The following is a 56372-nucleotide window of genomic DNA, read 5'->3' as shown; positions in this document are numbered from 1 at the left end:
GCTCGCGGCCGCGGCTCTGCTGCTCGTCCCGACGAGCTCGGCAAGAGCGAGGCTTCGGGCGCTCGGCCCGCGCTCGCTGACCCGTGGGCGTCCGAGGCAGTCCATTGTGGTCTGGGCGTTGCCGCTGGCGGTCGGGGCTGGCGCCGTGCAGGTGCTGGGCCCGGTCGGCGGGATCTCGATGGGGCTGGCCGCCGCCTTCGCCGTGCGCCGGTGGTCGGCGCTCGCGGACCGGCGCCGCGACCGGATGGATCCGCTTGCGCTGGCCGCCGGCTGGGACCTGCTGGCCGCCGGGATGCGCGCTGGTCTGCCGGTGCCGGTGATCGTGCGGGCGGTGGCCGACGAACTCACCGGGGCGGCGCACCGAACGCTGCGCGAGGTCGCCGACCACCTCGCGCTGGGTGCGGATGCCGCAACCGGCTGGGAACCGGCACTGCGGAACCCGGATACCGCGGAACTTGCACGGGCGGCCCGGCGAACCGCCCGCACCGGCAGCGCGCTAGCAGACGTGGCGGGAGAAATCGCAACCCACGCGCGAGCCGCGGTTGCCGAGCAAGCAGAAGCGCGTGCGCAGCGAGCAACGGTGTGGATTTCGGCGCCCCTGGGCCTGTGCTTCCTGCCCGCGTTCCTGTGCCTAGGTGTGCTGCCCGTGGTGCTCGGCATGATGCACCGCCTCGCGGTGCCCTTGTAAATCCATTGTGGATCCGAATTGGAGGTTGATCGAGATGAGTGCCCGGTCGAACCGGTGGACGGCGACGCGCCGGCTGCGCGCCTTGCTGCGCGGAGACGGCGGCATGAGCACCGCCGAATACGCGATGGGAACCGTCGCCGCGGTGGCGTTCGCCTCGCTGCTGTACGACGTCGTGACCGGAAATTCGGTCAAGGACGCGCTCGCCGGGCTCATCGCCCGCGGGCTCGAGGGCGGCGATACCTGATGGCCGTGCGGGTGGTTCCGGCGTCGCCCGGCGCCGGAACGGCCTGCCGCGATGCCGGGGCGGTCACGGTCGAGGCGGCATTGGGCATCTGCTCGGTGATCGCGGTGTTCGCGCTGATCCTGACCGGGATCGGCGCGCTGATCGGCCAGCTCCGCTGCACCGATGCGGCGATCGAAGCCGCGCGGCTGGTGGCACGCGGCGACCGGCCCCGCGCGGACGAGGCGGTCGGCCGCATCGCGCCGGGCGGCGCGTCGCTTTCGGTGCGGGTCGAAGGCGATCAGGTCAGCACCGAGGTGAGCGCCCCGCTGCCCGGCGAGTTCCTGCCCGGTCGCTGGCTGAGCGCGCATGCGGTGGCGGTGCTAGAACCGGGAGTGGTGCGATGAGCGGTGACAGGGGAACCGCTACCGTGCTTTCGGCGGTGCTCTCGATGGCGCTGGTCGTCCTGCTGTGCTTCATCCTGCAGCTGGGTGCGGTCACCGTCGCCCGTCACCGGGCCGAAGGGGCGGCGGATCTCGCCGCGCTGGCCGCCGCGGCTTACGCGCCGCACGGGCAGCAGATCGCGTGTGATCGGGCGAACCGGGTCGCACGCGGGATGCGAGCCGAGCTCGCGGAGTGCCGGATGGACGGCTGGGACGCTCTCGTGACGGTGCGAGCCGATCTTCCCGCGTTCGTTCCGGGTGGGCGAAAGGCCAGCGCACGGGCGCGTGCCGGGCCGGAAGGCGGCTGAACGGCGGCCGATCGGTCTGGCCGCGACGAACGGTCGACGAGCGGTCGGGTGGCCCGGCGATCACCCTCCCGAACGGTCGTTCTGGTGCCGTTCAACAGGATGATCTTTCGGTGCACGTGTTCCGGGCGGGAGCGTTCGTCGCGGCTTAGCTACCGGTCGTCGACTGGGGGTGTACTCGCCCGGTTCGGATGACGTTGATTAGTGGTGTGAGCGCAAGACCCAAGGTTCACGACAACGAGGTCGAGAATCAGGCGGCTGCCGAAGGTTCTGCCGGAGGCACCCCCCGAGTCGCCGGTCCGGCGCCCACTGTGGAACAAGGAGGCGGAGCAAATGCAACGGTCAGCGGACAGGTGGGAAAGCGCCTTCCGCGGCATCCCGGCCCATCCGGCCGGGTTGACCAGCAGCCGGATCGAACTTCGCGTGCAGGCAATCGGATTCGCCTCGCGCGGTTGGCCGGTGCTACCCGGAACCTACCCCGAAGGAGACGGCTGGACCGGCCGTCGCGGACGCCAGGAGACCGGCCTGCGGCCGGTGTACCGGGACTGGCAGGACCGTCTCGGAACCAGCCCGGATGACGTCACGTCCTGGTGGACCGAGCGACCCTACGGCCTGCTGGTCGCCACCGGAACCACGGTCGACGCCATCGAGGTCGACTCGAACCTCGGCCACCGGGCCGCGTCGGTGCTGCGCGCACTCGGCTTCCCGGTGCCGATCGTGGCCACCCCGGACGGTCGCTGGTACTTCCTGATGTCCGGCGGCGGCGAGCTCTACCCCGAACTGGCCGAGCACGGCGGAATCCGCTTGCACGGCAACGGAAGTTGGGTGCCGATGCCCCCGACGGCCTACCCTGGCGGTGCGGTGCACTGGCGGGTCAAGCCGGAGGTGTGCGCCTGGCAGCTGCCCACCCCGGACTTCGTGCAGGACGCGCTCTGCACGGGTCTCGAGATCCTTGACGACAGCAACCCAGAGAACGTGGCGGAACTTCTCGCAGCGGGCAGGTGACCACCTGCCGGCCGCGCTGGCGTCGACCGGATCGGCATCCGCGCCCCGGGCTCCCCGACACGACCGAACGCGTCTCCTCCGAGCACGCACCAGCCCTTCGTGCTCAGCTCTCTTGTGGACGGTCGTGCAGCCCAGTCGATCCGCCGGCGCCGCCCCCGAGCGCGGCCGACACCGCATCGAGAACAGCCACCGCCCCCGCCTTGTCCAGCGGCTCGTTGCCGTTCCCGCACTTCGGCGACTGGACGCAGGACGGGCATCCAGCCGGGCAGTCGCAGGAAGCGATCGCTTCCCGCGTCGCGGCCAACCATGGGACCAATGCGGCATGACCGCGATCGGCGAATCCGGCCCCTCCCGGATGACCGTCGTGCACGAACACCGTTGCCTCCCCGGTGTCGGCGTGCAGCGCGGTGGAAACCCCGCCGATGTCCCATCGATCGCAGGTCGCGAACAGCGGTAGCAGGCCGATCGCCGCGTGCTCGGCGGCATGCAGCGCGCCGGGGATGCGCGCCGGATCCAGCCCGGCGCCCCCCGGCGCGCTGCCCACCAGCAGCTCGTCGCCGACCGTGTACCAGACCGCCCTGGTCAGCAGGGTCTGCGCGGGGAGGTCCAGCGGAACCTGGTCCAGCACCGCCCCGGAGGGGCGTTTCCGCAGGTAGCCGACGACCTGCGAGGTTACCTCCACCTCGCCGAGGCAGACCGTGACACCGCGACCGGTGTCGTGGCGCTCGATGGTCCGCAGCACCGAGATGTCCACCACGTTGCGCGGCGAGGTCGTCCAATCGGGACTCTCCTGGTGCACCAGCGCGATCCCGGTCTCCAGGTCCAGCTCGTCCACCACGAACGATTCGCCGCGGTGCAGGTAGACCGCGCCCGGGTGCACCGTCGCGCAGGCCGAGTCCGGATCCACGGTGCCGAGCATGCGTCCGGATTCGCCTTCCACGACGGCGATCGGATGCCCGCCGGCGCCACGCAGCTCGACGTTCCGATGTGGACGCTCGCGGGAGGTCCAGAACCAGCCGTGCGGGCGCTTGCGCAGCACCCCGTCCGCCGTGAGTGCCTGCACGGCCCGCCGCGCCGGTTCGCCGCCGAAGACGTCGAAGGAGTCCTCGTCGAGCGGCAGCTCGGCCGCGGCGCAGGCCAGGTGCGGTTCCAGCACGTACGGGTTGGTCGGGTCGAGCACCGTCGCCTCGACCGGCCGGTCGAGCATGGCGGGCGGGTGGTTCACCAGGTAGGTGTCCAGCGGATCGTCCCGCGCGACGAAGACGACCAAGGCGCCGTCGCCGTCCCGCCCGGCGCGCCCGGCCTGCTGCCAGAAGGACGCGAGGGTGCCGGGATACCCGGCGACCACGACGGCGTCGAGCCCGGAGATGTCGACGCCGAGTTCCAGCGCGTTGGTGGTGGCGACTGCGCGGAGCTCGCCCGAGAGCAGGGAGCGCTCCAGCTCGCGGCGATCCTCGGGCAGGTAGCCGCCACGGTAGGCGGCCACCTTCGAGGCGAGCGATTGATCCACATCGGACAGTGCACGCTGCGCGGACAGCGCCGCCAGCTCCACGCCGCGCCGAGAGCGGATGAACGCCAACGTCCTGGCGTCCTCGATGACCAGCTCGGTCATGATGCGCGCCGCCTCGGTGCCGGCCGCCCGGCGCACCGGGGCGCCGTTCTCGCCGATGATCTCTTCGAGCAGCGGCGGTTCCCAGAACGCGATAGTCCGGGCTCCGCGCGGCGAACCGTCGTCGGTAACGGCGCGGCACGAGACGCCGGTCAGGCGCTCGGCCAGCGATGCCGGGTCGGACACGGTGGCCGAGGCGAGCACGAAGACCGGGTTCGCGCCGTAGTGCTGCGCGACGCGGCGCAGGCGGCGCAGCAGCAGCGCGACGTGCGAGCCGAATACGCCGCGATAGGTGTGGCACTCGTCGACCACGATGTGGCTGAGCCGCCGGAAGAAGCGCGCCCAGCGGCCGTGCGCGGGCAGCACGCCGTAATGCAGCATGTCCGGGTTGGTGAAGATCCACCGGCCGTGCGCGCGCACCCAGTCCCGCTCGACCTGCGGGGTGTCGCCGTCGTAGCTCGCCGCCCGGACCTCCGCCATGCCGAGCTCGCCGATGGTGCGTAGCTGATCGGCGCCGAGCGCCTTCGTGGGGGCGAGGTACAGCGCGGTCGCCCGGTCGTCGTCGAGCAGCCGCGAGAGCACCGGCAGCTGGTAGACCAGCGATTTCCCGGAGGCGGTGCCGGTTGCGACGACCACGTGCTCGCCTGCGCGGACCGCCTCCGCTCCCTCGATCTGGTGCACCCACGGCTCTCGCGCGCCGCGCTCGCGGAACGCGTCCACCAGCCGCGGCGGGACCCACTCCGGCCAGTCGGCGGTCCGGGCCGGGCGGGTGGGCAGGTGCTCGACGTGGCGCACCGGTGTTTCGTCGGCAGGTATGCCGGCTACCGCGCGGTCGAGTAACCGCCGCCCCTTGTCCTGGTCCGCTGCGCGCACGCTAGCGAGCCTCGCACAGCACCGATCGCGCACCGCGCACGCGTTCCCGGTTTCCGCATCCGTGTCGGTATCGCTCGATCGGATGGTTCTGGCTACGAGTCGGGGCGGTAGCGCTGACGCCGGCGTCGATCCGGTGGACTGTCGGAGTCGTGTCCAATACCTCATGTAACCCGTTTGGGCCAAATCAACCTTTGCCCAATTGGGTGATCAAGTACCTATCTTAATCGATTAACTGGTAACGGAATCCCACGTCGGGACGAGGTGCGTATCACACCGTGAGGTAAGCCACTTGTGGCCTGAATAGACTCCCGAGCCACGACGTCGCCACGGACGGCCAGCGACCGATCACCGGCCGTACCGGGCGGGGCCGCCTACCGCGCACCGGAGCCCGGTCGAACATTGCGGAGCTCCGGTGCTGAACCGAGCACAACCCAGGAGGACGGATGTCCCTGCTCACCCCGGTCCAGCACGGCTGGGCCCAGGGCGCTGCACCACGGAGCTCGCATACCCGGATGGACCTCGCCCAACAAGCCACCGGTATCGAACTCGGCGGCGCCGACTACGTCGTCGTCGGCGCGGTGATGGTGATCGCCCTGGCCGCCCTGGCCTTCGGCTACGTCCTGATCAAGGAGGTGCTGTCCGCCGGCCAAGGCACGGCCAAGATGCAGGACATCGCCAAGGGCGTGCAGGAAGGCGCCTCGGCCTACCTGAGCCGGCAGTTCCGCACCCTGGCGATCTTCGCCGTGATCGTGTTCCTGGTGCTGTTCGCGCTGCCCTCGGAGAGCACAGGCGAGACGATCGGGCGATCGATCTTCTTCCTGTTCGGTGCAGCCTTCTCGGCCACCATCGGCTACCTCGGCATGTGGCTGTCCACTCGCGCGAACGTCCGCGTCGCGGCGGCCGCCCGCGAGGCCGGTGAGGGGCGCGAGAAGGCGATGCGGGTCGCGTTCCGCACCGGCGGCGTTGTCGGCATGATCACCGTCGGCCTCGGCCTGTTCGGCGCCGCGCTGGTGGTGCTGGTCTACGCCGGCGGCGCCCCGCGCGTGCTGGAGGGATTCGGCTTCGGCGCGGCCCTGCTGGCGATGTTCATGCGGGTCGGCGGCGGCATCTTCACCAAGGCCGCCGACGTGGGCGCCGACCTGGTCGGCAAGGTCGAGCAGAACATCCCGGAGGACGACCCGCGCAACGCCGCCACGATCGCCGACAACGTCGGCGACAACGTCGGTGACTGCGCCGGCATGGCGGCCGACCTGTTCGAGTCCTACGCGGTCACCCTGGTCGCCTCGCTGATCCTGGGCACCGCCGCGTTCGGCCTGCACGGCCTGCTGTTCCCGCTGATCGTGCCCGCGCTGGGCGTGATCACCGCGGTGATCGGCGTCTACATCACCAAGGCCCGTGCCGGCGAGAACGCGCTGACCGCGATCAACCGGTCGTTCTACATCTCGGCCGGGATCAGCGCGGTGCTCTGCGCGATCGCCGCGCTGCTGTACCTGCCGAGCTCCTTCGGCGAGCTCACCGGCGTCTCCGAGGGCATCCGCGCCACCAGTGGCAACCCGGCGGTGATCGCGCTGGTCGCGGTGATCATCGGCATCCTGCTCGCGGTGGTCATCCTCAAGCTCACCGGCTACTTCACCGCCACCGAGCACCGGCCGGTGCGCGACGTCGGCAAGTCGTCGCTGACCGGCGCGGCCACCGTGATCCTCTCCGGCCTGTCGGTGGGCTTCGAGTCCGCCGTGTACACCGCGCTGATCATCGGCGCGGCGGTGTTCGGCGCGTTCCTGCTGTCCGGTTCGCTGCCGGTGGCGCTGTTCGCCATCGCGCTGGCCGGCTGCGGCCTGCTGACCACCGTCGGCGTGATCGTCGCGATGGACACCTTCGGCCCGGTCAGCGACAACGCCCAGGGCATCGCCGAGATGTCCGGCGACGTCGAGGGCGAGGGCGCGAAGATCCTCACCGAGCTGGACGCCGTCGGCAACACCACCAAGGCGATCACCAAGGGCATCGCGATCGCGACGGCGGTGCTGGCCGCGACCGCGCTGTTCGGGTCCTACACGGACGCCATCGGCGTTGCGCTGGCCGATGTGGCCGGACAGCTCAGCGTCTCCGAGTTCTTCGTCTACGCACCGAACGTGCTGGTGGGCGTGATCATCGGGGCGGCTGTGGTGTTCCTGTTCACCGGGCTGGCGATCAACGCGGTATCCCGCGCCGCCGGGGCCGTGGTCTACGAGGTGCGCCGGCAGTTCAAGGAAAAGCCGGGGATCATGGACGGCTCGGAGCGTCCCGAGTACGGCCGGGTCGTCGACATCTGCACCCGCGACTCGCTGCGCGAGCTGACCACGCCCGGTCTGCTCGCGGTGCTGGCGCCGATCGCGGTCGGCTTCGGCTTGGGCGTCGGCCCGTTGGCCGGCTACCTCGCCGGTGCGATCGCGACGGGCACCCTGATGGCGATCTTCCTGGCCAACTCCGGTGGTGCCTGGGACAACTCGAAGAAGCTGGTCGAGGACGGCTACCACGGTGGCAAGGGGTCCGAGGCGCACGGCGCCACGGTCATCGGCGACACCGTCGGCGACCCGTTCAAGGACACCGCCGGCCCGGCGATCAACCCGCTGCTGAAGGTGATGAACCTGGTGTCGCTGCTGATCGCACCGGCCGTGGTGACCTTCTCGGTCGGCGACACCGCGTCGCCTGTGGTGCGGATCTCCATCGCGGTCGTCGCGGCCGTGGTGATCGTCGCGGCGGTGGTGATCTCCAAGCGCCGTTCCACGTCGATCGCGGAGTCATCCCCGTCGGACGACAAGGCGGTCAACGGCGCGGCCTGACGCGTCAGCGGTGAAGCGAACGGACTGTTCGCCTCTTCTATCGAGGCGAACAGTCCGTTCGCCTCGATAGCGAGAATGGCGCGAATCTGGAAGGGCGCTGTCCCGGAGCGGGGCGGCGCCCTTTTCGTGCGCTGGGGTTTCGGCGGGCGGGCGACCCCGCCTTGCGGCGCGCGGTGGGCGGTGCGGGAGAGTCTGGCGGCACGCCGAAGGCAACTCCGATCTCTGCGAGGAGTGCGCATGAAGATCCGTTCGACGTCCATCGCGGTGCTGGCGGCCGTCCCGCTGGCGCTAGCCGGGTGCGCGGGAGGCCCGGCTCAGGCCCCGGCTCCCGCTCCGCCGCCGAAGGCCGCCGCCCCGAGTCCGGAGGGAGTCGCGTGGACGGGCCGGATGTGCGGGCTGGTGGGTGACTTCTCCGCCTCCCAGCAGCAGCTGCCGGGTGTGGACAAGACGAACACGGCGACGGTCAAGAAGTCGGTGACCGAACGCATCGACTCGGCGGTGCGCTCCGCCGACGACACCATCAACGGGCTGCGGGGCCTGGGGCCGTCGCCGATCGCGGGCGCGGACTCCGTCAACGACGGCTTCCAGCAGGGCTTCACGCAGGTCCGCGATCTGCTGACGTCGGCAGCCGAGAAGGCGAAGCAGATCGATCCGACCAACGAGCAGCGATTCCAGGAGGGCATGGCCGCGATGCAGCAGGAGCTGCAGAAGGGCCAGCAGCTGGACCTCCAGGACGAGCTGGCGGCGCTGGACAAGAACGAGGAGCTCAAGGCCGCCGCGCAGCAGGCGCCGGAGTGCAAGCAATTCTTCACCTCGCCCCAACAACCGCAGCCCCCGCGCTGACCCGCCGAGGGTTTCCGCTGGTCACGGGCCGTGAGTGTTTTGGGTCGCTATAGGGCCTGTTTCCAAACTCGTCCTGCGTGGCGGTGCGGGTGGCGGCCCCCCTGCGGGAGTCACCGCGGTCTTCTCGCTGTGGGATCCCCGACATCATGAATGCCAATTCACTACGTCGGGGCTGTCCTCGCTGGGAGAACCCCGGGGGGGTGGGCACCGTGAACCCGCGGCGGTGCGGGTTGCGTGGGTGGGCTAAGCGGCTGCGCCGCTTCAAAGACAAAACGCCCGCGTTACCGCATCCGCACGTCACCACATCCAAAACAGCCTCTACAGCAGCCCAAAACACTCACGGCCCCGGACCTGCGCAGGTTTCCGATCCCGGTGACGCAAACGGGTGGATGTGCTGGCCAAGGTCGAACTGTTGTTCTATCATGCGGGCCGTGGACCAGCTGTCCTTCTACTCGGCCGAGGCGCGGCAGCCCGACGTCGCCGACCTCGCGGGCATGCTGTGCGGCCCGGGGCAGGCGGTCGGCTTCGGCCGCGGCACCGCGGCCCGGCTGTCCGTGGTGGTCGACGCCGAATGGCGCGCCCGCTCCCTGGTCGCGGCCTGCGCCGAACGCGGCGTGGAAGCCGAGCTCGGCCGCTCCGACGAAGGCCGCCCGCTGATTCGCACCGCGTTCCGCGCCGACCTCACCGGCCTCGCCGCGCGCTGGCTGCGCGGCGCCGTGAAGTCGGTCCCGCCGGACTTCGTCCCGGACGGCGCCGCCCTCCGGCTCTGGGCGCTGACCGCCGGCTCCGCCGAGCCCACCGGCTACCGCCTCGGGCTCGATCCGCACGCGCCCGACACGCACGCGCCGCTGGTCGCGGCGCTGCGCGGCTGCGGCCTCCCGGCGAAACCGGTCGGCCCGCGCGCCGGTGGTCCGGCGCTTCGCGTCGCCGGTCGTCGCGGCCTCGCCCGCCTCGCGGAGCTCGTCGGACCAACGCCCGATGGTGCGATCGAGCGAACGTGGCCGTTGGTGTCCTGACGGGTTTGACGCACATCACGCGAGGTCACGCAACGGAACACGACAGTCACCCGATACGTTCGTACAAGAAGACGTTGACGAGTCTCAGCGTGTTATGTGCAACCCTGTGCCTTCCCGGCGCGCTGCGAACCAGCGCATAAGGGGCACACTGAGGAACTTGTCGGGTAGCACCGGGTGCAACGGAAGCCTCCGGAAGAAGAGAGCAGGTAAGCGTGGCTGGGTCGACACGGACGAAGAAGGCCGGCGGTACCGGCCGGGCTTCGGGGTCCCCCAACGGGGCTGGCTCCGCGGGTCGGCGCTTGGTGATCGTCGAGTCGCCTGCGAAGGCGAAGAAGATCGCCTCCTACCTGGGCTCGAACTTCATCGTCGAGTCTTCTCGTGGGCACATCCGGGACCTGCCGAAGAACGCCAAGGACGTGCCGGAGAAGTACAAGGGGCAGGCGTGGGCCCGGCTGGGCGTCGACGTCGACAACGACTTCGAGCCGCTGTACCTGGTGAGTTCGGACAAGAAGGCGACGGTCACCGAGCTCAAGGACGCGCTCAAGCAGGTCGACGAGCTCTACCTCGCGACGGACGGTGACCGCGAGGGCGAGGCGATCGCCTGGCACCTGCTGGAGACGCTGAAGCCGAAGGTGCCGGTGCGCCGGATGGTGTTCCACGAGATCACCGAGTCGGCGATCCAGGCGGCCGCCGCGAACCCGCGCGACCTGGACCAAGACCTGGTGGACGCGCAGGAGACCCGCCGCATCCTGGACCGGCTGTACGGCTATGAGGTCAGCCCGGTGCTGTGGAAGAAGGTCATGCCGAAGCTGTCGGCGGGCCGCGTGCAGTCGGTGGCGACCCGGATCGTGGTCGAGCGGGAGCGCGAGCGGATCAGGTTCGTCCCGGCCGAGTACTGGGACATCTCCGCGACGATGGACGCCGGCGCGGACGCCTCGCCGCGTCGCTTCGGCGCCCGCCTGGTCAACGTGGACGGCGCGAAGCTGGCCACCGGGCGCGACTTCGGCCCGGACGGGCGGCTGAAGAACGCCGACACGCGGGTGCTGACCGAGCAGGAGGCGCGCAGCCTCGCCGCGGCGCTCGCCGACGCGCAGCTGCACGTCTCCAGCGTCGAGGAGAAGCCGTACACGCGGAAGCCGTACGCGCCGTTCATGACCTCCACGCTGCAGCAGGAGGCCAGCCGCAAGCTGCGGTTCTCGGCCGACCGCACGATGCGCACGGCGCAGCGGTTGTACGAGAACGGTTACATCACCTACATGCGTACCGACTCGACGACGCTGTCCGAGACGGCGATCAACGCGGCGCGCAACCAGGCCCGGGACCTCTACGGCGACCAGTACCTGTCGCCGCAGCCGCGGCAGTACACCCGCAAGGTCAAGAACGCCCAGGAGGCGCACGAGGCGATCCGCCCGGCGGGTGAGAGCTTCCGCACTCCGGGCGAGGTCGCGGGCGAGCTGCGCAGCGACGTCGACGGCTACAAGCTCTACGAGCTGATCTGGCAGCGCACCATCGCCTCCCAGATGGCCGACGCGAAGGGCACCACGCTGTCGGTGCGCATCACCGGCACCGCCACCAGCGGCGAGGAGTGCACCTTCGCCGCGTCCGGCCGCACGATCACCTTCGCCGGGTTCCTGAAGGCCTACGTCGAGGCGGTCGACTCGGAGGCCGGTGGGGTCGCCGACGACGCCGAGTCGCGGCTGCCGCAGCTGGTGCAGGACCAGGCGATCACCGCGCCGGAGCTGTCGCCGGACGGGCACACCACCAACCCGCCGCCGCGCTTCACCGAGGCCAGCCTCGTGAAGACGATGGAAGAGCTGGGCATCGGGCGCCCGTCGACCTACGCGTCGATCATCAGCACCGTGCAGGAGCGCGGCTACGTGTGGAAGAAGGGCTCCGCGCTCGTTCCGTCGTGGATCGCCTTCGCCGTGGTCGGGCTGCTGGAGAAGCACTTCGGCCGGCTGGTGGACTACGACTTCACGGCCGCGCTGGAAGACGAGCTGGACCGCATCGCCGAGGGGCGTGAGGAGCGCACCAGCTGGCTGTCCGGTTTCTACTTCGGCGGTGACGTGGGCCCGGAGGGCTCCATCGGTCGCGCCGGCGGGCTGAAGAAGCTGGTCGGTTCCGGGGTCGAGGAGATCGACCCGCGGGAGATCAACTCCATCCCGATGTTCAACGACGACGAGGACCGCACCGTCTACGTGCGAGTCGGCCGCTACGGCCCGTACCTGGAGCGGACGCTGGCCGACGGTTCGTCGCAGCGCGCGAACCTGCCGGACGACCTGCCGCCGGACGAGCTCACCGTGGAGATCGCGGAGAAGCTGTTCGCCACTCCGATGGAGGGCCGCAGCCTCGGCACCGACCCGGAGTCCGGGCACGAGGTGGTCGCCAAGGAGGGCCGGTTCGGGCCGTACGTCACCGAGGTCCTGCCCGAGGGCAACAAGAACAAGCCGCGCACCGGCAGCCTGTTCAAGCAGATGTCGCTGGACACCGTGTCGCTCGACGACGCGCTGAAGCTGCTGTCGCTGCCGCGCGTGGTGGGCAAGGACCCGGAGTCCGACAACGAGATCACCGCGCAGAACGGCCGCTACGGCCCGTACCTGAAGAAGGGCACCGACTCGCGGTCGCTGGAGACCGAGGACCAGATCTTCTCGATCACGCTGGAAGAGGCGCTCAAGATCTACGAGCAGCCGAAGCAGCGCGGTCGGCGGGCGGCCGCGGCGCCGCTGCGGGAGCTCGGCGATGAGCCGGACACCGGCAAGCCGCTGGTGATCAAGGACGGCCGCTTCGGTCCGTACGTCACCGACGGCGAGACCAACGCCTCGCTGCGCAAGGGCGACGACGTCGAGTCGTTGACCATGGATCGCGCGGTGGAGCTGCTCGCGGAGCGGCGGGCCAAGGCGCCGGCGAAGAAGAAGGCGCCCGCGAAGAAGGCCCCGGCCAAGAAGACCGCTGCGAAGTCGACGGCGTCCAAGACGACGGCGTCCAAGACGACCGCGTCCAAGTCGACGGCGTCCAAGACGACCGCCGCGAAGACGACGGCTGCGAAGAAGCGGGCGAGTTCCACTTCGAAGTCCTCCTGATCCTGGTGTTCCGCCGCCCCGAGGCGGAGACTTCCGGTTATCGGAAGCCTCGGGGAGGCGGACATGCGGGATGCCTTGCACGGTCACGACGGCACGCAGCCGTTGCCGCCTTTGCCATTTCGTCCGGATGCCCTGTTCGGCACGTTCGCCGTGCCGCAGCAGCGGACCGCACCGCCGGAGCCCTGGAGGCCGCCGAGCACGGCGGAGGACGCGCGCAGGCCGATTCGGCGTCGCCGCGCTCCGGCAACCAGTCCTCAGCCGCCTCGTCTTGCGCCGCCGCAGGAGAAGCCGCGCCGCACCGCCGGGGCGATCGTGGGCTTCCTGATCGCGTTGGCCGTCGCGGTGCTCGTGGCCTTGGCGGTGCTTCGCCGGGTGCTCGAAGGGTTCTCCGGTTGACCGCAGGCCGGTCGGTGCCGCCCCGTACAGTCTGGGTGTTCGCGAAGTACTGGAGGCGACGTGATGCAAACCGACGCTCCGGACGTGCCCGGCACCGGGGTGTGGGCGGAGGTCGTCGGGCAGCCCGACGCGGTGCGGACGCTCTACACCGCCGTGCGCGCTGCTCATCGCCAGGTGCGGGGCGAGCCGGTTCCGCCGGGTTCGATGACGCACGCGTGGCTGTTCACTGGGCCGCCCGGTTCGGGTCGGTCGATCGCGGCCCGCGCCTTCGCCGCGGGTTTGGAGTGCGTCGATCCCGAGCAGCCGGGCTGCGGGCACTGCCCGGCGTGCCGGACGGTGCTGCACGGCACGCACGCCGACGTGCGCCTGGTGGCGCCGGAAGGCCTGTCGATCTCGGTCGCGGAGATGCGGGCTCTCGTACAAGCCGCGGCGCGCCGCCCGACCACCGGCCAGTGGCGCATCGTGCTGATCGAAGACTCCGACCGGCTCACGGAAGGCGCGGCGAACGCGCTGCTCAAGGCGGTGGAGGAGCCGCCGCCGAGGACCGTGTTCCTGCTGTGCGCGCCGTCTGATCACCCGGAGGACGTGTCCGTCACGATCCGTTCCCGGTGCCGTGTCGTGCAGTTGCGCACGCCGTTGTCCGACGCGATCGCAGAGGTGCTGCACGAGCGCGACGGCGTGGACGCGGAGCTCGCGCAGTGGGCGGCGTCGGTGTGCGGCGGGCACATCGGCCGGGCGCGGCGGCTGGCGACCGACGAGGAGGCGCGGGAGCGGCGCGAGTCGGTGTTGCGGATTCCGGTGGGGCTGCGCCGGTTCTCGGACGTGTTCACGGCGGCCACTGGGCTGGTGAAGCTGGCCGAGACGGAAGCAGTCACCGCGAACGAGGACCGCAACGAGGCCGAGAAGGAAGAGCTGAAGACCGCGATGGGCGCGGGCGGCACCGGCAAGGGCACGGCGTCGGCTACGCGCGGCGCGAACGCGGCGCTGAAAGAGCTGGAGAAGCGCCAGAAATCCCGCGCCACCCGTTCCCAGCGCGACGCACTGGACCTGGCGCTGGTCGACCTGGCGGGCTTCTACCGGGACGTGCTGGTGATGCGGGCCAGCTCGACGGCGCCGCTGAACCACCCGGATTTCGAGCGCTCGGTGGCGAAGGCGGCGGCGGAGTGGACGTCGGAATCGGCGCTGCGCCGCCTCGACGCGGTCCTGGGTTGCCGGCTCGCGCTGACGCAGAACGTGAAGCCCATCATCGCGGTGGAGGCCATGCTCGCCACCCTCTACACCGGCTGACTCCACGGTGCTCTGATCATCAGGGCAGCGGGATGTTGACGAGGCCGAGACCGAATCCCCCAGAGCGGCCACGCACCCGGGGAAACCTCGAACCGTGAAAATTCGGTGGCCCGGAAGTCGTTGCCGTTCCGGCGGATCGCAGTGCCGTGGCCGTCACGACCAGTACCGGAACGTGGACACCGCCAGCAGGAGCAGGAACAGGATTCCCAGGAGCACCAGGCATCCGACCCCGTCGGTCTTCTTCTCGCGGAGCTCGACGCGGCCGCCGGGTGGAGTGCCCGGATGACGGCGCGTGTAGTGCTCGATCTGCTCCTCGGCACCAGCCGACTCGGTGAGCCACGGCGTCCGGTGGTCGCACTCCCCGCACGAGTACCGGTAGTTGTCGTCGGCCATGCCGTTTTCCTTCTCGGCGTGTGGTGCCGAACCCTGGTCGGCCGGGCGAACCTCCTGTCGCCCGACCGACCAGCCCCCGGTTTGCCGCAGATCAGGGGTGCTGAAGGCGCTGCATGATCAGCGAGACGTAGTGGTCCATGTCCTTCTGCAGGCACGGCAGCGAGGCGTGCTTCCCGGTGCAGCCCGGCGCCCACGTGCTGCCGTCGCCGTAATCCGCGAAGTAGTGCGGGATGCCGGCGGCGTTCAGGTTGGCCGCGGTCACCAGGTTGGTGTCCCTGGCCACGCTCTCGACGATGGCCTGGGGCGGGTTGACGGCCAGATCGCCGCCGTTGCCGGTGTACATGGCCACGCCCATGCCGCGCAGCGACTCGACGTGCTGGGCGGGGCTCTGCGCGTTCCACTCCCCGTCGTGGGGCCAGACCGGCGAGCCGAAGATCGAATCGACCGCGACGGTCGGCGTGCCGGATTCCGGCAGCAGCTCGGTGCCGATCACCGCCGCGCGCTGCGCCTGGTTGAGCAGGTCGAGGCCGCCGGAGAAGCTGCCGACGTAGCTGAACAGCTCCGGTCGGGGCTCGGCGTAGTGGAACGCCCCGAAACCGCCCATCGAGTGGCCGACGATGGCCCGGCCTTCCCTGGCGGGGATGGTCCGCAGGTTGGCGTCGATCAGCGGGATGACCTGGCCGAGGTGGAAGTTCTCCCAGTTCTGCGGGCCCAGCCCGCCGGGGTTCACCCAGTTCGAGTACCAGCTGCGAACCCCGTTGGGGTGCACCGTGATCAGCGGTGCGTCTTTGGTCGCCTGCTCGGTGATCTGCTGGTTGACCTGGGTGTTGGCGCGGTCCGGATTGCCGTGCAGCGAATACAGCACCGGGTAGCGGTCGGCGTCGCCGTTGTAGCCCTCGGGCAGGGTGACCATGATGTCGTGCTGGCCCGCGACCTGGCCCGGCAGCAGCGTCGGATTCGGAACCTGGTCGGAGGCGACGGAGAAGACGAACGTCCGCTGGGCGTCGTCGACCCACTCGGGCTGCCGGACCACGGTCAGGCCGAAACCGCTGTCGAGGCGTGGCGGTTCGGTCTCGGCGGTCGCGGCGGTGGCGATGAGAGTCGATGCGACGGTCAGGCCGGCCGCCATCGCGACCGCCCGCCACAGTGATTTCCGGAAACGGGTCATGCGGTTCCCCTGTCGAAGGCTGACCTCGCCGACTCGGCGAGCGCCGGCCGCCAGGTTCCGGCCGGTACCGCAAATGATGTTGTTTGCGCTGGTCAGCAGACCAGGGCACGAACCGGCCAAATACGGCCGGTCGTCGCGTTCTTCGCGCTAAGGTCCCCGAGCCAGGACACGCCCGCATCGAGAGGCGCCGAAGTGACGAGCCGGTTCGGTCCGCTACTGCGTCAGCTGCGACGTCAGGCGGGGATGACGCAGGAGCAGCTGGCGGAGCGATCCGGAGTCGGCGTGCGCACCATCCGCCGGCTGGAGAACAGCGCGCCCACCGATCCGCGGATCGGGACCGTGAAGCTGTTGGCGGATGCCCTGGATCTCTCGCCGGACAAGCGCCGGGAACTGCTGGCCGAAGTCGGCAGCGCGCCGGTCGAGGATGCCGCCGTCGAGATTCCCGAGGCGCCGCCGCGGGATGCGCTGACCGAGGCCGGCGAGCAACTCGCGCAGGTGGTCGGCGCCCGCTGGCAGCGCGAGGAGGAGCAGCGCCGGATCCACGACCCGTTCCCGCTGCCCGTGCGATGGCAGCCGGTGTCCGCGGACCTGACCGACCACTCGGACAACATCCACCGCGTTCCGCCCGGAACGACGGCGAATCCGCTGGACCTGACCGGCGATCTCACCGAGATCGCGGACATCTACCGGCGCATCCCGTCCGGCCGGCTGGTGGTGCTGGGGCGAGCCGGATCCGGGAAGACGATCCTGACGCTGCGGTTCACCCTGGACTACCTGCGGACGCGCGCCTGCACCGACCCGGTGCCGGTGATCTTCAGCGTCGGATCGTGGGATCCGACGGTCACCGCGCTGCGGGACTGGCTGATCGAACAGCTCCTCCGCGACTACCCGGGCCTGGTCGCGAGCGCCCCCGGCGGGTCGACGCTGGCCGCCGCGCTGGTCGAAACCGGCCGCGTGCTGCCGGTTCTCGACGGGTTCGACGAGATCGCCCACGGCCTGCACCGAAGCGCGGTGGAAGCGCTCAACGCCACGTCGCTGCCGCTGCTGCTGACCAGTCGTCCCGGCGAGTACGCCGCGGCTGTCGAGGCGACCGCCCTGGCCGGCGCCGCCGGCGTCGAGCTGCTCGAACTCGGCCGCACCGACCTGATCAACTACCTGCCCCGCACCACCCGCCGGGGAACCGCCTGGGATTCCGTTCTGGACGAGCTGCGCGAGCGCCCGGACAGCGAGGTGAGCGCCAACCTCGCCGCGGTGCTGAGCACGCCGCTGATGGTCGGCCTCGCCCGAACCGTCTACGGCGAAACCGGCGCGGACCCGTCCGTCCTGCTGGACACCAGCCGCTTCCCGACGCCGGAAGCCCTCGAAGACCACCTGCTGAGCAGCTTCGTGCCCGCCGTCTACCGGCCCCCGTCTGCCGGGCGCCGGAACTGGGATCCGGACCGGGTCCGGCACTGGCTGGGTTACCTCGCCAACAACCTGGACCGGCTCGACACCGGCGATCTCAAGTGGTGGCTGGTGGGCGGCTCGCTGCGCCGCTCGTCGCGCATCCTCGCCGTCGTGCTGGCGTCCGCGCTCGTCACCGCCGTTGTCGACGCGCTCTTCTTCCTGCCCTTCTACGTGATTCAGCACGGGCTCGGGTTCGGCACCGGGTTGGCCCTGCTGGACGGCCTGATGACCGGAACCGAGCTCGGACTGGCCTTCGGGCTGCTGTACGGGCTTCTGGTCGTGTACGGCGGTGTCGGATTCGAGCCGTCCCGCATGCAGGTGCGGTTGCTGGGCCGGAGCAGGAGAACCGGCCGGCGCGCCCGCACCGCCGCCACCAGGTTCTGCGCCGGGCTGCTGGGCGGGTTCGTGGTGGCGCTCGGGTACGCGCCCGTGAGCACGTTCATGCGCACCGTGCTCAACGAGTCCCCGTTCCCGGACGACGTGGCGATCAAGCTGACGCTCGTCAACTTCCTCGTGTTCGGGCTCATCTTCGGCTTGGCGCTCGGGACGGGGTTCGCGCTCGTGTCCGTGCTGGAAACGCCTCTCGACATCAACTCCGCCGCCACCCCGATCGCCATGCTGGCCGCGAACCGTTCGACGGTGGTGCGCCAAACCGTGATGCTCGCGCCCCTGGCCATGCTCCTGATCGCCGTCGGCGGCCGGCTCGTGGTCGACGCCCTCCAGGAACCGCTGGGCCCGCTCAACTGGCCGCTGTTCGACGGGCTCATCATCGGCGCCGTAGGCGGAACCAGCGGCACGATCGCCTACACCGCGGCGTTCACCGCCTGGGGGCAGTGGGTTCTCCTGGCACGCGTCTGGCTGCCGCTGACCGGCCGGCTTCCCTGGCCGATGATCGCCTTCCTGGAAGACGCGTACCAGCGCGGAGTGCTGCGCCAGGCGGGCGCCGTCTACCAGTTCCGGCACGCCCGGCTCCAAGCCCACCTCGGCCGCGCCTACCGAGCCCAGCACACCACTCCGGCCCGGATCGGCGCCGGCCACTACTCCCGAGGATCATTCGTCGGGGCGGAGCAGTAGGACGGTGCCGGTGCGTTTGACGGTGCGCATGACCGGCGCTGTTTCGAGGGTGTGCACGGCCTCGAGGGAGCCGACTCGTTCCGTCAGGTACCGGTACAGATCGCGCGTGTTTCGGCAGGTCACGGCTGCCATCAGGTTGGTCGGGCCGGTGGTGGCCGCCGCGAAGTTGACCTCCGGATGCGAGCTGAGCTCGTTCGCCACCGGGACCAAGGCGCTCGGTCGCACCGAAATCCACAACCTCGCTTCGGCGTGGAAACCAAGCGCCCCGGGGGAGATTTCCACCTGGTAGCGGAGGACGCCGGCGCGGCGGAGGTGGTCGATGCGCCGCCGCACAGTCGATTCCGACCAGCCGGTGTCGGCGGCCAGCTCGCCGTAGCCCATCCGCCCGTCCCGGGCCAGACCGCGCAGCAGTGCTTCGTCCCCGGCGTCGAGGACGACCGGACCGTCGTCCGGTGGCGGAAGTTCGGGGCGGAGGCGTTCGACCTGCTGCGTCGTCAGACGAGCCAGACCGGGCCAGCCCGACGGTGTGGTGAATCCTTGCAACATCGAATGCGCCGCAATGCCCAGGACTCGACTGGTGCGCGGCAGCTTCTCCAACAGCAGCGCGTCGCTCTCATCGTCGGTGCGCGCCTGCGTGAAGCAGGAGATCTCGGTGCCGCCGGAAAGGATGTGCACCCAGAAGGTGTCCGGACGTCGGGACAGCGCCGCGGCGATGGGATTCGCGGCGTCGGGTGTGCAGCGCAGGCGGATCGTCCACGAGACGTACCCGAGCCGACTCCCGTCGACCCCGCCCACCACCCGGAGCACACCCGCTGTGCGAAGTCGCCGATAGCGCCGCGCCGCGGTTTGTTCGGAGACGTCGAGCACCTCGGCGATCCTGCTGAACGGTGCCCGCCCGTCGATCTGGAGCGCGTGGACCAGACGACGATCGACCTCGTCGAGATCGGCGGATTTCATCGCACAACGATATTGGATGGAGGAAATCGGCACGATTGAGCGCGTGGCTGGTGCTCTCTGGCATCTGACCGGACATTGGTGGTGCTCAAGAGGAAGGGACTCACCGATGGCCAAGGTTCTGGTGACCGGCGCGACCGGCAATGTGGGACGCCAGGTCGTGCACCAACTGCTGCGGTCGACCGGCGCCGCTGTTCGCGCCGTGGCTCGCAACGTGACGGGACTTTCCGCCGATGTCGAGCCGGTGTCCGCGGATCTCGCCGATCCGGGCGCCTTCGCCGCGGCGCTCGGCGGGATCGACGCCGTGTTCCTGATCTGGCCGCTGCATACCGCGGAGGCACTGCCGGCCGTGCTGGATGCGGTGGGCGACCGGCGTCTGGTGTTCCTCGGAACCGGTGGTGTTCGCGACCTGGACATGGTGCGGCAGCAGCAGATGCTCGGCGCGAACTCGGTCTTCATCCGGCCCAGCACCTTCGCGGCCAACGCGCTGTGGTGGGCGCCCCAGATCCGGGCAGGTGACGTCGTTCGCGGTGCCTTCGGCGAGCTCGCCGTGTCGATGCTGCACGAGCGGGACATCGCAGCGGTGGCGGTCCGCGCGCTGCTCGACGACAGCCCGGACGCGGCCTACGCGCTGACCGGTCCGGAAGTGCTGAGCCAGGCCGAGCAAGTGCGGATCATCGGTGCTGCGCTGGGCCGCCCGATCCGCTGGCAGGAGGTCTCCCGAACCGAGGCCAGGCAGCAGATGCTCGCCGACGGGTTCCCGCGCTCGTTCGTCGACGTCCTCCTCGCCACCTACGCCGCCATGCTGACCCAACCGCCACCGCTGGTCACCGGCACCGTCGAAGCGGCCACCGGCGTCCCGGCGCGCACCTTCCGCCAGTGGGCCGACGACCACGCCGACGACTTCCGGTGACTACGTGGGCCGCTCGAACCAGCTGCGGTGCTGTGCCTCGGAAATCCCCTGCCCGTCTCCGCCGGAGAACTGCGTCGACCCCGTTCGCGGGCCGCGCTGGGAGTCTCCCGATTCTGCCTAAAATCGGGAACTTCCGGCGTCGGTCAGCTGCGGCGGGGGAGAGCGGCGATGAGGATCGAGCCCAGGAGCAGCAGCGCCGTGCCGGTCCAGAACAGCGGGATCACGTAGTACGAGCTGCTGGTCAGGGCGAGGGGCGGAACGTCCGTGAGGTGGGCCGACGGGCCGGTCGCCGCCGGAGGAGCCGCGACCGCCGCCGAGCCGTCGCAGTCCACGCCGCCCGCTGGAGCGCCGGCGCGGGCGATCTGCTCGCCGAACGTGATCTGCACCAGCGAAGTCGGGAGCCCCACCGGGTGGCCGCGGAGCAGCTGCAGGTCGAAAAGCTTCGCCACCGCCCGAACCTCGGTTCCGACGACGTCGTGCCGAAGTTCTCCGACGCTCATCCGCAGCACGCCGGCGTCCACGATCCGCCGGTCCAGCCCGGGCAGCGGCACGTCCAGGTCCGGATGCGCGGCATCGAGCACGCCGAGTTCCTTGCCGCCCTGGCTGACCCGCAGCACCGGCGTTTTGTAGTCCACAGTGGACGTCGAAGGATCTCCGGTGGCCGTGGCGACCAGCCGGGGTTCGCCGACCACGTCGACGCGGATCTCCTGGGAGGTCCCGGAGAACAGCCGGACGCTCGCAACCTGCAGCGTCGAGGTCGACTGCACGGCCTTGCCGGCCTGCCCGGCGACGGAAACCAGCTGCACGTTGGAGTGCGCGTCGATGGCATCCGGCACGTGCAACAAGGAGCCGGTGCCCTCCGCGGTGGGTGCGCCGCCGCCCAGGAGCCCGTCCAGCGACAATCCGCCGGGCAGCGCGTTGACGGCCGAAGCGCTGCCCAGCGACATCCGGGCATCGGCGATCGGCGACACGCACGGCCCGACCTGCTCGTCCCAGCGCGCGTGCACGCTGCCGTCCAAGCCGCTGAGCTTGACCAGCTGATCCGTCGGGGACGCCGGCGTGGGCAAGCTTCCGCTGATCGCCGCGGCGTGATCCGGCAGCGCGGTCTGCGCCAGCCCCGTCGGCATCTGCGGCGTCTTGCCGAGCAGCGCCACGCCGAACGGCGAGGCTTCCGCGATGGCCCGCTCGTGCGCGAAGAAGGCCGTGGAGTTCGCCTGCGCGACAGCCCGGCCCATCCCGGCCTCGGCCACCGACTGCTTCGGCAACTGCTCCTCGAACTCGGGATCGTCGATGACGGAGTCGGTCGGCACGGTGTCCGGCAGGATGCGAACGATCCCGACCATGGTGCCCGCATCGGCGACGACCGGGCCGGGAGCCGAGGTCGGCTCGGAGGCCGGCGGCTGCCCGGGGTTCTCGGGCGCCGGAATCGGCGTCGTCGGCGGCGTGCTCTGCGCGAAGGCGGCAGGCAACGACAACCCGGCTAGAGCCAACCCCACGGCGGAACACGTGCTGAAGCGGCGAACGGCCCGCATCCGGCGACCTCCCGATCGCGTGACAGGAATCACTGCCGATCCAACGAGTCGAAGGTGAGGAGGTGACGGAAGAAGTTGACGCACTCGTCCGGCAGCAGGTGGGATCTCGCCGAAGGAGGCGCGCCGGTGCTCTCCGGATGCGCCGCTGACCAGCGTCGATCCGGGGAGCGTCGAGCGGCGGGGGCCGCGAACAACGCCCGGCCCGGGCCCGCTACACTTGACCACGCAATGCCGCCTTAGCTCAGTCGGCTAGAGCGACGCACTCGTAATGCGTAGGTCAAGGGTTCGATTCCCTTAGGCGGCTCCGCAGCGGTCAACCCGCTGACCTGCGGCGGGAGAAGAGATCGATGATCTCGGCTCCCGCCGCAGTGTCGTTTTCGTGGGGCAGATATGGGGCAGACTCCGGCTCCGCGTGCTCCGCCGCAGGCCGCTCGGCCGGTGCTGGCACCGGGTTCAGCACGTCGCCGTCGGCGGCGCGGACGGCGTCCCACTGGCTGTCGGCCAGGTGTGCGTATCGCTCCGTGGTGGCAACAGACGCGTGCCCCAGCAGCTTCGACACCACCTCGATCGGCACGCCGGCTTGGATCAGCCACGATGCGTAGGTGTGCCGGAGGCCGTGCGGAGTGACGTCGGTCAGCTCGGCCCCGGTGGTGGCCGGCGTCCAGACGTCCCGCTTGAAGTTGCTGTTGCTGTAGTTGAGCACCCCGCCCTTGCTGTTGGGCACCACGAGCCCGGACTTGCACCGGTGCTGGCGGCCGCCGACCTTGCGGTGCGGCGTCGTGCACGGCACCAACGGGGTGCTCTCGAACCACTCGTCGAGGTCGTCGGCAAGCTCGCTGACGATCGGGACGCTCCGCTTTCGGCGGCTCTTCGGGTACGGCTTGATCTCGCGAGCTTCGTTGTCGAAGGCCTCGAAGACCTCGATGCGCTTCTGCTTGGGAAAGACCCGGTGGCGATGCAGCGCGATGATCTCGCCCCACCGCATGCCCGTGCGCACCTTGATCTTGAGGAACAGCTGGTTCTTCCGGCCCGGCGTGCACGCCACCAGGTCCTCGAACTCGGCTTCTTCCAGGTAGTACTCGTCCGCCAGGGGGATCACCGGAAGCTCGATGGACTGGCACGGCGATACGCCGATCTTCTTGCCGAGCGTCTTGGTCGAGCAGGTACAGCGGGAGCCCCGCGCCCCGGTCGACGGACAGGACGGCACCGACGGCCGCGGCATCACGTCCACCTCGATCCGCGCCGGGCGGCTGGTCGTGCCCTACTCCGACGGAACCCCCGCCGACGCCAGCCCCACGCCGCCGAGCGAATCCACCGATACCCCAGGGACTTCCGAGAAACCGAGGTGATCCGAAATGGCCCAGCCGCTCGTGTGGCTCGCCGACGTCCTACGGGGCGCCGGGCTGCGCGTGGTGGAGACCGACGGCTGGCGCGACCGCGCCGCACGCGGAGCCCGCCCCAACCGTCCGGTCGGGGTGCTCAACCACCACACCGCCACCCCGGCCTCGCTCGCGCGGCCCGCGCCGACGGTGCGGATGTGCATCACCGGCCGCCCCGACCTCGATGGGCCGCTGTGCCACGCCGTGATCGCGTTCGACGGCACCGTGCGCATGGTCGCCGCCGGACGCGCCAACCATGCAGGCAAGGCCAAGGCCAGCGGCCCGAATCCGGGCGGCGACGGCAATGCCCTCTACGTGGCGACGTAGCTGGTTGGGCTCAGGGAGAGGGGGTGGGCGCGGCCTGTCCTCGTCCGCTCGTGCGTCGGCGGTAGTAGGCGTGCGTAACCGATCCCAGAAGCGGCCCCCAGGCCAGCAGTGGCAGGTAACAGACCGTCAAGATGACCTCTTCAGCGGTCGTGTGTCCGGGGGGAAATCCTGCGAACAGGATGGAGAGGAAGAAGTAGTACACGACCCCCGTGCAGGCGAGCGCGCCCAGTGCGGCCGGTACCACCGCAGCGAGCGGCGGGATGCGGCGTCCGCCCAGCAGCGGTATCCAGCGCGGCACCGACTCGCCCCATGACTGGACCAATCCCAGGGTGAGCAGCCCGAGCGCCTCGGAGACCGCGAAGAGCAGGATCAGATACAGATCGAGCCCGACGCCGTGGTCGCGGGCCTCGGCTGTGCCGAAGCCGGGGATGGCCAGCATCACTCCCATGCGCCACAGTCCCGAGGGCAGGATCACGAAGGGCACTGCGTGCGCGGCAATCCGCGCCCAGCGGGGCACTGGGGAAACGGGGACAGGGCCGGTGCCCCGAGTGGTGCGCAGGTACCCGTTCGCCGGGGGAGTTTCGGGGCGGAGGTTGGACATCGCTGCTCCTTCGATTCGTCAGGCATCGTTCGCGTGACGCATTTCGAAGATCGCAGCCCGTCCCGCCCTCTGGCCTCCTCCGCCCGGTGCGGGATGGTCCTCCCCACGGAGGAGGCCTTCGTCCAACTCGAGGATGACCGCGGGCAGCGCTCTCTGGGGCGGGTGCGGGGTACGCGTGGGCCACCTTCCACACGTCGCGGAAGACCACACCACCACCCAGGTGCCGGAAGCTCGCGCCCATCATGGGCAAGCAGGTCAAGAGGTTCTACGTCGTACGGGGCCCGGGGGGACGGCGAGACGCCCGGCGACTGCCCGTCCGATACGTTCGCTCCATGGGACTCGTATCGTTCGCCTCGTTGCTCGGCGTCGTGGTCGTGGAGTTGGGCATGGCACTAAGCCCCGGGCCCAACATGGTCTACCTGGCATCGCGAGCTATCTCGCAGGGGCGGCGTGCCGGGCTCATGTCGCTCGCCGGGGTTGCCCTCGGATTCGTCGTCTACCTCGTCGCAGCAGCCGCCGGTCTATCCGCCCTCTTCGTGGCCGTACCTGAGGCCTACCACGTGGTGAAACTCCTGGGCGCCGCGTACCTCGCGTGGATGGCTTGGCAGATCCTGCGCCCCGGTGGCGGGTCGCCGTTCGAACCGCGCGAACTGGCCCCGCACTCGGCGGCCCACCTGTTCGGCATGGGGCTGCTGACGAACCTCTTGAATCCCAAGATCGCGCTCCTGTATGCCGCGCTGATCCCTCAGTTCGTCGATCCCGCGCTGGGTGCGACGTGGTGGCAGTTCCTCCAACTCGGAACCGCACAGATCGTGGTTGGTGTGACCATTAATGGCCTCATTGTTCTCACCGCCGCTGCGCTCGCCGGGTATCTAGCCCGCCACCCCCGCGTGCTCCAGGCGCAGCGTTTCGCATCCGGCACCCTGCTGGGCTTCTTCGCCGTGAAGATGGCCACCAGCCGGCCCAACTGAACCGCCCTGTCATGTCAGCAGGTCGGGATCTGTGCCAGGCCACAGCTCGTCGCCGGCATCAGGGGTTTCGAGCGGATCCAGGCGCCTGCCGGGTACGTCGAATCCGAGGTCGGCGTCACCAAGGCGCAGCACGATGACCGGCTCGTGCCACTGGTCCCGCATCAGCTCCTCGACTCGTTCCCGGAACCCGGGACGAACCAGCGTCTTCTCGCGTTTGGCCTGCAAGCGCTCTTCATGGGCGAAGATCTTCTGCGCGGCTTGCCGCCGAGCCTCGGTCGGCGCCATCTCGGCGGCTGGATATCGAGGTTGCCGCTGGTCTCCTCCGGGCTCTGATTCCCGCCGATTTCGTTCTTGTTGAACCACGGCTCGTTTCCTTCCGGGGTGACGGCATCGCCTTCGCGGGATGCGGCTTTCCCAGCGGGCAGACCGGAAAGTAGAGGATAAGCCGGTGACCTCCTCGGCCCACCGGTGAGCGGCCCGCCCGGGAACCTGGTTCAGGTAGTCGGGGCGGATGGTGTGTCGGGTTGCCAGATTGTGCTGTGCAGGTCGGATCCCCGGACGAGTTGGATTCGCCACGGGACGATGCGGATCACTGCGTACTCGGGATCTTCGGGGCCGCCGCGCCAGTAGTGGATCGGGTCGTAACCCACGCCCGGCGGGCCGCCTTTGACGTACACGTCCCAGGCGTGGCGCTTGGACTCCTCGTCATCGGCCACCGGCGGCGACGTCTTCGCCGAGTGCGCGATCGGCAACTTCGACAACATCCGCTTCGACGACGACGGCCGGCTCTGGGCCGCCGCCATGGACGGCGGCGTGCACTGCTACGACCCGGACGGCACGCTCCTCGGCCGCCTCCTGGTCCCCGACGTCGTCGCCAACATCCGCTTCGGCGGCGCCAAGCGCAACCGCATGTTCATCGCCGCTGACACCGTGCTCTACTCCGTCGTCATGTCTGTCACCGGCACCCCACCGCTGCCGACGGCACGCCAGAACCACGCCTGCCCGTAACGCGAGAGCAAGACGCCGGAAGCCGCGGGCTGCGCGTGGCCCGCGGCTTCCGGCGTTACCGGCCGTGGGAACACGGCCGGTCGAACTCGGCGCTCAGCCGTCGGTGACGGCCTTCACCGGGCCGGTGATGAACACCGGGCTCTGGGTCAGCGGGAGCGTCACGCGGCCGTTCGTCGGGTTCAGCGTGCTGGCGCGGCCGAACTGGTCCGTCAGCTTCACCGGGCCGGACGCCGCGACGTTGACGCGGCCGGTGCCGGTGGACCAGAGCACGCGGGTCGTGTCGTTGCCGGTGCCGAACCGGTAGGAGTAGGACGGTTGCGCCACCGCGTCCCGCCCGCTCGGCTTCAGGCCGGTGAGCATCCTGATCAGCACCGCCTGGGAGACCAGTCCCGGCTTGGGCGCCAGCGCGGTCACCCCGTTGCGGGCCTTGCGCAGCAGCCCGAAGTTCTGCTCCTTGTCGTTGGGGTTGGTGCCGTCGTTGAGCATGTCGTAGAGGTAGACCTGCTCGACGCCGCTGGCCAGCGCGAGAGTTTCGGCCCGGATCACGTAGTCGGCCTGCTTGGCGTCGTTGCCGCCGGTGCCGGCCGCCGTCGTGCAGCCGGTCTCGGTGATCCAGATCGGCTTGTCCTCGCCGTGGTTGTACTTCCTGATGTTCTGCCGCAGGGTGTCGATCTTTCCGTCGATCACGCCTTCGGGGCCGTCCTTGCACGCGTAGATGTGCACGTTCACGGTGTCCATTGCGGACAGTCCGCCGCTCTTGAACAGCTCGGTGTGCCATTCCGGCTTGCTGCTGACGTCGACGACGACGTTGGAGTTCGGGTTGTCCTTCTTGGTCTGCTCGTAAGCCGGCTTGATCAGCCGGTACTGGCAGACCGGGCCTTTGCAGGGGCTGGTGTTGAACCCGCCGTAGTACTCGTTGTAGGTCTCGATGTCCCTGGTCACCCCGAGGCGCCGGAAGTGCGACAGCCACCAGCCCTGGAACTTGGCGAACGCGCGCAGCCCGGTCGTGCTGCTGGGCGTCACGTTGTGGTCGTAGAGCGGATTGTGGAACGCGGCGATCAGCAGCGGGGTGATGCCCTTGCGCTTCGCCGTGACCACGATGTCTTCGTACTCGGCGGGAACGCTGTAGACGCCCTTGGCCTTCTCGAGGGAGTCCCACTCCATGCTTTCCCGCATGTGGCCGAAGCCGACCTGGGCGATCGTGTCCAGCAGCGGCTTCTCGTAGCCGATGTCCCAGCTGCGGAAGGCGAAGTGCGTGTTGACGCCGAACGGCGAGGACGGCCGCAGCGCGTCGCGCGGCGTCGGGGTCAGCACGGCGAAGTTGGTGTCCCGCTTCGTGGTTGCGCCGTTGGCCGTCGCGGTCGCCTGGAGGCGGTAGTAGCCGGGGCCGAGCCCGCTCACATCGATGCTGCCCCGGTGCTGGTCGATCACCGCGGTGCCGGATGCGGCCGGGCGGCCGTCCGCGTCGGAGATCTTCCAGCTCACCCGGGGCTCCGTGGAGTTGAGCGAGATGTTGTTCCGGCCCTGGATGAAGACCAGGGTCGGCGAGTCGATGGTCAGCGCCGGCGGGGCGGCGGGCGATGGGCCGGTGGCCGACGCCGGCGGTGCCGCGAACATCGCGCCGACGCTCAGCGTGGCGGCCAGCGCGTACGCCTTGACCGTCCGCTTTCGGTTGCGGCGCCAGGGTTTCTTCCGCGCGCCGTGCTCCGTGCTGGACATGGCAACAAGATCCTTCCCGGTGCGGGGGTTACCCGACGGGAAGAATGCTGGCAGGCGGACCGGCGCGGCACGTCGGCACAAATGCCGGTTCAGCCGCCGCGTTCGGTGCTGCTGCGTTCCACGCAGAACTCGTTGGATATCGGGTCCAGCAGGGTGACCCAGCCGAGGCCGTCGGCGGTTCGGTGGTCTTCGTGGAGCGTTGCGCCGAGGCCGAGGATGCGCTCCACCTCCTCATCGCGGAGTCGCTCGGTGGGCATCCAGTCGAAGTGGATCCGGTTCTTGACCCCTTTTCCTTCGGGGACGCGGAGGAAAAGCAGTCCTGGCACGGGAGATGGTGCCTCCAGCAGCACCTCGGGGTCGCCGGGCCGGTCTTCGCCGGAGATCGGCCAGCCGGTCACCTTGCTCCAGAACGTCGCCAGCCCGTAGGGATCGGCGCAATCGATGGAAACATGGCGAAGAATCATGGCGCCCACCGTAGTCGGCCGATCACGGTATTTGTCCAGAACTCGACCGGTTAATGGTTCGACCCGGCCTTGCCGGGGCGGGAAGACTGTGGGCGTTCGTCGAGCGAAGGGGATTGCTGTGGTTGAGCGGATCGATCCGCCCGTGGTCGGGGGCGAGCGGGAGATGTTGCGGGCCTACCTCGACTTCCACCGGTCCACTCTGGCCATGAAGTGCGAGGGGCTTTCCGATGCAGAGTTGCGGCGGCAGTCGATGCCGCCTTCGACGCTCTCGCTGCTCGGCCTGGTGCGGCACATGGCCGAGGTGGAGCGCACCTGGTTCCGGCGGGTGATCAACCGGGAGGACATTCCGCTGGTGTGGTCGGACGACGGTGACTTCCAGGTCTCCTACGACGCGGGAGCGTCCACGCGCGCCGAGGCGTTCGGTGCCTGGCAGGCGGAGGTCGAGCACTCGCGCCGGATCGAAGCCGCCGCCGAGTCGCTCGACGTGACCGGACCGCAGCCCAGGTGGGGCAAGGACGTGTCGCTGCGGCTGGTGATGCTGCACCTCATCCACGAGTACGCCCGGCACAACGGCCACGCCGACTTCCTCCGCGAAGGCATCGACGGCATGGTCGGGGCCTGAGCACGCGCGTCACGGTCCCGTGCGGTCGGCCCGGGTCAGGACGGCCCGTGCCGCCTTCCGCAGGGCGGCGACGAACGGCTTGTCGTGGTTGGCCGGCAGCCAGACCAGCGCGGACGTCCACGGCTCCAGGTCGGAAACCTCCACATAGGACACTCCTGGTCGCGGGTAGAGCTCCCGGCCCGCTGCCGGCGGGAAGAGCAGCCCGCCGCCCATGGCGATCACCTGCAGGCCGCTCTCGAAGTCGCCCATCGCGTGCGGGCTGTACCGGGCGGCGGCGCCGCCCGGGCGCGGGTCGACGGCCCAGAAGTCCTGGTAGACCTTCGGAACCCGCTCCGACCAGCCGATGTGTGCGCGGTCGGCGAGGTCGGCCAGCGTCAGCGGGCCCTTGGCGGCCAGCGGGTCGTCGGCGGGCATCGCCGCGCACCGCGGGCCGCGGTCCAACGGCAGCGCCCGGATGCCGTTCGGGACCGGCAGGAACACGAACGCCGCGTCCACGTCGCCGCGCGAGACGGCTTCGGTGGCATCGAATCCCGTGCGCAACACCTGGACGTCCAACCGCGGCAGGCGGCGCCGCAGTTCGTCCAGGATCACCGGGATCGGATGCATCGAGATGATCGCCTCGAACGAGCCGATCACGATCCGCCCGGCGGCGGCCTCCGCGTCGGCCTGGCGGCGCAGCTCCTGCACCGCGTCGACCACCGCCCGCATCCGCTCCAGCAGCGCCTCCCCGGCGGCGCTCAACACCACCTGGCGAGAGGTCCGGTCGACCAGTTCCACCCCGAGGTCGCGCTCCAGCGACTTTATGTGGCGGGAGAACGTGGGCTGGGCCATGAACGCGCGGGCCGCGGCGCGGCCGAAGTGCAGTTCTTCCGCCAAGAGCAGGAACAGCCGAATCTGCCGGATGCTCGGGTCCCCCGAGCCGCCGAGCTTCGCCATAGCCGCCAGGCTATCAATCCGCCACGAAGCCGCATCGGAGATCACTTCCGCGAACGGCCTCGCGCGCGAAAGACTTCGCGTGCCGTGAGAAGACGACGGCATCTGGGGGAGGGTGCAGGCGCCCTGGTCGGAGACCGATGCTGACCGGGGCGCTGCTGCTCACACCGGGACCGGCTCCCGGCGCTTGCCGGTCCGGAGGCTGAAGGCGCCGATCAGGGTGGCGATCAGGGCCGCGGCGAAGGGGACCGCGAGCGCCGCGCGGTAGCCGTCGAGCGGCGTTCCGGGCACGGCGACGTTGACCGCGGCGGCGCCGGCGAGGCCGAGCGCGGCACCGAACTGGAACGAGGTGTAAAGCAGGCCGCCTGCCAGGCCCTGCTCCGAGTTCTCGACGCCGTCGGTGGCGACGATGGTCAGCGGGCCGTACACGAGCGCCAACCCCACGCCGAGCATGATCAGGCTCGGAGCCATCGCGGCGTACGTCCAGTCCACGCCGAGCGGCAGGAACATCGCGTACCCGAGCGCGGAGAGCAGCATGCCGCCGAAAATCAGCCGGGCGTTGCCGAACCGCCGGACCAGCCAGGGCGTGAGGGTGGGCGCGAGCACCACGTCCAGGCCGAGCGCGATCAGCGCGAAGCTGGTTTGCAGCGTCGACCAGCCGCGCAGCTCCTGCAGGTACAGCACCACCAGGAACTGGAACCCGAAGAATCCGCTGAACAGCAGCAGCCCGATGGCGTTGGTGCGCAGCAGGGAAGCGCTGCGGAAGATGCCCAGCCGCACCAGTGGCGCGGCGGCGCGGCGTTCGATCGCGACGAACGCGGCCAGCAGCGCGCCGCCCGCGGCGAACGTCGTCAGCGTCCAGCCGATGCTGGTGTGCGTGGCGCGCTCGACGCCGAACACGAGCAGCATGATGGCGGCGGTGATGATGACGCCACCGGCCACGTCGACGCGCCCGGCGGGGGGCTCCGGTCGCGGCGGCTCGGGCACCAGGGCGAGCGCGCCGACGAGGATGATGAAGGACAGCGCGACCGGTGCGAAGAACACCCACCGCCAGCCGATGGCGGTGAGCAGGCCGCCGACGACCAGCCCGATCGAGAAGCCGCCCGCCGCCGTGCCGGAGTAGACCAGCAGGGCCCTGTTGCGCTGCGGGCCCTCCTCGAAGCTCGTGGTGATGATGGACAGCCCGGCAGGCGTCATGAAGGCGGCGGCGACGCCGGTGACGAACCGGGCGAGGATCAGCATCCAGCCGTCCGACGCGAGCCCGCCCAGGCCGGAGAAGACCAGGAAGACGGCGAGCCAGCCGACGAACATCCGGCGGCGCCCGAACAGGTCCGCCGCCCGGCCGCCCACCAGCATGAACCCGCCGTAGCCGAGCACGTAGGCGCTCATCACCCACTGCAGCTCGCCGGTGGACATGCCCAGTTCGGCGCGGATGGCGGGCAGCGCGACACCGAGCATCGCGACGTCGATGCCTTCCAGGAAGATCGCTCCGCACAGCACCAGCAGCACGCCCCAATTGCGCGCAGTCATCTGCGATTCCTCATATGTGTAGGGAAATTCGATAACACCAGCCTCGAACCGCGGGCCGCCGGGAACAACGGCGAAGATCGCTACGTTCGTTCAACCGGGCTTACCGATAGGGAGGGGCAGCGGATGGAGCGCGACGAACTGGAGTGCTTCCTGATCCTCGCCGAGGAGTTGCACTTCGGCCGCACCGCCGACCGGATGCGCCTGTCGCGGGCCAGGGTGAGCCAGCTCGTGCAGCGCCTCGAACGCCGCGTCGGCGCGCCGGTGTTCGCCCGCACGAGCCGCCGCGTCGCGCTCACCCCGCTCGGCCGTCAGCTCCGCGACGACCTCGAACCGCACCACCGCGCGATCGACGCGGCCCTGGCGCGGGCCGTGGCGAACGCGCGGAGCGTCAACGGCGTGCTGTACGTCGGCTTCTCCAACCCGCTGGCCGGCGAGATCGTGCTGAAGACGGCGGAGGCGATGCACGCCGAGCACCCGGAGCTGGCCGTGGAGATCTGCGAGGTGCCGATGGCGGACCCGTACGGCCAGCTGCGCAGGGGCGAGTTCGACGTGCAACTGACGGAGTTCCCGGTGCGCGAGGACGATCTGAGCGGGGGCCCGGGCCTGTTCACGGAGCCGCGCACGCTGGCGATCGCGGCCGATCATCCGCTGGCCGAAAAGGACGCCGTGTCGGTCGAAGACCTGGCCGAGGTGCCGCTGCTGGCCATCGAGGGCGAGCTGCCGGACTACCTGCTGGAACACCACGTGCCGACGCACACGCCGAGCGGCCGGCCGATCGGCCGCGGCCCGGCGGTCACCAACATGCAGGAAGCGCTGGTCCTCGTCGCGGCGAGAAGGGGCGCCTTGCTGTGCGCGGCCCACACGGCCACCTACTACGCCAGGCCCGGCATCTCGTACGTGCGGTTCCTGGACGCCGAGCCGGTCGGATACGGCCTGGTCTGGAGGGCGGCGGACAACACCGGCGCGGTGCAGGCATTCGCCCGCACCGCCAACTCGGTGGCGCGAAAGCTACCGGGCCAGTAGTTCAGGTGAGGGCGTCGGCGAACGCCAGGACGCGGGTGGTCGCTGCGGTGCGCGGCCAGACCAGGCCGAGGACTGAGTCCGGCATGCCGGTGACCGGGACGAACGCGATGTCGCGGCGGGTGTGGTACTCGGCGGTGGGACGGCAGAGCAGCATCGCGCCGCGGTTGGCCGCCGCGCGGCTGATGCCTTCCTGCAGGGTGGTGATCGTGCTCGCGCGCGGGATCGGACGGCCGCTCGGCGTGCGCGGCGGCGTTTGGGCGTCGCGCCAGTAGGGCGGGGCCGGTTCGGCGGGCGCGATCAGCTCGAACTCGGCGAGTTCTTCGGCGGAAACCGAATCCCGGTCGGCGACGCGGTGCCGCAGCGAGACCGCGATGTGCTGCTGCTGGCGGGAGAACGTCGGGCCCACCGCCAGATCCGGCTCCTCCACCGGCAGCAGCACGATCGCCGCGTCGACCTCGCCGCGGCGCAGCGCGCCGAACGGATCGCTCAGCGGGAGCTCGGTGATCTCGGTGGCGCAGCCTGGAAATCGCGACTCGAAGGCGTCGATCCGGGCCATCACGCGCTCGGAGACCTGGCCCTGGAAACCGAGGCGCAGCACGCCCTGCACGCCGCGTGCTTCCGCTCGGGTTCGTTCGACGACGCCCCTGAGGCCGTCGTACGCCGGGCGCAGCTCGGCGAGGAAGCGCTCGCCGAGCGCGGTGAGGCGGACCCGGCGGTTGGTGCGGTCGATCAGCCGCGCGCCGAGCCGGCCTTCCAGCGAGCGCAGCAGCTGGCTGACCCGGCTCTGCGACACGTAGAGGCGCTCGCCGGCGCGGCCGAAGTGCAGTTCTTCGGCGAGCACCAGGAAGCACTCCAGCTCTCGCACCTCCAGGCCGCCCATGTCCCTCCTCCGCTCGATGAGTACGGCTAATCCAAGGATGAGGACTTCGGCGTTGTTCCCGGTAGGCGGGCCGCCGAGGCTGTGACCATGACAACGACCGACACCTCGACCCCGCCCGTGGTGCGGGGCTGGCCGGCAGTCGCGGCGGTGGCGGCGGCGACGTTCTCCGTGGTCACCATCGAGATGCTGCCGGTCGGCCTGCTCACGTCGCTCGCCGCGGAGCTCCGCGCGCCGGAAGGCGTGGCGGGCCTGACGATGACCGTGCCCGGCCTGACGGCGGCGTTGGCCGCACCGCTGATCACCGTCGCCGCCGGGCGGCTCGACCGGCGTTGGGTGCTGGTCGCGCTGATGTCCTCGCTGGCCGTGGCGAATCTGCTCTCGGCGGTGACGCCGAACCTGCCGCTGCTCGTCGCGCTCCGGGTGCTCGTCGGCGTGTCCATCGGCGGGGTGTGGGCGATCGCGGCAGGCCTGGCCGTGCGGTTGGTGCCCGAGCGGTCGGTGGGCGCCGCGACGTCGCTGATCTTCAGCGGGATCGCGGTGGCCTCGGTGCTCGGCGTTCCGGCGGGGACGTTCATCGGCGAGCTCGGCGGCTGGCGCGCGGCGTTCGGCGTCATGGGCGTTGTGTCGCTGCTGGTGGCCGTTGCGCTCGCGGCGCTGCTGCCGCCGTTGCCCGCCGAGAAGCCGATGCGCTTCAGCGTCGTGCCGCAGTTGTTGCGCAGCGGCGCGGTGCGGGCCGGGCTGGTCGTCATCCTTCTGCTGGTGGCCGGGCATTTCGCGGCTTACACCTACGTGCGACCCGTGCTGGAACAAGTGTCCGCTGTGGACGCGGGATTGATCAGCGTGCTCCTCCTGGCGTACGGATTGGCTGGTGTGGCCGGGAATTTCGTGGGCGGCACGGCATCGGCCCGTGATCCGCGCCGAACGTTGCTGCTGATCTCGGCGGTGCTCGCGGCCGCGGTGTTCGCGCTCGGCCTGCCGCTCGGCGCGGCCGGTGCAACAGCGGCGCTGCTCGTCTGGGGCATCGCCTACGGCGGTGTCTCGGTGAGCACGCAGAACTGGCTGCTCGCGGCGGCGCCGCAAGCCAGGGAAGCGGCATCGGCCCTGTTCGTCGCGGTGTTCAACATCGCGATCTCCCTGGGCGCCCTGCTGGGCGGCCGAATGGTCGACGCGATCTCCCCGGCCAGCGCCTTCTTCCTCGCCGCGGCCCTGGCACTGGCCGCGCTGTTCGCGGCCACCGCCGGGCGTGCCTCCCGGTGATTGAGCCGCTGTTTCGGCTGGTCAGCGCCCGTGCGTACTTTGTGCTGCTGTAGAGGCTGTTTTGGATGTGGTGGTGTGGGGTCGTGGCAGGGCGGCTTGTGCCTTCAAAGCGGTGAAGCGAACGGCCTGTTCACCTCGCCTATCGGGACGAACGGGCCGTTCACCCCACACCAGCTGGTGCCCGCCGACGTTGGATGGATGAAGCGAACGGACCGTTCACCTCACCTATCGAGGCGAACAGGTCGTTCACTCCACACCAGCCAACGAGGATGCACCACTGCGCAAACGAGCTCTCAAACAGCCGCTATAGCGACGCAAAGTGCGCACGGGTTGTGCTCTCGCGGAAGCTCGGCTCGGGAACTCGGCGCCGCCGGGCGCCCGTGGCGCCCTGGTTGCATGACAGCCGGTCATGTCATGCGAAAGTATTGGCTGACAGATCGGGGTGGGTTGATGGACAGCGAGGAGCTGCTGGCGTTCCTCGGTGCCGTGGGGCACGCGCAGCGCCTGCGGATCATTGCCGAGCTCGCCGACGGGCGGTTGTACGTCAGCGAGCTCGCGCGTCGGCTCGGCATGTCCCGGCCGCTGCTCTACATGCACCTCGAGCGCCTGGAGAAGGCCGATCTCGTCGCGGGACACCTGGAGCTGTCCGCCGACGGCAAGGCGCTCAAGTACTTCGAACTGCGTCCCTTCGAACTCCGCCTCGACGTGGCCACCATCCGCGCGGCGGTGCGGGAGTCGGGCGACGAAGCGGGCTCGAACGACGGGAAGGGAACCCGGAAATGACCAATGCGGTGGTCGGCATCGCGATCGTCTTGATCATCGTCGCCGGCATTACGACGGGCTTCGTCGCCTACTTCAGGATGCTGCGGCACCGGGCCGACGCGCAGGCGATGGCCGAGTACCGCGAGTTCGCGGCGCGGGCGACCGCCGAGCAGGAGGAGCTGCGCCGGGAACTCGCCGAGATGCACGGTCGGCTCAAGGAGGTCGAGTCGCTGCTGCGCAGCGTCGGCTGATACGCGCCATTTTCCAGCGGGGGAGCCATTTTCGGCTCTCCCGCTTTTTGCTGCCCCGGCTCTGATCGGCTCGCTTGACCTCGCTATCTTCCACCTGTAAGTCTGAGCTTACATGCGTAAGAAATGAGGAGCTGGGGCGAGTGGGGAAGTCGAGAACCGTCAGGGTGGCGAGGTGGAGCGCGGCGCATCCGGTGCGCGCCCTGATCAGCTGGTTCGTGTTCGTCGGGCTCTGCCTCGGCATGGGCGCGCTGGCCGGCACGAACAGCGCGACGGTCGAGGACCACTGGGTCGGCGAGGCGGGACGTGCCGACGCGATCGCCGCATCCGGTGGCCTGCAGCGCAAGCCGATCGAGCAGATCATCATCTCCGCCCGCTCCGGCCAGCTGGACCAAGCGCGCGCCGCGGCGGTGGCCGCCGAGGTGGCGAGCCGCATGCGCGCGCTGCCCGCAGTGGAAACCGTTGCGCCGCCGGTCCGTTCGGGCGACGGCGCGATGCTGCTGGTCGAAGTCACCATGAAGGGGCCCGACGAGGCGGCCGACAAGCAGATCGACTCCCTGCTCGCGCAGACCGAGCAGGTGCAACAGCGCCACCCGGCGTTGCTGGTGGAGGAGACCGGCAACGTCTCCAGCGGCGTGGGAGTCGATCAGCAGCGCAGCGATGACCTGGCGTTGTCCGAAGCGATCACCCTGCCGGTCACGCTGATCACGCTGCTGGTCGTCTTCGGCTCGGTCCTGATGGCCGGGGTGCCGCTGCTGCTCGCCCTCTCGTCGATCGCGGCGGCCATGGGCTTGTCGACGCTGGTGTCGCACGTGGTGCCGGATGTGGGCGTGGGCAACAACATCATCCTGCTGATCGGGATGGCGGTCGGCGTCGACTACGCGCTGTTCTACCTCAAGCGGGAGCGGGAGGAGCGGGAGCGGGGCGGACGGCTCGATTCGGCCGCGATCGTCGGGCTGGCGGCCGAGACCGCCGGGCGGACGGTGGTCGTCTCCGGCATCGCGGTGATCGTCTCCACTGCGACGCTCTACCTGGCCGCCGACGTGATCTTCTCGTCGCTGGCCACCGGCACGATCACCGTCGTGCTGGTCTCGGTGGTCAGCTCGCTCACCGCGCTGCCTGCGCTGCTGGTGATCCTCGGCCGGCGCGCCGAGCGCCGCGCCAAGCCGGCCAAGCCCAAGAAGGTCCGAAGTGGACGGATCTGGGACGCGATGCTGCGACCGGCGGCGAAGCGTCCGGTGCTCACGCTGTGTGTCTCGTCGGGGATCCTCCTGCTGCTCTCGTTACCGCTGCTCGGCATGCAGATGCGGGTGCTCAACAAGGACAGCCACTCCCGGGAGATTCCCGTGATGCGGACCTACGACCGGATGACGGCCGCCTTCCCCGAGCTGCGGACCCGGCACGACGTCGTCGTTCGCGCCAAGCCGGCTGATGCCGAGAAGGTGCGTGCCGCGCTGGTGGATCTCGGCAGGCGCGTCCAGGGCGATCCGCTGTTCATGCCGTCCGCGCCGCCGCAGACGTCGTGGGACGGGCGGGTGAGCATGCTGCAGCTCTCGGTGCCGTTCAAGACGAGCTCCGAGCAGGCGGCTCGGTCGTTGACGCACCTCCGGTCCGACTACGTGCCCGCGACCGTCGGCGCGCTGCCCGGCGTCGAGGCGGTGGTCAGCGGGGACGTCGCACACGACGTCGACTACCTGGCTCACCAGAACAGCAAGCTACCGCTGGTCATCACCGCGTTGCTGCTGCTGACCTTCGTGGTCTCGGTGGTCGTCTTCCGGTCCGTGGTGATCGGGCTGGTCGGGGTCGCGCTCAACCTGCTGTCCGCGGCGGCGTCGATGGGTCTGCTGGTGATCTTCTTCCAGTACGGGCTGGCTTCGACGCTGTTCGGCTTCGATCCCAGCGCCACCAGCGCGATCGGTTCGCGGGTGCCGCTGTTCCTGTTCGTCATCCTCTTCGGGCTGTCGATGGACTACCAGATGTTCGTGGTGAGCCGGATCAGGGAGGCCGCGCTGCGCGGCGTGCCGACCAGGCAGGCGGTCCTGCAGGGCGTCGAGCAGTCGGCGAAGGTCGTGACCAGCGCGGCGATCGTGATGGTGACGGTGTTCGCCACCTTCATGTTCCTGCACCTGGCGGAGATGAAGCAGATCGGCTTCAGTCTCGCGGTCGCGGTCCTGCTGGACGCCTTCGTGATCCGCGTCCTGATCCTCCCCGCCGCCCTGACCCTCCTGGGCCGGGCGTCGTGGTGGCCGTCGCGCCTGATGCGCCGCACCGAACCCGAAACCATCCCGGCACGGCCTGCCCCGGTCGGCTAGCCGCCGTCGGGTCCATAGTGGACGTCATGGTGCCGCGCTCACGTAGGAGAGGACCTTCGCGAGGTGGTTCCGGGCGATCCGGCCGGCGGCCTCGGGGTCGCCGGCCCGGATCGCCTCGACGATCTCCTGGTGTTCGTGCTGGTCCACCGGTCGTTGCGCCTCGGATTCCCGCATCAGGCCCAACATGTCGAGCATCGCCTCACGGACGCGCTCGGCCAGCGAGTCGAACAGGCCCGTGATGATCGTGTTGTGCGCCGCCTCGACGATCGCCCGGTGGAACGCGAGGTCGGCGTCCACGAACTCCTCCGGCGCGGCGTGCTGGAGCGCCTCGCGCCGGGCGGCCGCGGCGGTGATCGCGGCGAGATCCTCGTCGGTGCGCTTCGCGGCGGCGAGGCGGGCGGCCTCCACCTCCACCGCGATGCGGCCCTCCGCCACGTCCGAGATCACCGCCTTGCGGACGGTCGTCGCCCAGTCCTCGACGGGCTCGGTCCGGATGACGTAGACGCCGGAGCCGTGGCGGGATTCGAGCACGCCGCGACCGGCGAGCTCGCGAACCGCCTCCCGGACCGTCGACCGGCCCACCCCGAACTCGGCGGCGAGGGCCGTCTCGCTGGGAACCTTCTCGCCGACCGGCCAGTCGCCGGAGCCGATGCGCCGCAGCATCGCCTCGGTGGCCTGCTCCGACAGCGGATATCGACGCAGCGACACGGGCAGCCTCCGAATTATCAGGTTGTCTGAGGACCTGACGTATTGTACGTTGCCAGCCATGTGGTTGGGAGCTCGCGGCCTTAGCGGCCGCGGCAGGGGCTGACCGGACCGGCGCCCCCTGCCGCGGGGTGTTGCCGCGCGCCGGTGGAGACGTCCGAATCCGGAAGGCAGACATGACCTCCCAACACATCCCCGCGCGTTGGAACCCGCAGCAGCCGTCGGGAATGCCGCACCGCCGCTATCGGAGCGCGTTCGACCGCGTCGCCGTCGCCGAGATCGACCGGACCTGGCCGCGCAACCGCATGACGCAGGCGCCGCTGTGGGTTCCCGTCGACCTGCGCGACGGCAACCAGGCGCTGGCCGAACCGATGGATCCGGCGCGCAAGCGGCGCTTCTACGAGATGATGACCGCGATCGGCTACAAGGAGATCGAGGTCGGATATCCGTCCGCGTCGCAGACCGACTTCGACTTCGTCCGGCTGCTCGCGGAAGCCGACCTGGTGCCGGAGGACGTCACCGTCGCGGTGTTCACCCCCGCCCGCCGCGACCTGATCGAGCGCACCTTCGAATCGATCGCCGGCCTGGACCGCGTCGTTGTCCACATGTACACCCCGACCGCGCCGCTGTGGCGCGACGCAGTGCTGCGCACCGGCCGGGACGACCTGCGCGAGCTGATCCGGAAGGCGGGCGAGGACGTGCTCCGCTGCGCCGGGGACCGGGCGGGGATCCGGTACGAGTTCTCCCCGGAGGTCTTCAACCTCACCGAGCCGGACTTCGCGATCGAGATCTGCAACATGATGATCGACCTGTGGGACGCAGGCCCCGATCGGCCGGTGATCATCAACCTGCCCGCGACGGTCGAGGTCGCGACGCCGAACGTGTACGCCGACCAGATCGAGCACCTGAGCAACAACCTCGACCGGCGGGACGACGTGATCCTCTCGGTGCACCCGCACAACGACCGGGGCACCGGGGTCGCGTGCGCGGAGCTGGCGGTGCTCGCCGGTGCGCAACGGGTCGAAGGCTGCCTGTTCGGCAACGGCGAGCGGACCGGGAACGTCGACCTGATCACGCTCGCGTTGAACCTGTACTCGCAGGGCGTGGATCCGATGATCGACCTGTCGGACATCGATTCGGTCCGCGACACCGTCGTGCACTGCAACCGGATCGGCGTGCACGAACGGCATCCGTACGTCGGCGAGTACGTCTACACCGCGTTCTCCGGGACGCACCAGGACGCGATCCGGAAGGGGTTCCAGCGGCACGCGCTCGCCGCGCTGGACAGCGGCGTGCCGGAATCCCAAGCGCGTTGGGAAGTTCCGTACCTGCCGATCGATCCGCACGACGTCGGCCGGGACTACGAGGCCGTGATCCGGGTGAACAGCCAGTCCGGCAAGGGTGGCATCGCCTACCTCATGCAGACCGAGCACGGGCTGGACCTGCCGCGCGGATTGCAGGCGGAATTCGCGCAGGTGGTGCAGCGGCACACCGACGACACCGGCGCCGAGGCGGACGCGGCGACGTTGTGGGAGCTGTTCTCCGCGACATACCTGGAGAACCCGGAGCCGTCGGTCGCGTTGACGGGCTGGTCGGTGAACCACGTGGCATCGGGTGATCGGCTGACCGCGACGCTGGAGGCCGACGGCGAGGCCACGATGCACGAGGTCGTGGCGGAAGGCGCCGTATCGGCACTGGTGCAGGTGCTGGAGAAGCACGACCGGCCGGTGGACATCGTGAACCTCGTCCAGCAGTCGATCGAGGCGGGACGCTCGGCTCGCGCCGCGACGTACCTGGAGCACCGCACGGCGGAGGGCACCGCGTGGGCGGTCGGGATCGATGTCTCGGTCGTCGCGTCGAGCCTGCGGGCCGTGATGGCCGCCGCGGGCTGAGCCCCTTGCGTCGTGAGCGTTTTGGATCGCTGTGGCGCTCCAAAACGCTCACGAGCTCGTGCACGGGTCACAGGCTGGCGTAGATGTCCCGGTACAGCCGCAGGGCTCGGGCTTCGAGGTCCGCCGGGTCCTGGCCGGTGAAGCGGTCCGGGCGGAGGCGGTCGATGCCGGGGATGTTCGACGGCCGGTCGCACATGAGCTCGACCAGGCCGCGGGCCGCGCCGCCGGCGCTCGTCACCCAGATCGCCACCGCCGACCAGAGGCCGGTGATGTCCGGGAGCGCGCCGAGGAACGGGAGGTTGTCGGGCGTCATCGCGAACACGCCGTTGAGCCGCTCGGCGATGGGGAAGCGGTGCGCGGCGGGCAGGAGTTCCATCGCGCTCCCGACTGCGTCGTCGAACGGCTCGCCGGGCCACGGCTGCTCCGCGATCCGGCCGAGCCGGTCGAGCGGAACCGGCTGCGGGGCGTGGTCGTAGGTGCCCAGGCCGAGGCGATCGCCGTGGTCGCGCGCGTAGACGTGGCGCTCGGGCCAGCGCACGAACGGCGTCCGCGCAGCGGATTCCGCCCGCTTCGGGCCGTAGACGTAGGGATGCGCGACGGGCGTGAGCGGAATCCGCTGATCCACCAGCGACGCGACGACCGGGCCCCAGATGCCGGAGGCCAGCACCACGTCGTCCGCCGGGAACGACTCCGTCGCGGTTCGCACCGCCGACACCCGGTTTCCGCGGAGCTCGATGCCGACGACCGCGGCGTCGTCGACGAATCGGGCGGAGCTGCGCTTCCGCAGCGCTGCGGTGATGACTCCGGCGCGCGCGGTGCCGTCGTCGGTGAAGTGCAGGCCGCGGCGGCAGTGCGCCGGATCGATCAGCTCCGGTGCCAGGGCCACCGTCTCGGCGGCGTCGAGCAGCCGGTGCCCAAGACCGGCCCGTGCCGCGAGTTCCGCCCGTTCTTCCAGCTTGGCCGCGGCTTCCGGAGTGCTGGCGACCTCCACGCCGCCGACGCGGTCGAAGCCTCGCACGCCGTCCAGTTCGAGGTCGTCGTACAGCTCGGCGCTCGCCCGCGCGAGCTCGGTCAGCACCGGCGTTTCGTTGAGCAGGCCCACGAAACCGGGCGCGTGCCCGGTCGAACCCCGCAGCTGCCCGGAGGGGCCCTGGTCGAGCACCGTCACCGACACGTCCTCGGGCAGCTGCGCCGCGATCGACGCCCCGACGATCCCCGCGCCGATCACCACAATCTTCCTTGCCATGGCAACGAACCTACGCGGTCCTCAAGCGATTTCGAGGACCGCCTTGCCGTGGAGGGTTCGGCCGAGCAGCGCCTCGATCGCCTCCGGCGCGCGATCCCAGGCTCCGCGCCAGGACACCTGCGGGTCGAGGTCGCCGGTCGCGATGTGTTCGGCGAGCCAGGTCAGGTCCGGGGCCAGGCCGGTGCAGCGGAGCAGGAAGAACGTGGCGATCGCGCGGTCGTGCCGGGCCGGCGCGCCGAAGAGCGCGCCGAACGGGAAGTTCTCGCCCTCGCCGGTGATGTGCCCGACCGCCACCAGCGTGCCGCCCTCGGCGAGCCGGTCGTGGGCGGCCACCAGCTGCTCGCCGCCGACCAGGTCGATCACACCGTCCACTGTGGCCGATTCGGCCGGGTTGGACACCACCTCGTGCGCGCCGAGCGCACGCAGCCCGTCGCCGTGCGCGGCCGGATTCCCGGTGGACGCGGTGACGTGCGCGCCACCCATCCGCGCCAGCTGCACGGCATATCGCCCGGTCCCGCCGGTGGCGCCGGTGACCAGCACCCGCTTGCCGAGGATCGGCCCGAGCCGGTGCAGTGCGCGCAGTGCACTCGCGCCGGCCACCGGAACGGTGCTGATCGCGCCGAGGTCGGCGTCATGCGGGACGGTGCCGATCAGGTGGGTGTCGACGGCTCGGAGTTCGGCCCACGCGCCGTCCACGCCCAGGGTGACGACCGGCGTGCCTTCGGCCGGGCCAGAGCCGTCGGCCGCCGCGCGCTCGACGACTCCCGCCGCGTCCCAGCCGAGGACGCTGCCGTCCGGGGATTCCTCCAGGATGTGCCGCACCTCGCCGTAGTTCAGCGAGGTCGCGGTGACCCGCACCAACGCCTGGTTGGGCGCGGGAACGGGATCCGGGGCTTGGCCGAGCCGGAGGCCGCCGGGTGCCGAGCGGTCGACGAGCAGTGCGCGCATGGTTCCTCGCATAAAAGTGATCCAGTAACTTATGTAACTGAGTACCATAAGTTTCATAGTCACATTAGTGCTCGGGTACTCTGTTCGCGATGAGCGCCCCGTCCCGCCCCGTCTCGCTGCGCGAGCGCAAGAAACTGCGCACCCGGCAGGCGATGATCGACACCGCCCTGGCGAAGTTCACCGAGCAGGGCTTCGACGCCACGACGGTCGACGAGCTGTGCGAGGCGGTCGAGGTCTCCAAGACCACGTTCTTCCGCTATTTCGGCTGCAAGGAAGACGTGGCGCTGGCGCCGACCGAAGATCTCTGGACGGAGTTCCTGGCCGACCTCGAAGCCCGCGAGCAGGACGACCGGCCGCTGCTGGAGGTCGCGCAGGACGCGGTGCTCGCGGCGCTGCGGCGGATGCCCGACGAGGGCTGGGCGGAGCGGGTGCTGCTCAGCAGGCGGCTCGCCGCCGTGACGCCGTCGATGGACGCGCACGGCCTGCAGTTCTGCGGCCGGACCACGCGTTCCGCGATGGAGATCCTGCACCGCCGCTTCGGGCTGCCCGATCAGGCCGACGTGCGCGCCCGCCTGGCGCTGGACCTGCTGGTCGCGGCGTTCCACTGCGCGCTGGAGATGTGGCTGGCGCGGGAGGATTCGCACACCCGCGACGACCTGATCGACTGCGTCGGAGAAGCCTTCGCGGCGATCCCCGAAGCCCTCACCTTGTCTCCGAGCGAGTGGAGACACTCGTGAGTGCTGACTCCGGTAAGAACCGGACTTGCCGCTCACGAGCGGCGACGTGCTGTCGTGAGTGTTGAGTCCGGTAAGAACCGGAGTCATCGCTCACGAGCGGGTCAGCCGGAGACCGCCCGGAGGGCGCCGGGCTGGCGGCCGTCGAGGCGGTCGAGCGTCGCGGTGGCCGCTTCGTCGGCCGGCAAGTAGATGATCAGCCGCTGGTCGGCGTCCGGCAGTTCCGCGATCTCGAAGTTCAGGAGCAGCTCGCCGACCTCCGGATGCACCCAGCGCTCCGCGCCGGTGCGTTCGAGCACGGCGGCGGGAGTCTCGAACCTGCTGGTGAAGGCTGCTCCGGCGGCGCCCGTCAGCTCCGTGGCGAGGCTCGCGGAGTGCGGGTCGTCGGCGCGGAACCCGAGCTTGAGGAAGTTGGCCAGGGCGTCGGCGATGCGCGCCCACTCGGGATGCGCGGTGCGGGCGCGATCGTCGGTGAACATGAAGCGCAGCAGGTTCGGCGGATCGGCGTCCAGGACGCCGAGCGGGCCCGCCAGCCGCCGGTAGCCGGCCGTGCATGTGAGCACGTCGCAGATCCGGTTGACCACCAGTGCCGGGCTCGGTTCGAGCCGGTCGAGGATCGCCTGCACGCTCGGGCGCACGGTCCGACCGGGCGGCTCGGCCACCCGCGGGCACAGCGCGGTCGGCTTGTTGTGGCCGAGGATCAGCCACAACTGCTCGCGCTCCTCGACGGACAGCCGTAGGGCTCCGACGATGGCGCCCAGCACCTCGGCGGACGGATGGCGGTCGCGGCCCTGCTCAAGCCTGGTGAGGTATTCGACGCTGATCCCGGCGAGCGTCGCCAGTTCGGCGCGCCGCAGCCCGGGCGTCCGCCGCCGGGGCCCGGTGGGCAGGCCCACTTCGGCGGGGGTGAGGGCTTCCCGGCGGGCGCGCAGGAAGGCCCCGAACTCGTTGTCGCGCACGATCGGAACCTACCTGCCCGGGGCGCGCTGGTGGTGGCCCTGCGAGGGCCAGCATCGGCGCGGTCTCCCTCCGCCGCGGCGAGCCGGGCAGGTTCGAGTCATGACCGCTGAAACGACCGCACTGCCCTTGAAGACCGGCCGCTGGGCGCTCGACCCGCTGCACTCCTCGGTCGGCTTCGCGATCCGCCACCTGGGGGTTTCGAAGGTGCGGGGCCGCTTCGCCGAGGTCGACGCCGAGCTGTTGGTCGGCGAGACGCTCGACGAAAGCGCGATCACCGCCACCGTCGCCATCGCGTCCATCGACACCGGCAACACCGACCGTGACGCGCACGTCCTCGCCCCCGACCTGCTCGACGTCGAGAAGCGCCCGACGCTGGCCTTCCGCTCCACCCGGCTGCGCGGCGAAGGCGAGGACTGGACGCTCGAAGGGGAGTTGACCATCGGCGAGGTGACCAGGCCGATCGCCTTCGACGTCGAGTTCGGCGGCGTCGAGGATCTCCCCGGCGGCACCCGGCACGCCGGGTTCGAGGCGAACGGCGAGATCCGCCGCCGCGACTACGGCATCAACTTCGGCGCCGGGGAGGCGCTGCTCGGCGACGTTGTGAAGATCCAGCTGGACGTGCAGTTCGTCGAGCCGGAGTGACCGGCCGCGAGTCTTCCGGGCGGTCGCGGCGGCCCGGAAGGCTCACGGCACCTGCCTAACTCGATCGAGTGACTGCCAGTCGGGTGGTGTGCCGACCGGGAAGGTGACCCGGCGGAGCCGCCGCGGTCGGCACCCTCCGTGGCCGGCTGAAGGGGCTTCGGGTCCGGGCCGCGCGCCGTTCACCGGGACTTGTGACCACTGTGGACGCTGGGTGTCGGCGGTGGGCCCTTGTGGTGGATTCGCCGACACCTGCGTGCGGGACACCGCGAATTGCCTGTTTTCATGCCATTGAGCCAGTTCCGAAATGCATTGTCAGCGCAGTTCGGCTCCAATCTTGCCGGAACCGCCCGCGTGCCGGATTCGAATGACCGGCGATCAGGTGCGGAATTCGGCCCGGCCGCCGCGTGAATGACCACGGGTGGCGGGAGGAGTGGAAAAACGCAATGGCAATGCGAGAAAAGACCGCGGTCGGCGTGTTGGCCGGCCTGCTCCTCGGCAGCGCGCTTTGCACCGCCGGAGCCTTCGCCGCCCCGATTGTGCACGATGCCCACCGGCAGCCGCCGCCGCCCGGGCCGGATCTCGCCGCGCACTTCGCCGCCCGCGCGCCCAGCAAGCCCCCGCCAGCGGATGAATCGACCGAGACCTGGGTGTCGCCGACGGACGGCGAGATCAGCAGCGGTTTCGGCGGGCGTTGGGGCACCATGCACAACGGCGTGGACATCGCCAACGACATCGGCACTCCGATCCGCGCCGCCGCGCGAGGCACCGTCATCGATTCCGGCCCGGCCGCCGGATACGGCATGTGGATCAGAATTGCGCACCGCCAGGACGTCGTTTCGATTTATGGCCATATCGACGAGGATTTCGTCGAGGTCGGGCAACCGGTGCGGGCCGGGCAGCAGATCGCGACCATGGGCGATCGCGGCCAATCCACCGGTCCGCACCTGCACTTCCAGATCGAGGTGGCGGGGCAGCCGGTCGATCCGGAGCAGTTCTACGACGCCGTGGGCGCCGAGCTGACGCATCGGTAGCGCGTGTATTCGGCGACCTCCGGTTGACCGGCGCGCGGGCGCCGCTGTCAGAGTGGCAGGCCCCGGAAGCCGCCCACGATGTCCGGCACGGCAGCACTGGCTGTTATCACTGCGCGTTATCGATCGTGCAGCGGCGCGCGAACTCAGCGACGATCACCCGGCGCATCCGGTAGTGGGTCGATCGGCCGAATGGATCATCACCCTCCTGGTCGATTGTCGTAGTGCTCCGGGAGCTACTTCGATCGCATTAACGCGCTGGAAGGATCGATGTGATGGAGCGAGTGGATACAGCCGGGATCGTCGGCGGTGGGGTGCTCGCCGGGGATGGCCAGCCGTCGGGCTGGGAACGCCGGATCGCGGAGCGGTCCGAGGAGCACTACCGCGCGAGGCTGGTGCAGCGGCTGCTGCTGGCCTGGGCGGTGCCGGGCAACCTGTTGCTGATCGGCGTGGCCGCGGTCGCGCTGTGGTTATGGACGTCCGCACTGCCCGCCGGGATCGTGTTCGTGCTGGCGCTGGCCTCGCTGGTGGTGTCGGCGAAGTTCGTCTACCAGCAGCACTTTAAGGTTCGCGCGGTGGAATCAGAACTGCGTGCGCTGGAGTACGCGCACCGCGAGCACCTGCTGGACGAACTGGGGCCTGGGGATTTGCTGGGGGCGCACAAGCGCTACCGGGCGCAGCTGCCCGAGCTCATCGAGCGCTACCGGGTCGAGGCCCGGCGGGATCGCTGGAAGGACAACGTCCTGCAGACGGTGATCATCGGTGGCTCGATCATCGCCGCGACGGCGACGGCGACGGCGACGGCGGCATCGGTGTCCGTTGTGGACGTTCGGTGGGTCGCGGTGGCGTTGTGCCTGCTGGTGGCGCTCGCGGCGGCGTTCGCCGGGCATGCAAAGTACCGGGAACGGTCGGCCGCGTGCCAGCAGACCGCCGACGCGTTGGAGCGCGAGTACGAGTCGGTGGAGCTGCGGGTGGGCCGGTACCGGCGGTTCGACAGGGAGAGCGAGGCCTACGCCGAGTTCGCCGACGCGGTCGGGGCGCTGCGGGCCGAGCGGGCGCGTCGGTTGCCGTCGGCATCGACGGAGGGGATCGGCCAGTAGTCACTTCCGCGTCGATTCCCACGAAAGTGGAAGAAATAGGCGAGAATTGATCACTGACCGTCCGCATTTCCCACTTATGTGATCGCTGAATGGTGGAGGGTGATCCTTCCGTAATCTCCGGCCCGGCGCACAGGAATCGGCCTGTGCAGAGAGGAGCATTGCGATGAAGCGCACCCTTACCGCAGCGGCCGCTGTGTTGGTCGGCGGCGCCGGCGCGGTCGGCTTCGCAGCTACCGCGAACGCGGCCGAGACCCCGCAGCTGCCCGCGGAGCTGCCCACGGACAACAACCTCGCGCAGACGGCGTACCACTTCGCGGGCACGCTGCACTCCGCGCAGCAGACCGTGGGTGACGTCGTTCCGGCCGAGGAGCACCTCACCGGCCGCAGCGGCGGCGGCGACCCGCTTGGTGGCGTCACCGGCGCGCTCGGCGGAAGCCCGCTCGGCGGCGTGACCGGCGGCAAGAGCCTCGACCCGAGCAGCGCGCTCGGCGCGGTGCCGGTCGGCGACGTCGTCCCGGCCCTGCAGGCCGCGCCCATGGCCCGCACCGGCGGCCCGGCCAACGACCTGCTGCCGCCCGGGGTGGACTCGACGCTGCAGGGCGCGCCGCAGACCAAGCCCGCGCAGCAGGACGTCGACCTGGTGGGCGAGGCAGTCCACGGCGTGGCGTCCAGCACCCCGGTCGCCGGCTCCCAGCTGCCGCTGGCCAAGAGCGGCGACGCGATCGGCGGCCTCACCGGCCCGCAGGGCCCGCTGGGCGGCCTGACCAACGGCCTCCCGGTCGGCAAGACCGACCCGACCACGGCGCTGGACAAGGTCAACGACGTGGTCAGCCACGGCCCGCTCGGCGGCGTCAACCAGCTCGGCTCCTGACCGCGCCCGTCTGCCACGCCGGAAGCCGACAACGAAGATCGCGATTGGTCGCGGCGCGGACCGCACCGCTGGACCGGCGGACGACTTCCGCTGACGGCGCCCCCCAAGACGATTCGATGGCCCCTGCCGAACCGGCGGGGGCCATCGCCGTCAGGCGAGTTCGACGGTGCCGGCCGAGCCGTGCACGGTGATCCGTTGGCCGTCGGCGATGCGGGTGGTGGCGTCGGGAACGCCCACCACCGCGGGGATTCCGTACTCCCGGGCCACCGTCGCGCCGTGCGAGTTCGGTCCGCCCATCTCCATCACCAGGCCGCCCGCGGTCAGGAACAGCGGCGTCCAGCCCGGATCGGTGGACGGCGCGACCAGGATTTCGCCGGGCGCGAGCTGCGCGCGGACCGGATCGTGCACCACGCGCGCCGTGCCGGTCACGGTGCCCGCCGAGGCGGATGTCCCAGCCAGTTGCCCGTCAACCGTCGCCACCGGCAGTGCCGCTTCGGGCTCGGTGCCGTCCGAGAGCAGCACGCGCGGCGGGCGTCGGCGCCGCAGTTCCCTTTCGCGCGTTTCGCGGCGCTGTGCCACCAGATTCCGGTGGTCGGTGCCGGCGATGGCCTCGTCGATCTCTTCGTATTCCAGGAAGAACACGTCCTCCGCGAGCTCCAAGCGGCCGTTCGAGGCGAGTTCCCGGCCCACGGCCTGCAGATGCCGGCGGGCGTTCGCGATCGCCAGCACGACGCAGTACTTCGGCAGTTCGCGGAGCCCGGCGAGCTGGCGCACCCGATCCATCGCGAAGCCGGCGACGCGTGCTCGCAGCGGGTTCCTGCGGCGCAGCCGGGACACGATCTCGGCGGCCATTCGCTCGGCCTCGGCCACGCCGCGCCGGTACTGCTCGTCGGCGTCGTGCCCGCTCTCGCCGGTCCGCACGTAGTTCGCGATGAGCCCGAGCACGTGCGTCGGGTCCTCCGACCAGCGCGGCACGCCGACGTCGATCTCCGCGACCGTCCGGTGCCCGTTGCGCTCCAGGAAGTCATCGAGTCCACTTTGGACTTTCGTGGGCAGGGTTCGGTGCTGGTAGCGCGCGGCGAGCTCGTCGGCGGAGGATTCGGCGAACGGCCGGGCGGTTTCGGGATCCTGGCGGGCGAGTTGCGCGATGCCCCACAGCTCCAGGTCCATCTCGGTGGTGACGTTGTGCGGGATGCCGCGCAGCACGATCTGCACCTCCTCGGCGGTGGCGGCCCTGCCGACCAGCTTCGGCAGCAGCCGGCTGAGGAAGAGGACGGGCAGCATCCGCACCGGGATCTGCGCGATGCGCGGAACCGCGATCTCCGTGATGCCCCGCCGAGCCGCGGCCAGCCGCTCGCGCGCGGACGACGGCTCGGCGCTCGCCAGGGCCGTCCGGATCTCCGGCACCATGCCGAAGAGCAGGTCACGGGTGCGCGCGGGATCGCGCAGCGTGCGCGCCAACTCGATCGGAGCCTTGGTGTGCGCCAGGATTCCGCCGAGCCGGCGCAGCAGCGGCCACGGGATCTTCGGGTCCAGCGGGAGGCGCGGATCGTCGAGCAGCGACTCGAAGACCTTGCCGGTCCGGGCTTCGGCCGCCGCGAACACCTGGGGCCCCACGGTGCGGCCGATCCTGCTGCGGGTCATGCCGGTGATGTCGGCGAACAGCCAGCCGTCGGCCTGCCGCCACAGCTTCGGCCGCTGGCCGTCGGCCGGGATGCCGATGTTGCGCATGAGGTTGGTGAGCATCAGTGCCAGTGTCGCCGCGCCCAGCGGCGTGATCGGCCGGTAGACGCCCTGCACCACGTTGATCGACAGGTAGACGTGCAGGCCGTCGAGCGGCTCGGCGGGCAGCGGGAACAGCGTGGTGACCGGCCGCGACTGGGTCAGCCAGGTCGTGCCGTCGACGTCGATGGCCCATTCGATGTCCTGCGGCGCTCCGTAGTGCCGCGCCACCTCCGCGCCCAGCGCGGCGAGCGCGCGGGCTTGGTCGTCCGTGATGGACGGCAGATCGGCTTGCTGCGCAACGGATTCCGTGCCGCCGCCGGACTTCGGGCGGATGCTGGCGGGCTTGTCGCCGAGCTGCTTCGCGGTGACCCGGCCGGACTCCACCACGAAGTTGTCCGGGGTGACCGCGCCGGACACCACCGATTCGCCGAGCCCGGTGTTCGCGTCGATCACGGCCTCGGAACGCCGCCCGGTGACCGGGTTCGCGGTGAACAGCACGCCGGCCGCGGCCGCGTCGACCATGCGCTGCACGACGACCGCCAGTCGCACCGCGCGGTGGTCGATTCCGTTGGCCGCGCGGTAGGCCACCGCCCGGTCCGTCCACAGTGAACTCCAGCAGCGGCGCACCGCGTTCAGCAGTGCTGCCTCGCCGACGACGTTCAGGTAGGTGTCCTGCTGGCCGGCGAAGCTGGCGTGCGGCAGGTCCTCGGCGGTCGCGGAGGAGCGCACCGCCACCGGCGCGTCCGGGCCGAGTTCCACGTAGGCGGCGGTGATCGCGGCGGCCAGCCCGGCCGGGAGCTCGGCGCCGGCGAGGCGGGAGCGGATCTCGGCGGCCGAGCCGGGCAGCCGGTCCAGCAGGTCTTCGGTCAGTTCCCGGCAGGCCTCGTCGTAGGCGCGCGTGCTGATGCAGAAGCCGGGCGGTACCCGGAAACCGGCCGCCGAGAGCTCGCCCAGGTTCGCGGCCTTGCCGCCGACCAGCTCGCCGTCGCCGGCGCCGATCTCGCCGAGGTCGAGCAGGGTTCGGGTCTCCAGGGTGCTCATCGCAAAACCTCCCTCGCCGTTGGAAGCAAGGTAGCGCGCAGGCGGCCAATAAATCAACACGTGTTGAATTATTCGCTAGGCCATTCGGGGGGTATCGACGGCCGCCGCATCACGAGCCGGGCGGATCGCCATTCCTCCCCAGGAGGAAGGAGCGGGGATGCATTGGTGGATGGCGGTAGCGACGATGTCCGGCCTGGTGGTACTCGCTCCGGCGATCTCCAGGCAGTTGCGCCGGCGGCGAGCGGTGGCGCGGGCGCGGGCGGAGCTCGCCTGGTTCTACCAACCGCGCTCGCCGCGCGAGCGGTTCACACCGGGCAGCGGCAAGCACGCCGCGACGACTCCGGTCGTCGTGCTGCGCCGGTCCGATGGCACGACGCTGGGGATGCACCGACCTTCGAAGGCGCGGCGGCGCTGACGTGGCCCAGGGCACAGGAAACGAAGTTGCTTCGCATTTGATCGGGGGTCATGCTGGACGCCGCCAACTAGTTGAGTGCTGCAAGCAAGTTTTCTGGGGATGTTCGTGCGGCAGCGCTCCGGCCGGCCTCGCACGCCGGCACATCTCGAAGAGCAACCCCTGGAAGGGAAAGCCATGTCGGAAATGGCTGTGCCCCCGGCGCAGGCCCCGGCACCAGCACCAGCACTGACGCACCGCCAGATCCTGACGGTGCTCACGGGCCTTCTGCTGGGCATGGCCCTGGGCGCGCTCGACCAGACCATCGTCGGCTCGGCGATCCGGGTCATCGCCGACCAACTGCACGGGCAGACCGCACAGGCCTGGGTGACCACGGCCTACCTGATCACGGCCACTATCACCACGCCGCTGTACGGCAAGCTTTCCGACATCTACGGCCGCAAACCCCTCTACCTGACCGCGATCTCGCTGTTCCTGGTCGGCTCGCTGCTGTGCGGGATGGCGAACTCGATCTACGAGCTCGCCGCGTTCCGCGCCATCCAGGGCCTCGGCGGCGGTGGCCTGATGTCGCTGGCGCTGACGATCATCGCCGACATGGTGCCCGCACGGCAGCGCAGCCGCTACCAGGGCTACTTCATGGCGGTGTTCGGCACCGCCAGCGTGATCGGCCCGGTGATCGGCGGCCTGTTCGCCGGCCTGGACAGCTTCCTCGGCATCGACGGCTGGCGCTGGGTGTTCCTGGTGAACCTGCCGGTCGGGCTGGCGGCGCTGGCCGTCGTCGCCAAGGTGCTCAACGTGGCCACCGAGCGGGTCCGGCACCGCATCGACTACCTGGGCGCCGTGGCGCTGGTCGTGCTGCTGGTGCCGCTGCTGACCGTCGCCGAGCAAGGCCGCGAGTGGGGTTGGCTGTCGCCGATCGCGCTGACCATGTACGGCATCGGCGCGGTCGGGCTGGTGCTGTTCGTGTACGCCGAGAACCGGATGGGCGCGGAGGCGCTGCTGCCGCTGCGGATGTTCCGGCGGTCGTCGTTCCGGATGGGCAACCTGCTGAACTTCCTGGTCGGCATCGGCATGTTCGGCGGGCTGAGCTCCGTGCCGCTGTACCTGCAGATCGTCAAGGGCCTGAACCCGACCGAGGCGGGGATGATGCTGCTGCCGATGACCGCCGGGATCATGATCTCGACCGGCGTGGTCGGCAAGCTGATCGCCAAGACCGGCCGGCTGAAGGTCTTCCCGATCGTCGGCTCCGCGTTCATGGCCGTCGCGCTGTTCCTGTTCAGCCTGATCGGCGTGGACACCTCGCTCGTCCAGGTGGGACTGACGGCGGTGGTCATGGGCGGCGGGCTGGGCATGCTGATGCAGACCCTGACGCTCGTCGTGCAGACCGGCGCCACCTCGCGCGACATGGGCGTGGCGACGGCCTCGGTGAACCTGTTCCGGCAGACCGGCGGCACCGTCGGCGCGGCGGCGTTCCTGTCGGTGCTGTTCAGCACGGTCGGCGGGCGGATCGCGGATTCGACGCGCGCGGCCCTCGCCACGCCGGAGTTCACCGCGGCGCTGCACGACCCGGAGGTGCTGGCGAACCCGGTGAACCGGATGTTCGTCGAATCGTTGCAGTCGGGTGGCGCGGCCGGGATCGACATCAACGACACGTCGTTCCTGTACGGCCTGGACCCGCGCCTTGCGCGGCCGATCCTGGAGGGCTTCGCCAGCTCGATGGACACGGTGTTCTTCGTCGGCGGCTGCGTGGTGCTGGTGGCCTTCGCGCTCACCTGGTTCCTCCGCGACATCCGCCTGGACTGACCGGCGACTTATCCACAGGATCCGCACTTATCCACAACACTGTGGATAAGTGTGCCGAACCGCTGGTCAGGACCCGTGCGTGTGTTGTGCTGCTATGGCGACACAACACGCGCACGGCTAGCACCTGCGGAAACGTTCCACCCCGAACATGCGAAAGGCCCTCACCGCATCCAGCGCGGTAAGGGCCCTTCTATGGGGCGGAAGTTCAGTGCCCCTGTTCCTTGGCTCGCTCGTACGAGCGCTTGATCTCCGCTTCGGCCTCGGTGCGGCCGACCCACGTTGCACCCTCCACGCTCTTGCCCGGCTCCAGGTCCTTGTACACCTCGAAGAAGTGCTGGATCTCCAGCCTGTAGAACTCGGAGAGGTGGTGGATGTCGCGCAGGTGCTCCTGCCGCGGGTCATCCGAGGGCACGCAGATGACCTTGTCGTCGCCGCCCTTCTCGTCGCGCATCCGGAACATGCCGATGGCACGCGACTTGATCAGACAGCCGGGGAACGTGGGCTCCTGAACCAGGACCAGCGCGTCCAACGGGTCGCCGTCCTCGCCGAGGGTGTCCTCGACGAACCCGTAATCCGCCGGGTACTGGGTGGCGGTGAACAGCGTCCGGTCGAGACGGATGCGTCCGGTCTCGTGGTCCACCTCGTACTTGTTCCGGTTCCCCTTGGGGATCTCGATCGTGACGTCGAAGTCCACGCGGTTCCTCACTCGTCTTGCGTCGGATGCAGCCGCCCGCTCGCGCGCGCGACCACGTCTAGTGTGGACCACGGCAGCTCCCCGGGCCCCACCGCAGTGTGGGAGCTCGCAATCTGGCAGGCTGGCGATCCGTCGAGGAGGAGCACGTGCCCGAACCCCAGAACACCGGGGGTGAGGTGTCCGAAACCGACGTCCGTGCGTCAACACCGGATAGCGAGAGCCCGACCCGAAACGATGCGTCGTCCCAGGACGGCACGCCGCCGGACCGGCCCGCCGATGACGCGGAGCCGTCGGAGACCACCCAGCCCCGGAACGACCCGAACCCGCCGACCGAGGCCGTGACCTCGTCGGAAGCCGCGGCGCCCGAAGGATCGGAGCAGCCCGGCGAGGCATCCGGAGAGCCGTCGGCCGATGAGATCAACAACACATCGGCCGAGCAGCCGGCGACCGCGTCGAAGCGAGTCGCGGGCAGCCTCGGCGAGACCGCCGAGGAGGACACCGCCGCCGTAGCGGAGACCGCGCGGTTGGCCAGCGTTGCCGAGCCGGGGGAGCAGTCGCCGCAGGAGGCGGGGACCGCGCGGTTGGCGACCGTCGATCGCGAGGCTCTCGACGGCGGCTCGCAAGCTCAGGCTTCGGGCGACGACGAGGCCACCGCGCAGCAGACCGCCCGGCTGAAGACCGCGGCCGCTGATGTGTCGTCGCAGGCCAGCGAGGCTGGTGAGAGCGGGGCGGTCCAGGAGACCTTGCCGATCGCCGCCAGCGGCGTCGGCAGCGAGGCCTCGAAGGAGGCTGCGGCGAGCTCGACGAAGCGCGTCGCCGGAAACCTCGGTGAAGAACCCGCGTCCGATGCGGCAGCGCAGACCGGCGAAGCCGCGCCCGAGGCGAAAACCGACGACGAGCCCGCCGAGGATTCGGCCACCGCGCCCGAATCGAAGCCCGAGTCCGCGGAAACCGAAGCCGACGCGGAGGAAGGCGCCGCTGGCGCGGAAACCGGTGCTGCCGAGTCCGAAGCGGCAGCCGACGCGACGACGGCCGACACCGAATCCGAACCGGTCTTCCCCAGCGCCGACGCCGAAGAAGAGGTCGATTCCGCCGCGGAAACCAGCGCGGAAGCCGAAGCGGACACCGAATCCGCACCCGTCGAGTCCGAGGGATCTGCGGCGGCTGAAGCCGAACCCGCTGCCGGATCGGAGAAAACGGCAGCCGATGACGTCGCATCCGGCGAGGTTGCCGAATCTGGCGCGGCAGCGGATTCCGGCGAGGCAGCCGAATCCGAGACAGCCGAATCCGAATCCGACGCTGCCGCTGGTGAGCCCGAAGCCACGGCCGACGCCGAATCCAGCGAGGCTGAAGCCGAACCCGCCGCCGAGTCCGAATCGGCTGCGGAATCGGGAACGGCCGCCGAGGACGGGACGGCTGGTGGGCCTCGAAGCTCGGACGAATCCGGTGCGGAAACCGAGTCGGGAACCGCCGCCGAATCCGGTGCGGCTGCCGCCGTAGCTGCGGCCTCCGGATCGAAAGAGCCCGGCACGGCCGCCGAATCCGACGACACCCCTGCCAAGGACGATGCCGAGCCCGAAGCAGAGCCGAGCGACGCCGGGCCCGATGCGGAAGCTGCGGACACCGAGTCCGAGACCGAAACGACTGCTGACTCCGCGCCAGGCGCAGAGGCCGAGCAGGAAGAGGAAGCCGAGACCGCAGCGGTCGACCCCGAACCCGGCGTAGTTGCTGACACCGGCACCAAGTCGACAGACGTCGTCGAGGCCGGTGACGCCGCTGAGGCGGCAGCCGAGTCCGGAACGGACGTCGCGGAAACCACCTCGGCGGCCGAATCCGAAACGAGCGCAGTCTCCGGAACCGCAACGACGCCCGAGCCGGAGACCGCTGGAAGTTCACCCGGCGAAGGCGTCGCCGCTGCTGCCGAGCCGGAATCCGAGCGCGGTGCGGGCAACGACCGGGAGACCGCAGGTCAGGCGCGCGTCGCCGAGCCGCCGGTCGCGCCTGCCGAGCAGACGCAGCAGTTCTCGCCGATCACCGATGCGACACCGGCTCCGAGCGGCACCGCGGCGGCACCGCCGCCCAGCAGCGTCGAGCAGACGCAGCAGATCAGCCGGGTCGAGGCCGCTGGTCTCGCCGGGCCGCCGCGCATCGACCAGACGCAGCAGATTCCGCGGATCAACGCGCCCAAGCAGTCCGCGCCGATCGATTCGACGCAGCAGATCGCGAGGATCCCGGCCGAGACTGAGTCGGAGAAGACCACCCGGATCGACCTAAAGGACCTCGAAGCGCTGCGTGCCGCCGATCCGGGGCCCGCGACGCAGCAGATCAAGGCCGTGCCGCCGGTCGCTCCCGCCGAGCGGACGCAGCAGTTCGCCCGGCCCGACTTCGACGGTCCGCCGCCGCGCACCGCGTCGGCGGCGGACTTCGCGGGATTGACCGCGCCGCACGCCAAACCCACCGGCGGTTCGCTC

At 70.2% G+C, this 56372-nt stretch carries 52 protein-coding genes and 1 tRNA gene (2 of these 53 only partly in view); 33 read left to right on the top strand and 20 right to left on the bottom strand.

Annotated elements, in window-relative coordinates; all coding sequences use genetic code 11:
• The 5 genes from AB0I53_RS06095 to AB0I53_RS06075 form a co-directional block, all read left to right on the top strand.
• Positions 1–688: the 3' portion of a type II secretion system F family protein gene (locus AB0I53_RS06095; RefSeq protein WP_358597220.1), read on the top strand. Its footprint begins 14 nt before the window's first position; 688 of the gene's 702 nt are visible here — the last part of the coding sequence; its start codon lies beyond the left edge, outside the window; it ends in the stop codon at positions 686–688.
• Positions 689–722: 34 nt separating this feature from the next.
• Complete coding sequence (locus AB0I53_RS06090; protein WP_358597217.1) at positions 723–932, top strand: DUF4244 domain-containing protein; 210 nt, start codon at positions 723–725, stop codon at positions 930–932.
• On the top strand, positions 932–1315 hold the full coding sequence (locus AB0I53_RS06085) for a TadE family type IV pilus minor pilin (protein WP_358597214.1): 384 nt from the start codon (positions 932–934) through the stop codon (positions 1313–1315). The genes AB0I53_RS06090 and AB0I53_RS06085 overlap by 1 nt, the downstream gene beginning before the upstream one ends.
• Complete coding sequence (locus AB0I53_RS06080; protein ID WP_358597211.1) at positions 1312–1659, top strand: Rv3654c family TadE-like protein; 348 nt, start codon at positions 1312–1314, stop codon at positions 1657–1659. Before AB0I53_RS06085 ends, AB0I53_RS06080 begins: the two co-directional genes overlap by 4 nt.
• Positions 1660–1989: 330 nt before the next feature.
• Positions 1990–2661 (top strand): bifunctional DNA primase/polymerase, encoded by a 672-nt coding sequence (locus AB0I53_RS06075; protein WP_358597208.1) that lies wholly within the window; start codon positions 1990–1992, stop codon positions 2659–2661.
• A 103-nt stretch (positions 2662–2764) separates the two neighbouring features.
• Here the strand turns inward: AB0I53_RS06075 and AB0I53_RS06070 are convergent, their stop codons facing one another.
• Positions 2765–5143 (bottom strand): DEAD/DEAH box helicase, encoded by a 2379-nt coding sequence (locus AB0I53_RS06070; RefSeq protein WP_358597205.1) that lies wholly within the window; start codon positions 5141–5143, stop codon positions 2765–2767.
• Between the two features lie 512 nt (positions 5144–5655).
• Here AB0I53_RS06070 and AB0I53_RS06065 point away from each other — a divergent pair.
• From AB0I53_RS06065 to AB0I53_RS06040, 6 genes are all read left to right on the top strand, one after another.
• Positions 5656–7962, top strand: coding sequence for a sodium-translocating pyrophosphatase (locus tag AB0I53_RS06065; RefSeq protein WP_358597278.1), 2307 nt, complete (start codon positions 5656–5658; stop codon positions 7960–7962).
• Between the two features lie 237 nt (positions 7963–8199).
• Positions 8200–8805, top strand: a complete 606-nt coding sequence (locus AB0I53_RS06060; protein WP_358597202.1) for a hypothetical protein — start codon at positions 8200–8202, stop codon at positions 8803–8805.
• 422 nt (positions 8806–9227) lie between these two features.
• Complete coding sequence (locus AB0I53_RS06055; protein WP_358597199.1) at positions 9228–9821, top strand: hypothetical protein; 594 nt, start codon at positions 9228–9230, stop codon at positions 9819–9821.
• Positions 9822–10120: 299 nt separating this feature from the next.
• Positions 10121–12901 (top strand): type I DNA topoisomerase, encoded by a 2781-nt coding sequence (topA, locus tag AB0I53_RS06050; RefSeq protein WP_358597197.1) that lies wholly within the window; start codon positions 10121–10123, stop codon positions 12899–12901.
• A gap of 63 nt (positions 12902–12964) precedes the next feature.
• Complete coding sequence (locus AB0I53_RS06045; protein WP_358597194.1) at positions 12965–13297, top strand: hypothetical protein; 333 nt, start codon at positions 12965–12967, stop codon at positions 13295–13297.
• Positions 13298–13360: 63 nt separating this feature from the next.
• Positions 13361–14584: a DNA polymerase III subunit delta' gene (locus tag AB0I53_RS06040; protein ID WP_358597275.1), complete on the top strand. Its 1224-nt coding sequence runs from the start codon at positions 13361–13363 to the stop codon at positions 14582–14584.
• Between the two features lie 153 nt (positions 14585–14737).
• On the opposite strand, the gene AB0I53_RS06035 is transcribed toward AB0I53_RS06040, so the two are convergent.
• Both AB0I53_RS06035 and AB0I53_RS06030 read right to left on the bottom strand, forming a co-directional pair.
• Entirely contained in the window at positions 14738–14977 is a 240-nt protein-coding gene (locus AB0I53_RS06035; protein WP_358597192.1) for a hypothetical protein, read from the bottom strand.
• Between the two features lie 91 nt (positions 14978–15068).
• Complete coding sequence (locus AB0I53_RS06030) at positions 15069–16145, bottom strand: alpha/beta hydrolase-fold protein (protein WP_358597189.1); 1077 nt, start codon at positions 16143–16145, stop codon at positions 15069–15071.
• Positions 16146–16337: 192 nt separating this feature from the next.
• Between AB0I53_RS06030 and AB0I53_RS06025 the strand changes: the two genes are divergently transcribed.
• A complete protein-coding gene (locus AB0I53_RS06025; protein WP_358597186.1) occupies positions 16338–18665 on the top strand; it encodes a helix-turn-helix domain-containing protein in 2328 nt (775 codons plus the stop codon).
• Here the strand turns inward: AB0I53_RS06025 and AB0I53_RS06020 are convergent.
• Positions 18642–19622 (bottom strand): Lrp/AsnC family transcriptional regulator, encoded by a 981-nt coding sequence (locus AB0I53_RS06020; protein WP_358597183.1) that lies wholly within the window; start codon positions 19620–19622, stop codon positions 18642–18644. The genes AB0I53_RS06025 and AB0I53_RS06020 overlap by 24 nt on opposite strands.
• 106 nt (positions 19623–19728) lie before the next feature.
• Between AB0I53_RS06020 and AB0I53_RS06015 the strand changes: the two genes are divergently transcribed.
• Positions 19729–20532 (top strand): NAD(P)H-binding protein, encoded by an 804-nt coding sequence (locus AB0I53_RS06015; RefSeq protein ID WP_358597181.1) that lies wholly within the window; start codon positions 19729–19731, stop codon positions 20530–20532.
• A 143-nt stretch (positions 20533–20675) separates the two neighbouring features.
• Here the strand turns inward: AB0I53_RS06015 and AB0I53_RS06010 are convergent, their stop codons facing one another.
• Positions 20676–22028: a hypothetical protein gene (locus tag AB0I53_RS06010; RefSeq protein WP_358597178.1), complete on the bottom strand. Its 1353-nt coding sequence runs from the start codon at positions 22026–22028 to the stop codon at positions 20676–20678.
• Positions 22029–22294: 266 nt separating this feature from the next.
• Here AB0I53_RS06010 and AB0I53_RS06005 point away from each other — a divergent pair.
• Positions 22295–22368: transfer RNA gene (locus AB0I53_RS06005), tRNA-Thr, on the top strand.
• A 9-nt stretch (positions 22369–22377) separates the two neighbouring features.
• Here the strand turns inward: AB0I53_RS06005 and AB0I53_RS06000 are convergent.
• Positions 22378–23163, bottom strand: coding sequence for a tyrosine-type recombinase/integrase (locus AB0I53_RS06000; protein ID WP_358597175.1), 786 nt, complete (start codon positions 23161–23163; stop codon positions 22378–22380).
• A gap of 40 nt (positions 23164–23203) precedes the next feature.
• Between AB0I53_RS06000 and AB0I53_RS05995 the strand changes: the two genes are divergently transcribed.
• Both AB0I53_RS05995 and AB0I53_RS05990 read left to right on the top strand, forming a co-directional pair.
• On the top strand, positions 23204–23413 hold the full coding sequence (locus tag AB0I53_RS05995) for a hypothetical protein (protein WP_358597172.1): 210 nt from the start codon (positions 23204–23206) through the stop codon (positions 23411–23413).
• 6 nt (positions 23414–23419) lie between these two features.
• The gene (locus AB0I53_RS05990) at positions 23420–23770 is read left to right on the top strand and encodes a hypothetical protein (RefSeq protein ID WP_358597169.1); all 351 of its coding nucleotides are present in this window, start codon (positions 23420–23422) and stop codon (positions 23768–23770) included.
• 10 nt (positions 23771–23780) lie between these two features.
• Here AB0I53_RS05990 and AB0I53_RS05985 read toward each other — a convergent pair whose 3' ends face one another.
• Positions 23781–24371 (bottom strand): hypothetical protein, encoded by a 591-nt coding sequence (locus tag AB0I53_RS05985; protein WP_358597166.1) that lies wholly within the window; start codon positions 24369–24371, stop codon positions 23781–23783.
• A gap of 356 nt (positions 24372–24727) precedes the next feature.
• On the opposite strand from AB0I53_RS05985, the gene AB0I53_RS05980 reads away from it, so the two are divergent.
• A complete protein-coding gene (locus tag AB0I53_RS05980; RefSeq protein ID WP_358597163.1) occupies positions 24728–25342 on the top strand; it encodes a LysE family translocator in 615 nt (204 codons plus the stop codon).
• Positions 25343–25351: 9 nt separating this feature from the next.
• On the opposite strand, the gene AB0I53_RS05975 is transcribed toward AB0I53_RS05980, so the two are convergent.
• Both AB0I53_RS05975 and AB0I53_RS05970 read right to left on the bottom strand, forming a co-directional pair.
• Positions 25352–25627 carry a hypothetical protein gene (locus tag AB0I53_RS05975; RefSeq protein WP_358597284.1) on the bottom strand — a complete coding sequence of 92 codons (276 nt, stop codon included), beginning with the start codon at positions 25625–25627 and terminating at the stop codon, positions 25352–25354.
• Positions 25628–25836: 209 nt separating this feature from the next.
• Positions 25837–26058: a hypothetical protein gene (locus AB0I53_RS05970; protein WP_358597160.1), complete on the bottom strand. Its 222-nt coding sequence runs from the start codon at positions 26056–26058 to the stop codon at positions 25837–25839.
• Between AB0I53_RS05970 and AB0I53_RS05965 the strand changes: the two genes are divergently transcribed.
• Positions 26036–26350: an SMP-30/gluconolactonase/LRE family protein gene (locus AB0I53_RS05965; protein WP_358597157.1), complete on the top strand. Its 315-nt coding sequence runs from the start codon at positions 26036–26038 to the stop codon at positions 26348–26350. The two genes, AB0I53_RS05970 and AB0I53_RS05965, sit on opposite strands and share 23 nt — an antisense overlap.
• A gap of 93 nt (positions 26351–26443) precedes the next feature.
• Here AB0I53_RS05965 and AB0I53_RS05960 read toward each other — a convergent pair whose 3' ends face one another.
• Positions 26444–28069, bottom strand: a complete 1626-nt coding sequence (locus AB0I53_RS05960) for a glycosyl hydrolase (RefSeq protein ID WP_358597154.1) — start codon at positions 28067–28069, stop codon at positions 26444–26446.
• Positions 28070–28158: 89 nt separating this feature from the next.
• On the bottom strand, positions 28159–28533 hold the full coding sequence (locus AB0I53_RS05955) for a VOC family protein (RefSeq protein ID WP_358597151.1): 375 nt from the start codon (positions 28531–28533) through the stop codon (positions 28159–28161).
• A gap of 163 nt (positions 28534–28696) precedes the next feature.
• On the opposite strand from AB0I53_RS05955, the gene AB0I53_RS05950 reads away from it, so the two are divergent.
• Complete coding sequence (locus AB0I53_RS05950) at positions 28697–29155, top strand: DinB family protein (RefSeq protein ID WP_358597272.1); 459 nt, start codon at positions 28697–28699, stop codon at positions 29153–29155.
• Between the two features lie 9 nt (positions 29156–29164).
• On the opposite strand, the gene AB0I53_RS05945 is transcribed toward AB0I53_RS05950, so the two are convergent.
• On the bottom strand, positions 29165–30091 hold the full coding sequence (locus AB0I53_RS05945; protein ID WP_358597148.1) for a LysR family transcriptional regulator: 927 nt from the start codon (positions 30089–30091) through the stop codon (positions 29165–29167).
• A gap of 159 nt (positions 30092–30250) precedes the next feature.
• The gene (locus AB0I53_RS05940) at positions 30251–31618 is read right to left on the bottom strand and encodes an MFS transporter (protein WP_358597145.1); all 1368 of its coding nucleotides are present in this window, start codon (positions 31616–31618) and stop codon (positions 30251–30253) included.
• 123 nt (positions 31619–31741) lie between these two features.
• Between AB0I53_RS05940 and AB0I53_RS05935 the strand changes: the two genes are divergently transcribed.
• On the top strand, positions 31742–32641 hold the full coding sequence (locus tag AB0I53_RS05935) for a LysR family transcriptional regulator (RefSeq protein WP_358597142.1): 900 nt from the start codon (positions 31742–31744) through the stop codon (positions 32639–32641).
• A gap of 1 nt (position 32642) precedes the next feature.
• On the opposite strand, the gene AB0I53_RS05930 is transcribed toward AB0I53_RS05935, so the two are convergent.
• Entirely contained in the window at positions 32643–33521 is an 879-nt protein-coding gene (locus AB0I53_RS05930; RefSeq protein ID WP_358597139.1) for a LysR family transcriptional regulator, read from the bottom strand.
• An 87-nt stretch (positions 33522–33608) separates the two neighbouring features.
• Here AB0I53_RS05930 and AB0I53_RS05925 point away from each other — a divergent pair, with 87 nt between their 5' ends.
• The 4 genes from AB0I53_RS05925 to AB0I53_RS05910 all read left to right on the top strand — a co-directional run bounded on the left by AB0I53_RS05925 (position 33609) and on the right by AB0I53_RS05910 (position 38100).
• On the top strand, positions 33609–34778 hold the full coding sequence (locus tag AB0I53_RS05925; RefSeq protein WP_358597137.1) for an MFS transporter: 1170 nt from the start codon (positions 33609–33611) through the stop codon (positions 34776–34778).
• Between the two features lie 450 nt (positions 34779–35228).
• Positions 35229–35561, top strand: a complete 333-nt coding sequence (locus AB0I53_RS05920; RefSeq protein ID WP_358567257.1) for an ArsR family transcriptional regulator — start codon at positions 35229–35231, stop codon at positions 35559–35561.
• On the top strand, positions 35558–35791 hold the full coding sequence (locus AB0I53_RS05915) for a hypothetical protein (RefSeq protein WP_358597134.1): 234 nt from the start codon (positions 35558–35560) through the stop codon (positions 35789–35791). The genes AB0I53_RS05920 and AB0I53_RS05915 overlap by 4 nt, the downstream gene beginning before the upstream one ends.
• Before the next feature lie 140 nt (positions 35792–35931).
• Positions 35932–38100 carry an MMPL family transporter gene (locus AB0I53_RS05910; protein WP_358597131.1) on the top strand — a complete coding sequence of 723 codons (2169 nt, stop codon included), beginning with the start codon at positions 35932–35934 and terminating at the stop codon, positions 38098–38100.
• A 24-nt stretch (positions 38101–38124) separates the two neighbouring features.
• Here the strand turns inward: AB0I53_RS05910 and AB0I53_RS05905 are convergent, their stop codons facing one another.
• Complete coding sequence (locus tag AB0I53_RS05905) at positions 38125–38808, bottom strand: FadR/GntR family transcriptional regulator (protein WP_358597128.1); 684 nt, start codon at positions 38806–38808, stop codon at positions 38125–38127.
• Positions 38809–38981: 173 nt separating this feature from the next.
• On the opposite strand from AB0I53_RS05905, the gene AB0I53_RS05900 reads away from it, so the two are divergent.
• The gene (locus AB0I53_RS05900; RefSeq protein WP_358597125.1) at positions 38982–40697 is read left to right on the top strand and encodes a 2-isopropylmalate synthase; all 1716 of its coding nucleotides are present in this window, start codon (positions 38982–38984) and stop codon (positions 40695–40697) included.
• 67 nt (positions 40698–40764) lie between these two features.
• Here AB0I53_RS05900 and AB0I53_RS05895 read toward each other — a convergent pair whose 3' ends face one another.
• Both AB0I53_RS05895 and AB0I53_RS05890 read right to left on the bottom strand, forming a co-directional pair.
• A complete protein-coding gene (locus AB0I53_RS05895) occupies positions 40765–41943 on the bottom strand; it encodes an FAD-binding oxidoreductase (protein WP_358597122.1) in 1179 nt (392 codons plus the stop codon).
• A gap of 21 nt (positions 41944–41964) precedes the next feature.
• Positions 41965–42891: a zinc-binding dehydrogenase gene (locus tag AB0I53_RS05890; protein WP_358597119.1), complete on the bottom strand. Its 927-nt coding sequence runs from the start codon at positions 42889–42891 to the stop codon at positions 41965–41967.
• 89 nt (positions 42892–42980) lie between these two features.
• Between AB0I53_RS05890 and AB0I53_RS05885 the strand changes: the two genes are divergently transcribed.
• The gene (locus AB0I53_RS05885) at positions 42981–43628 is read left to right on the top strand and encodes a TetR family transcriptional regulator (RefSeq protein ID WP_358597116.1); all 648 of its coding nucleotides are present in this window, start codon (positions 42981–42983) and stop codon (positions 43626–43628) included.
• Between the two features lie 101 nt (positions 43629–43729).
• Here the strand turns inward: AB0I53_RS05885 and AB0I53_RS05880 are convergent, their stop codons facing one another.
• Positions 43730–44584: a helix-turn-helix transcriptional regulator gene (locus AB0I53_RS05880; RefSeq protein WP_358597114.1), complete on the bottom strand. Its 855-nt coding sequence runs from the start codon at positions 44582–44584 to the stop codon at positions 43730–43732.
• A 100-nt stretch (positions 44585–44684) separates the two neighbouring features.
• Between AB0I53_RS05880 and AB0I53_RS05875 the strand changes: the two genes are divergently transcribed.
• The 4 genes from AB0I53_RS05875 (at position 44685) to AB0I53_RS05860 (ending at position 48226) form a co-directional block, all read left to right on the top strand.
• Positions 44685–45227, top strand: a complete 543-nt coding sequence (locus AB0I53_RS05875; RefSeq protein WP_358597111.1) for a YceI family protein — start codon at positions 44685–44687, stop codon at positions 45225–45227.
• Positions 45228–45670: 443 nt separating this feature from the next.
• Positions 45671–46258: a M23 family metallopeptidase gene (locus tag AB0I53_RS05870; protein WP_358597108.1), complete on the top strand. Its 588-nt coding sequence runs from the start codon at positions 45671–45673 to the stop codon at positions 46256–46258.
• A 272-nt stretch (positions 46259–46530) separates the two neighbouring features.
• Positions 46531–47355, top strand: coding sequence for a DUF4231 domain-containing protein (locus tag AB0I53_RS05865; RefSeq protein ID WP_358597105.1), 825 nt, complete (start codon positions 46531–46533; stop codon positions 47353–47355).
• A gap of 163 nt (positions 47356–47518) precedes the next feature.
• On the top strand, positions 47519–48226 hold the full coding sequence (locus tag AB0I53_RS05860) for a hypothetical protein (RefSeq protein WP_358597102.1): 708 nt from the start codon (positions 47519–47521) through the stop codon (positions 48224–48226).
• 150 nt (positions 48227–48376) lie between these two features.
• On the opposite strand, the gene AB0I53_RS05855 is transcribed toward AB0I53_RS05860, so the two are convergent.
• Positions 48377–50992 carry a PEP/pyruvate-binding domain-containing protein gene (locus tag AB0I53_RS05855; RefSeq protein ID WP_358597099.1) on the bottom strand — a complete coding sequence of 872 codons (2616 nt, stop codon included), beginning with the start codon at positions 50990–50992 and terminating at the stop codon, positions 48377–48379.
• A 157-nt stretch (positions 50993–51149) separates the two neighbouring features.
• On the opposite strand from AB0I53_RS05855, the gene AB0I53_RS05850 reads away from it, so the two are divergent.
• Both AB0I53_RS05850 and AB0I53_RS05845 read left to right on the top strand, forming a co-directional pair.
• The gene (locus tag AB0I53_RS05850) at positions 51150–51407 is read left to right on the top strand and encodes a hypothetical protein (protein WP_358597096.1); all 258 of its coding nucleotides are present in this window, start codon (positions 51150–51152) and stop codon (positions 51405–51407) included.
• 183 nt (positions 51408–51590) lie between these two features.
• Positions 51591–53207, top strand: a complete 1617-nt coding sequence (locus AB0I53_RS05845) for an MDR family MFS transporter (RefSeq protein WP_358597269.1) — start codon at positions 51591–51593, stop codon at positions 53205–53207.
• Between the two features lie 205 nt (positions 53208–53412).
• Here AB0I53_RS05845 and AB0I53_RS05840 read toward each other — a convergent pair whose 3' ends face one another.
• Positions 53413–53901 carry an inorganic diphosphatase gene (locus AB0I53_RS05840; protein WP_358597093.1) on the bottom strand — a complete coding sequence of 163 codons (489 nt, stop codon included), beginning with the start codon at positions 53899–53901 and terminating at the stop codon, positions 53413–53415.
• 146 nt (positions 53902–54047) lie between these two features.
• Between AB0I53_RS05840 and dacB the strand changes: the two genes are divergently transcribed.
• Positions 54048–56372, top strand: the 5' portion of a protein-coding gene (dacB, locus tag AB0I53_RS05835) for a D-alanyl-D-alanine carboxypeptidase/D-alanyl-D-alanine-endopeptidase (protein WP_358597090.1). It continues 1623 nt past the right edge of the window; only the first 2325 of its 3948 coding nucleotides appear in the window; it begins with the start codon at positions 54048–54050; its stop codon lies beyond the right edge, outside the window.

The sequence above is a fragment of the Saccharopolyspora sp. NPDC050389 genome, from assembly GCF_040655595.1.
Taxonomy (GTDB): domain Bacteria; phylum Actinomycetota; class Actinomycetes; order Mycobacteriales; family Pseudonocardiaceae; genus Saccharopolyspora.
This window is presented reverse-complemented; position numbering and strand designations above follow the sequence as displayed.

Excerpts from the sequence above, each read along its gene's own strand:
- AB0I53_RS06090 (WP_358597217.1), top strand. The coding sequence starts at position 723 with ATGAGTGCCCGGTCGAACCGGTGGACGGCGACGCGCCGGCTGCGCGCC.
- AB0I53_RS06085 (WP_358597214.1), top strand. The coding sequence starts at position 932 with ATGGCCGTGCGGGTGGTTCCGGCGTCGCCCGGCGCCGGAACGGCCTGC.
- AB0I53_RS06080 (WP_358597211.1), top strand. The coding sequence starts at position 1,312 with ATGAGCGGTGACAGGGGAACCGCTACCGTGCTTTCGGCGGTGCTCTCG.
- AB0I53_RS06075 (WP_358597208.1), top strand. The coding sequence starts at position 1,990 with ATGCAACGGTCAGCGGACAGGTGGGAAAGCGCCTTCCGCGGCATCCCG.
- AB0I53_RS06065 (WP_358597278.1), top strand. The coding sequence starts at position 5,656 with ATGGACCTCGCCCAACAAGCCACCGGTATCGAACTCGGCGGCGCCGAC.
- AB0I53_RS06060 (WP_358597202.1), top strand. The coding sequence starts at position 8,200 with ATGAAGATCCGTTCGACGTCCATCGCGGTGCTGGCGGCCGTCCCGCTG.
- AB0I53_RS06055 (WP_358597199.1), top strand. The coding sequence starts at position 9,228 with ATGCGGGCCGTGGACCAGCTGTCCTTCTACTCGGCCGAGGCGCGGCAG.
- AB0I53_RS06045 (WP_358597194.1), top strand. The coding sequence starts at position 12,965 with ATGCGGGATGCCTTGCACGGTCACGACGGCACGCAGCCGTTGCCGCCT.
- AB0I53_RS06040 (WP_358597275.1), top strand. The coding sequence starts at position 13,361 with ATGCAAACCGACGCTCCGGACGTGCCCGGCACCGGGGTGTGGGCGGAG.
- AB0I53_RS06035 (WP_358597192.1), bottom strand. The coding sequence starts at position 14,977 with ATGGCCGACGACAACTACCGGTACTCGTGCGGGGAGTGCGACCACCGG.
- AB0I53_RS06030 (WP_358597189.1), bottom strand. The coding sequence starts at position 16,145 with ATGACCCGTTTCCGGAAATCACTGTGGCGGGCGGTCGCGATGGCGGCC.
- AB0I53_RS06020 (WP_358597183.1), bottom strand. The coding sequence starts at position 19,622 with ATGAAATCCGCCGATCTCGACGAGGTCGATCGTCGTCTGGTCCACGCG.
- AB0I53_RS06015 (WP_358597181.1), top strand. The coding sequence starts at position 19,729 with ATGGCCAAGGTTCTGGTGACCGGCGCGACCGGCAATGTGGGACGCCAG.
- AB0I53_RS05990 (WP_358597169.1), top strand. The coding sequence starts at position 23,420 with ATGGCCCAGCCGCTCGTGTGGCTCGCCGACGTCCTACGGGGCGCCGGG.
- AB0I53_RS05985 (WP_358597166.1), bottom strand. The coding sequence starts at position 24,371 with ATGTCCAACCTCCGCCCCGAAACTCCCCCGGCGAACGGGTACCTGCGC.
- AB0I53_RS05975 (WP_358597284.1), bottom strand. The coding sequence starts at position 25,627 with ATGGCGCCGACCGAGGCTCGGCGGCAAGCCGCGCAGAAGATCTTCGCC.
- AB0I53_RS05960 (WP_358597154.1), bottom strand. The coding sequence starts at position 28,069 with ATGTCCAGCACGGAGCACGGCGCGCGGAAGAAACCCTGGCGCCGCAAC.
- AB0I53_RS05955 (WP_358597151.1), bottom strand. The coding sequence starts at position 28,533 with ATGATTCTTCGCCATGTTTCCATCGATTGCGCCGATCCCTACGGGCTG.
- AB0I53_RS05950 (WP_358597272.1), top strand. The coding sequence starts at position 28,697 with ATGTTGCGGGCCTACCTCGACTTCCACCGGTCCACTCTGGCCATGAAG.
- AB0I53_RS05945 (WP_358597148.1), bottom strand. The coding sequence starts at position 30,091 with ATGGCGAAGCTCGGCGGCTCGGGGGACCCGAGCATCCGGCAGATTCGG.
- AB0I53_RS05940 (WP_358597145.1), bottom strand. The coding sequence starts at position 31,618 with ATGACTGCGCGCAATTGGGGCGTGCTGCTGGTGCTGTGCGGAGCGATC.
- AB0I53_RS05935 (WP_358597142.1), top strand. The coding sequence starts at position 31,742 with ATGGAGCGCGACGAACTGGAGTGCTTCCTGATCCTCGCCGAGGAGTTG.
- AB0I53_RS05930 (WP_358597139.1), bottom strand. The coding sequence starts at position 33,521 with ATGGGCGGCCTGGAGGTGCGAGAGCTGGAGTGCTTCCTGGTGCTCGCC.
- AB0I53_RS05925 (WP_358597137.1), top strand. The coding sequence starts at position 33,609 with ATGACAACGACCGACACCTCGACCCCGCCCGTGGTGCGGGGCTGGCCG.
- AB0I53_RS05920 (WP_358567257.1), top strand. The coding sequence starts at position 35,229 with ATGGACAGCGAGGAGCTGCTGGCGTTCCTCGGTGCCGTGGGGCACGCG.
- AB0I53_RS05915 (WP_358597134.1), top strand. The coding sequence starts at position 35,558 with ATGACCAATGCGGTGGTCGGCATCGCGATCGTCTTGATCATCGTCGCC.
- AB0I53_RS05900 (WP_358597125.1), top strand. The coding sequence starts at position 38,982 with ATGACCTCCCAACACATCCCCGCGCGTTGGAACCCGCAGCAGCCGTCG.
- AB0I53_RS05895 (WP_358597122.1), bottom strand. The coding sequence starts at position 41,943 with ATGGCAAGGAAGATTGTGGTGATCGGCGCGGGGATCGTCGGGGCGTCG.
- AB0I53_RS05890 (WP_358597119.1), bottom strand. The coding sequence starts at position 42,891 with ATGCGCGCACTGCTCGTCGACCGCTCGGCACCCGGCGGCCTCCGGCTC.
- AB0I53_RS05885 (WP_358597116.1), top strand. The coding sequence starts at position 42,981 with ATGAGCGCCCCGTCCCGCCCCGTCTCGCTGCGCGAGCGCAAGAAACTG.
- AB0I53_RS05875 (WP_358597111.1), top strand. The coding sequence starts at position 44,685 with ATGACCGCTGAAACGACCGCACTGCCCTTGAAGACCGGCCGCTGGGCG.
- AB0I53_RS05870 (WP_358597108.1), top strand. The coding sequence starts at position 45,671 with ATGGCAATGCGAGAAAAGACCGCGGTCGGCGTGTTGGCCGGCCTGCTC.
- AB0I53_RS05865 (WP_358597105.1), top strand. The coding sequence starts at position 46,531 with ATGGAGCGAGTGGATACAGCCGGGATCGTCGGCGGTGGGGTGCTCGCC.
- AB0I53_RS05860 (WP_358597102.1), top strand. The coding sequence starts at position 47,519 with ATGAAGCGCACCCTTACCGCAGCGGCCGCTGTGTTGGTCGGCGGCGCC.
- AB0I53_RS05855 (WP_358597099.1), bottom strand. The coding sequence starts at position 50,992 with ATGAGCACCCTGGAGACCCGAACCCTGCTCGACCTCGGCGAGATCGGC.
- AB0I53_RS05850 (WP_358597096.1), top strand. The coding sequence starts at position 51,150 with ATGCATTGGTGGATGGCGGTAGCGACGATGTCCGGCCTGGTGGTACTC.
- AB0I53_RS05845 (WP_358597269.1), top strand. The coding sequence starts at position 51,591 with ATGGCTGTGCCCCCGGCGCAGGCCCCGGCACCAGCACCAGCACTGACG.